This window comes from Ruegeria sp., from assembly GCF_965199275.1.
In the GTDB taxonomy this organism is placed as follows: domain Bacteria; phylum Pseudomonadota; class Alphaproteobacteria; order Rhodobacterales; family Rhodobacteraceae; genus Ruegeria.
Genome location: NZ_CBDAQX010000014.1, coordinates 56230 through 113093 on the forward strand (window position 1 = coordinate 56230; position 56864 = coordinate 113093).

Consider the following 56864-nt stretch of genomic DNA (forward strand, 5'->3'; position numbering starts at 1 on the left):
CGGCCTGATCACTCAGGGCGAAAAGTACAACAAGGTTGTCGATGCCTGGTCGAAGTGTAACGACCGCGTGACCGAAGCGATGATGAGCACGATCTCGTCGTCGGATCGGGCTGAGGACGGCTCCGAGCAGGAACCGAACTCGGTCTACATGATGGCCCACTCGGGCGCGCGTGGCTCGGTCACTCAGATGAAACAGCTGGGCGGTATGCGCGGCCTGATGGCCAAGCCGAACGGTGACATCATTGAGACGCCGATCATCTCGAACTTTAAAGAAGGTCTGACCGTTCTCGAGTACTTCAACTCGACCCACGGTGCCCGTAAGGGTCTGTCGGATACCGCTCTGAAGACGGCGAACTCGGGTTACCTGACCCGTCGTCTGGTGGACGTGGCACAAGACTGCATCGTTCGTGAGATCGACTGTGGCACCGAGCGTGCGATCACTGCCGAAGCCGCCGTGAACGACGGTGAGGTTGTTGCCTCGCTGGCCGAACGTGTGCTGGGCCGTGTGGCGGCTGACGATGTTCTGCGTCCGGGCACCGATGAGGTGATCGTCGCAGCAGGTCAGCTGATCGACGAACGCATGGCCGACACCATTGATGAAGACGGTGTTGCGTCGATGCGCATCCGCTCGCCTCTGACCTGTGAGTCCGAGGAAGGCGTCTGTGCAACCTGCTACGGTCGTGACCTGGCCCGCGGTACCATGGTGAACACAGGTGAAGCTGTCGGCATCATCGCCGCGCAGTCGATCGGTGAACCCGGTACACAGCTGACCATGCGGACCTTCCACATCGGTGGTGTTGCGCAGGGTGGTCAGCAGTCGTTCCAGGAAGCCAACCAGGAAGGCGTTGTTGCGTTCGAGAACCCGCAGATCCTAGTCAATGCCGCAGGTGAAAGCCTGGTCATGGGCCGGAACATGAAGCTGGTGATCAACGACGAACACGGCGAAGAGCGGGCCAGCTTCAAACTGGGCTACGGCTCCAAGCTGTTCGTCAAGGACGGCACCAAGGTGGCCCGTGGCGACAAGCTGTTCGAATGGGATCCCTACACCCTGCCGATCATCGCCGAAAAAGCCGGTACTGCGAAATATGTCGACCTGGTTTCGGGCCTTGCTGTCCGCGACGAGACCGACGAAGCAACCGGCATGACCCAGAAGATCGTAATCGACTGGCGCGCGGCCCCCAAGGGCAGCGACCTCAAGCCCGAGATCATTCTGGTCGGCGAAGATGGCGAGCCGGTCCGCAACGATGCGGGCAACCCGGTTCACTATCCGATGTCAGTGGATGCGATCCTCTCGGTCGAAGACGGTCAGAAGGTCGAAGCTGGTGACGTTGTCGCGCGTATCCCACGTGAAGGTGCCAAGACCAAGGACATCACCGGTGGTCTGCCGCGTGTGGCCGAACTGTTCGAAGCCCGTCGTCCGAAAGATCACGCGATCATCGCAGAAGCCGATGGTTACGTGCGCTTCGGTCGCGACTACAAGAACAAGCGCCGCATCAGCATCGAACCGGCTGACGAGTCCATGGAGACCATCGAGTACATGGTGCCCAAGGGCAAGCACATCCCGGTCGCGGAAGGGGACTTCATCCAGAAGGGTGAATACCTGATGGACGGTAACCCGGCTCCGCATGACATCCTGTCTATCATGGGTGTCGAAGCGCTGGCGGATTACATGATCGACGAGGTGCAGGACGTGTATCGTCTGCAGGGCGTGAAGATCAACGACAAGCACATCGAGGTCATCGTGCGCCAGATGCTGCAGAAGTGGGAGATCCTGGATTCAGGCGACACCACCCTGCTGAAAGGCGAACATGTCGACAAGCAAGAGTTCGACGCAGCCAACGAGAAGACCATCGCCCGCGGTGGTCGTCCGGCACAGGGTGAGCCGATCCTTCTGGGGATCACCAAAGCCTCGCTGCAAACGCGTTCGTTCATCTCTGCGGCGTCGTTCCAGGAAACCACGCGCGTTCTGACCGAAGCTTCGGTTCAGGGCAAGAAAGACAAGCTGGTTGGCCTGAAAGAGAACGTCATCGTTGGTCGTCTGATCCCCGCCGGTACCGGTGGTGCAACTCAGGCCGTCCGCCACATTGCGCAATCGCGTGACAACGTGGTCATCGAAGCCCGCCGGGAAGAGGCCGAAGCAGCCGCTGCTCTGGCCGCGCCCAGCTTTGACGACGACATGGTAGGGGATGAGCTGGATGTCCTAGTGGAAACACCGGAAAGCCGCGAGTAACCCTCGGATCTGAGAGACAGAAAAGGCCCTGCGATTTCGCGGGGCCTTTTTGTTTGCGCCCCCCGAAGTGCGCTGTCGCAAAGAAAATTATCAATGTGACCCGGTTTGTGGCATGGTTGCGCAAAGCAGAGGAGGCGGCCGCCATGACAACCCGGCAAACGCAAGGGCGCAAGCGCCTGTATGACAGCATTCTGGACACTGTCGGAGACACGCCCTGCGTGCACATCAACAAAATCGCGCCCTCAAACGTGACGGTTTACGTGAAGTTCGAAGCGTTCAATCCGGCCAGTTCCGTGAAGGACCGCCTGGCGTTGAACATCATCGAAGCGGCCGAGCGGGACGGTCGGCTGAAACCGGGGCAGACAGTTGTTGAGGCGACCTCGGGCAATACCGGGATCGGGTTGGCGATGGTCTGCGCGGCCAAGGGTTATCCATTGGTTGTGACCATGGCCGACAGTTTCTCGGTCGAGCGGCGCAAGCTGATGCGGTTCCTGGGGGCCAAGGTTGTCTTGACACCGCGCGCCCAGAAAGGGTTCGGCATGTATACCAAAGCCAAGGAACTGGCCGAACAGAATGGCTGGTTCCTCGCCAGCCAGTTTGAAACCGCGGCCAATGCCGACATTCATGAAAACACCACCGCGCGAGAGATTCTGGCGGATTTCGACGGGCAAAGGCTCGACTATTGGGTGACGGGCTATGGCACCGGCGGGACCGTCTCCGGCGTGGCGCGGGTTCTAAGAAAAGAACGCCCGGAGACAAAGATTATCCTGACGGAACCTGCGAATGCGGCCATTGTCTCGTCAGGCTATGTGAATACCCGCAACGACACGCACCAGCCGACCGAAAGCCATCCAAATTTCGAACCGCATCCGATCCAGGGTTGGACGCCTGATTTCATTCCTTGGGTCCTGCAGGAGGCCATAGACAACGGCTTCTATGATGAGTTGATCCCTGTGCCCGGCGCAGACGGTATTGCTTGGTCGCGCCGTTTGGCTGCGGAAGAGGGGATTTTCACCGGCATATCGGGCGGGTCCACATTTGCGGTGGCTATGAAACTGGCTGAGACCGCGCCGGACGGATCGGTGATGCTGGTGATGCTCCCAGATACCGGCGAACGGTATCTTTCGACCCCGTTGTTTGAAGGGGTGGAAGAAGAGATGACGGATGAGGAGATCGCGATCTCTAAATCGACGCCATCAGCCCAGATGACGGACTGAAGCGATTGGAAAACAACCGGTTACAGTTGCTCTTCGTGAAAAAATTTTAGGATCGAGACGCGCGAATTGACTTTGCGTGAGATTGAAGCGTGAATACCGCCATTGTTTGAAGGCTGAGTATTGTTTGAATGAGTCCAAATGTTAAAGGCGCACTGCTGATGATGGCCAGCATGGCCGCGTTTACAGTGAATGACACGCTGGTCAAAATCGCGCTGCGAGAATTGCCCTTGTTTCAGTTGGTTGCGATCCGGGGGGCTTTGGCGACTCTGCTTGTTTACGGGTTGGCGCGCTATCTTGGGGCGTTGCATCTGAATTTTTCGCGGCATGACAAATGGTTGGTCTCAATTCGCTGTGTTGCCGAACTATCTGCGACGTTTTTCTTTCTGACTGCGCTCAAGAACATGCCGTTGGCGAATGTGACTGCGGTTCTTCAGGTGTTGCCGCTGACCGTGACCTTGGGGGCAGTTCTGTTCTTCTCGGAACATATCGGCTGGCGTCGCATCATGGCGATTGTTGTCGGGTTCATGGGCATGCTGCTGATCGTGCGGCCCGGCCCCGACGGGTTCAGCGTCTATGCGATCTATGCGTTGTTGGCCGTGGTCTCGGTGACGATCCGAGACCTGATCACCCGGCGTATGTCACCGCAGGTTCCATCATTGGTCGTGACCCTTGCCACCTCTCTGTCGATCTCCGTCGCCGCAGGGCTGGTGTCGACGTTTGAGGGCTGGGTCAACCTGTCCGGCGGTAATGCTGTTCTGGTTGCCTCGGCGGCTGTGTTTGTCCTGATCGGATATCTATGCAGCGTGATGGTGATGCGAGAAGGCGAGGTCGGTTTTATCGCCCCTTTCCGATACTCCAGCCTGATTTGGGCCTTGGGGCTAGGCTGGGTTGTGTTTGGCGAATGGCCCGATGCGGTGACTTTGTTCGGCGCCGGGCTGGTTGTCGCCGCCGGTTTGTTTACCCTGTTCCGCGAAAGGACAACTCAGGGCGCGCCGTGAACCTGCCGGACGATGGTTTGATCAATGGCAAAACGGGCGATGAACTCTCCCTCAAGTTCGGGGGTGAGGGCCGAGAGTTCGCGGTCATAGTTGCGCGCCCCGCGTGAGTCGTTGAACCCGTTGAGCGAACGCACCCACATTGGTGCATCGGTATAGCTGACGATGGGCATGAAGCGGCCCATGCGATGATGGGTAAAGCTGATGATCGTCTGTTTGCAGCCGCCTGCGATATGCATCCCAAGACCCACGCCCAAAAGTGGTTTATGCGTCGGTTTCGCTGTAATCCCATCGGCATTCAGCCGAGCAAAGAAGCCCTGATTGAAATCAATGCCGACAATGGTGTTGCGCTCCATCAGGCCTTTGCTGTAGCGGACGGCTTCACGCAGACGCTCAACGAAATCTACCGACACGGAGTCGTCATCGTCATGACGGAATTGGATGCAAGGCTGATCGGGGTCTTTGCGAGCTGCGTTCAGGATATCCTTCATGATATGGCGATGCGATTTGTCGACCCGAGGCGATTCCTGAACAATCCGGACCTGTTTCACATCTGCTGTCAGGTCGTGTAGCCGGTCAAAGGCGTCTTTCGGCAGGCAATCTCCGATCACCACCAGCAATTCGAAATCCTCGTCTGTGTGCTCGCGAAAACAGGGCAGGGTCGAGGATTCAAATAGGCGAAACCTCTCTTCCAGACGGGCAGGGCTGTAGAGGTGACGACGCCGATCATCCAGGGTTTCATGTTCGGTCTGAAAGCTGCCAAGGGCCGGAAAGGAAAAGCGGCAAAGGCCGATAACCTGCATTTGTCATCCATCGCAAATCTGTTCTGCGCGCACTATGCCGGGCGATGCCTGCACCCGCAACGCCAGAAGAGGCTGGCCCGTGCTCGCAATCGTTGATATCACAGCGCAATCCGGCCAGTTTGGCGCACTGGGGTAAGTGCTGTTGACACTTGGGCCGACTCCCCCTATTACGCGCGTCATCTCGGTACCGGGGGCCGCCCCAAAACCGATTTCAGTAATGAACTGGTCAAGACCCGGACAATTTTGCAGTTCGCGTCCTCTGATAACCAACCGCGACGTTCACCTCGGAATGGGAACGCTCGCGGGTTTTGCGCTTGTGGACGCACGAACGCAGCAAATTTAACCGCACGCAATGCGCGTGCATGTCATGTGTGTTGCAAAACGGGGAAGAAACCGGAATGCCAACTATTCAACAGCTGATCCGCAAGCCGCGGCAGCCCAAAGTAAAACGCTCGAAGTCCATGCACCTGGAGCAGTGCCCGCAGAAACGCGGCGTCTGCACACGTGTATATACAACCACACCGAAGAAGCCGAACTCGGCTATGCGTAAGGTTGCCAAGGTGCGCCTGACCAACGGTTTCGAGGTCATCTCGTACATCCCCGGTGAAAGCCACAACCTGCAGGAACACTCGGTTGTTCTGATCCGTGGCGGCCGTGTAAAAGACCTTCCCGGTGTGCGTTACCACATCCTGCGCGGTGTTCTGGATACTCAGGGCGTCAAAGATCGTAAGCAACGTCGTTCGAAATACGGCGCGAAGCGTCCCAAGTAAGAAGGAGAGGCTGATATGTCACGTCGTCACGCCGCCGAAAAACGCGAAGTCCTGCCTGACGCCAAATTTGGCGATAAGGTACTGACCAAATTCATGAACAACCTGATGATCGACGGCAAGAAGTCGGTTGCAGAGCGCATCGTTTACAACGCCTTTGACCGCGTTGAGAACAAGATCAAGCGCGCACCTGTCGAAGTGTTCCACGAGGCGCTCGACAACATCAAACCGTCGGTTGAGGTTCGCTCGCGCCGGGTTGGTGGTGCAACCTATCAGGTTCCGGTCGAAGTGCGCCCCGAGCGCCGCGAAGCACTGGCCATCCGCTGGCTGATCACTGCTGCGCGTGGCCGCAACGAAAACACCATGGAAGAACGCCTCGCCGGCGAGCTGCTGGACGCTGTACAGTCCCGCGGTACCGCCGTGAAGAAGCGCGAAGACACCCACAAGATGGCCGAGGCGAACAAAGCCTTCAGCCACTATCGTTGGTAATTCAGAGGCTTATCAAAAATGGCACGCGAATATCCGCTCGAACTATACCGTAACTTCGGTATCATGGCGCACATCGACGCAGGTAAGACCACCTGCTCGGAGCGTATCCTGTATTACACTGGTAAATCCCACAACATCGGTGAGGTGCACGATGGTGCAGCCACCATGGACTGGATGGAGCAGGAGCAGGAACGCGGCATCACCATCACTTCGGCTGCGACCACCACTTTCTGGGAGCGCACCGAGGACGGTCAAACCGCCGATACCCCCAAGCACCGCCTGAACATCATCGACACCCCCGGCCACGTTGACTTCACCATCGAAGTTGAGCGTTCGCTGGCGGTTCTCGACGGTGCCGTCTGCGTTCTGGACGCAAACGCAGGTGTTGAGCCCCAGACCGAAACCGTGTGGCGTCAGGCTGACCGCTACAAAGTTCCGCGTATGGTTTTCGTCAACAAGATGGATAAGATCGGCGCAGACTTCTTCAACTGTGTCCGCATGATCGAAGACCGCACCGGCGCACGCGCTGTTCCGGTTGGTATTCCGATCGGCGCCGAGTCTGAGCTGGAAGGTCTGATCGACCTGGTCACCATGGAAGAGTGGCTGTGGCAGGGCGAAGATCTGGGCGCAAGCTGGATCAAAGCTCCGATCCGCGACAGCCTGAAAGACATGGCTGACGAATGGCGCGGCAAGATGATCGAAGCGGCCGTCGAAATGGACGACGACGCGATGATGGAATACCTGGAAGGCAATGAGCCCGACGTTCCGACCCTGCGCGCCCTGCTGCGCAAAGGTACGCTGGACATCGCGTTCGTTCCGGTTCTGGGTGGTTCGGCGTTCAAGAACAAAGGCGTTCAACCTCTGCTCAACGCTGTGATCGACTATCTGCCTAGCCCGCTGGACGTTGTTGACTACATGGGCTTCAAACCCGGCGACGAAGAAGAAGTTCGTGACATCGCCCGTCGTGCAGACGACGAAATGGCCTTCTCGGGTCTGGCGTTCAAAATCATGAACGACCCCTTCGTTGGCTCGCTGACCTTCACTCGGATCTACTCGGGCACCATGAACAAAGGTGACTCGATCCTGAACTCGACCAAAGGTAAGAAAGAGCGCATCGGTCGTATGATGATGATGCACTCGAACAACCGGGAAGAGATCGAGGAAGCGTTTGCAGGCGACATCATCGCGCTGGCGGGTCTGAAAGACACCACCACCGGTGACACCCTATGTGACGCGAAGGATCCGGTGGTTCTGGAAACCATGACCTTCCCCGATCCGGTGATCGAGATCGCGGTTGAGCCCAAAACCAAGGGCGACCAAGAGAAGATGTCTCAGGGTCTGGCCCGTCTGGCCGCTGAAGACCCGTCCTTCCGTGTGGAAACTGACCTGGAATCGGGTCAGACCATCATGAAGGGCATGGGCGAACTTCACCTGGACATCCTGGTTGACCGTCTGAAGCGCGAGTTCAAGGTTGAAGCGAACATTGGTGCACCGCAGGTGGCCTATCGCGAAACCATCTCGATGCCGGTCGAGCACACCTACACCCACAAGAAACAGTCGGGTGGTTCGGGTCAGTTCGGTGAGGTTAAACTAGAGATCACTCCGACCGAGCCGGGCGAAGGTTACTCGTTCGAGAGCCGCATCGTTGGTGGTGCCGTTCCGAAGGAATACATCCCGGGTGTCGAAAAAGGCATCCAGTCGGTTATGGACAGCGGCCCTCTGGCTGGCTTCCCCGTGATCGACTTCAAAGTTGCCCTGCTGGACGGTAAGTTCCACGACGTTGACTCGAGTGTTCTGGCGTTCGAAATCGCAGCCCGTATGTGTATGCGTGAAGGCATGCGCAAAGCTGGCGCGAAACTGCTGGAACCGATCATGAAGGTCGAAGTGATCACCCCGGAAGAATACACCGGCGGTATCATCGGCGACCTGACCTCGCGGCGTGGCCAGGTGTCTGGTCAGGAGCCGCGCGGCAACGCGATCGCGATCGACGCGTTCGTTCCGCTGGCGAACATGTTCGGCTACATCAACACTCTGCGTTCGATGTCGTCGGGCCGTGCCCAGTTCACTATGCAGTTCGACCACTACGATCCGGTTCCGCAGAACATCTCGGACGAGATTCAGGCGAAATACGCATAACCAAAGATTTGAGGGAGCGTGGGTATCACGCTCCCTTCATTACCGAAAAAGGAGGCCATCATGGCAAAGGAAAAGTTTGAGCGTACAAAACCGCACGTCAACATCGGCACGATTGGCCACGTTGACCACGGCAAGACGACGCTGACCGCAGCGATCACCAAATATTTTGGTGACTTCAAAGCGTATGACCAGATTGACGGTGCGCCGGAAGAGAAAGCGCGCGGCATCACCATCTCGACCGCCCACGTGGAATACGAGACCGAGAACCGCCACTACGCGCACGTTGACTGCCCCGGCCACGCCGACTACGTCAAGAACATGATCACCGGTGCCGCTCAGATGGACGGCGCGATCCTGGTTGTGAACGCCGCTGACGGCCCGATGCCGCAGACCCGCGAGCACATCCTGCTGGGCCGCCAGGTTGGCATCCCGAAGATGGTCGTGTTCCTGAACAAAGTTGACCAGGTAGACGACGAAGAGCTGCTGGAACTGGTTGAGATGGAAGTTCGCGAACTGCTGTCCAGCTACGAATACCCTGGCGATGATATTCCGATCGTTGCAGGTTCGGCTCTGGCTGCGATGGAAGGCAACAAGCCTGAGATCGGTGAAGAGAAGATCAAGGAACTGATGGCGGCTGTTGATGAGTACATCGACACCCCTGAGCGTGCTGTTGACCAGCCGTTCCTGATGCCGATCGAAGACGTGTTCTCGATCTCGGGTCGTGGTACCGTTGTGACCGGCCGTGTTGAGCGTGGCGTGATCAACGTTGGTGACGAAATCGAAATCGTCGGCATCCGCGACACTTCGAAAACCACCTGCACCGGCGTTGAAATGTTCCGCAAGCTGCTGGACCGCGGTGAAGCAGGCGACAACATCGGCGCGCTGCTGCGTGGTGTTGACCGTGACGGCGTTGAGCGTGGCCAGGTTCTGTGTAAGCCGGGTTCGGTTACACCGCACACCAAGTTCGAAGCCGAAGCCTACATCCTGACCAAGGAAGAAGGCGGTCGTCACACTCCGTTCTTCGCGAACTACCGTCCTCAGTTCTACTTCCGGACCACTGACGTGACCGGCACCGTGACCCTGGCGGAAGGCACCGAGATGGTCATGCCTGGCGACAACGTGTCGTTCGGCGTTGAGCTGATCGCGCCGATCGCGATGGAGCAGGGCCTGCGCTTTGCGATCCGCGAAGGCGGCCGCACCGTCGGCGCCGGCGTTGTGTCGAAAATCACTGAATAAGTCGCGCAAGCGAATGATCAGACGGAAAGGGCGTCCTTCGGGACGCCCTTTTTCGTTTGATGCAGCTATGATCCGGATGTTTCTCAGGGCGTTGGAGATGTTGCCTTTTGGCCGCAACTCACTGCACTCGCGCACGAAAATATTGTTGTAATCAAAACCTTTTCTTACGGTCCTTGAAAACGTATCGCGCCTGATGACCAGCAGGGCGTGAAGAGGGAAGGGGACGGCAATGAAGATTTTCTGGGCACTTGTCTTCTTGTGTGTTCCGCAGTTTCTGCTCGCGCAATCCTTGTCTCCCACGCCCCAACCAACAGAGTCACCAAAGCGAGAGCTGATCGGGTTCGGCTGGATGTTCACGGATGATCTGATAGGTGATGATCATGACCGTTGGCAGACGTCGTCTCTGAACCTGTCCTGGATTCTTGCGCGCGGCTGGAGCGGCGATCTGCCCGAAACCTTTGGGGACGTGATCGAGATTCGGGCGTATACGCAGATGATATCTCCCGAGGACCTGGTTACGCCAAACCCACAAGACAGACAGTATGCCGGAATCCTGTCGCTTGGTGCGTATACGCATTTTCAAAGACGTAGTGCGCAGTTCACTGTAGGCGCTGAATTGGTGGCCGTAGGGCCGCAAACGGGCGTGGACAGCCTGCAGACCGAATTTCATAAGCTGATCGGAAGCACGCCACCGTCGCGGGCGATCCTAGATGATCAGATTTCCAATGATTTCTATCCCACCGTCGTCGCGGAAATCGGGCGCGAGTGGGATTTGGGCCGAAACACGCGCCTCCGCCCGTTTGCTTCTGTGCGGGCCGGAGACGAAACTCTTGCCCGCGTTGGAATGGACGTGACCTTTGGACAGGTGGGGCGGTCAGAGCTACTGATCCGCGACAAGATCACCGGGCAGCGCTATCGCTCTATGCGGATAGGACCAAAGGGTGTCAGCGGCGTGTTCGGGTTTGATGCAGCCTATTTGGCCGACAGCGCATATATCCCGAATTCCGGGGAGGTCAGCCTCAAACACGAACGGTATCGCGCGCGCCTTGGTCTGAACTGGGAGGCCAAATACGGAACTCTGTTTTACGGCGCAACGTATCTGAGTGAAGAATTCAACCAACAACCTGAAGGACAGGTTGTTGGATCATTGAGTTTCAAGATCTCGTTCTGACCTTATGTCGCTGTGACACAGCGGCGGCCAGTAGCATTATTTCAATGCAGATTCCGCAGCCGCCCGAACCGAAGCGATATTCGCACCATAGACGTCAGGTTGGTCAACCGACCCACCTTTGAACACGGCCGATCCCGCGACCAGCACATCCGCGCCTGCGGCTGCGACCAGCGGGGCTGTGTTTGGGTCAACACCGCCGTCAATCTCGATATGCACCGGGCGGTCTCCGATCATCTCGCGGAGCTTGCGGACTTTGGTGGTCATGTCGATGAACTTTTGGCCTCCGAAGCCTGGGTTCACGGTCATGACGCAGACCAGATCGGTGAGGTCCAGCAGATGTTCGACCGCCTCGGCAGGGGTGCCAGGGTTCAAGGCAACACCGGCTTTCATGCCCGCCGCGCGGATGGCTTGCAGGGTGCGATGTGTATGCGGGCCTGCCTCGACATGGGCAGTCAGTATGTCGGCACCCGCATCGGCATAGGCCTGGATATAGGGATCGACCGGCGTGATCATCAGATGCACATCCATGACCGTATTCACATGGGGACGAAACGCTTTGACCGCCGGAGGACCGAAGGTCAGGTTTGGCACGAAATGGCCATCCATGACATCGACATGGACCCAATCGGCACCCTGGGCCTCGATGGCCTGAATTTCGGCTCCGAAATTGGCGAAATCGGCGGACAGGATCGACGGAGCAATCTTGATGGAACGGTCAAAGCTCATAGCGGGCCTCATGCAGGAAACTCGGGTTGCGGGCGCGTATAGCGGGGAATGAGCCTGAAGGGTAGGCCCTATGGTGCGGGCTGCGGTGTTTACAAAACTTTCACTGAACCGACACATATCCGTTGATTGCAATCCGTAGCTACCCGCCAACACGAATTGGGGGTGGCACGTGCTGCACATCAAAAAACTGACCAAACGCTTCGGCGAGAATGTAGCGGTGGATACCGCAACGCTGGACGTAGACAAGCCCTGCATGATTGGCATCATCGGTCGCTCGGGCGCCGGTAAATCGACGCTGTTGCGCATGATCAACCGCCTGACGGATGCCAGCGATGGCGAGATCCTGTTCCAAGGCCGTGACGTGACCCTGTTGAAGGGTCGCGACAAGCGTGCCTGGCAGGCCGATTGTGCGATGATCTTTCAGCAGTTTAACCTCGTGCCCCGTCTGGACGTGGTGTCGAACGTGCTCCACGGGACGCTGAACCGCCACTCGACTCTGGCTACGATGTTCAACCTGTTCCCGATGGATGAGGTCCACCGCGCTATCGACATCCTCGATCGTCTGGGCATCGCGGAACATGCGCCCAAACGGGCCGAGGCGCTTTCGGGCGGTCAGCAGCAGCGCGTGGCTATTGCCCGCGCCCTGATGCAGGACCCCAAGATCATTCTTGCCGATGAGCCGATTGCCTCGCTGGACCCGATGAACGCGCAGGTGGTGATGCAGACCCTGCGCCGCATCCACGAAGAGGACGGCCGCACCGTCATTGCCAACCTGCACACGCTGGATACTGCGCGCCGCTATTGCGACCGCGTGGTGGGCATGCGCGACGGACGTATCGTCTTTGACGGCCTGCCCGAGCAGCTAACCACCGGTGTCGCCCGCGAGATCTATGGCGCCGATGCCAGCTTCTCGGAAGAGGCGACCTCGACCGAGATCGAAACCCTCGACGCCACGCAAAAGGCCCTGATGGAAGCTGAAGCGACCGTCTGAGCCACCCCAACCCCTTTCATCGCCCGGCCCGATGAGAGGTCGGGAACATCAAACTGGAGAGAGACAGATGAAAAAACTAGTTGCTGCCCTTGTTGCGACCACTGCCATGGCCGCGCCTGTAATGGCTCAGGAGATTTCCGAGCTGCGTATCGGCATTCTGGGCGGTGAGAACGCTCAGGACCGTCTGAACAACAACGAGTGCCTGCGCGTCTACACCGAAGAGGCTCTGGGTGTTCCGGCCAAGCTGTTTGCCCCTGCCGACTATAACGGTGTGATCCAGGGTCTGCTGGGCGGCACTATTGACGTAGCCTGGCTGGGCGCGTCGGGTTACGCGAAAACCTACCTTTCCGACCCCGAAGCGGTTGAGCCGGTTTTGGTCAAGGTCAACACCGATGGCGGCTTCGGCTATCACTCGATCGGGTTTGCGCGCAAAGACAGTGGCATCACCTCGCTGGAAGACATGAAGGGCAAGACCTTTGGCTTCGGCGATCCGAACTCGACCTCGGGCTACCTGATCCCGTCGATCGAAATCCCTGCCGCCACCGGCGCGACCATGGATTCGGGCGACTATTTCGGTGAAGTGAAGTTCACCGGCGGTCATGAGCAGACCATCGTTGCCGTGAACAACGGCGACGTCGATGGCGGTGTGACCTGGGCCGACGGTCTGGGCGAATGGGAAGACGGCTACCAGTCGGGCGCCCTGCGCCGTGCCGTTGATGCCGGTCTGATCGACATGAACGATCTGGTGCAGATCTGGAAATCCGAGCCGATCCCGGAAGGTCCGGTCGTTGTCCGCAAGGCCCTGCCTGCTGACGTCAAAGCCAAAGTGACCAAGCTGTGGGACACCCTGTCGGAAAAAGACCGCGATTGCTTCTACGGTGTTGCTGCGGGCGAAGCTAAAAGCTTTGATCCTATCACTCACGACGCCTACGAAATCATCATCGAAGCGCGCAAGCTGAAGTCAAACTAAGCTTGTCTCTTCAATACGCGGGGTCCGGTATTTTGCCGGACCCCGTTTTCCACTCAGGAGCATTCCATGACTGACCTTTCGGCAGGGTCCTATAGCGTCGATCAGATCCGCGACGACTATACCGCGATGACGCGGCGCAAACGGGTCTATGGTGGTATCCTCCTGATCCTGTTCGTTGCCTTGATGGCAGCAGGCTTCCGCACGGCTGATGACCGCAATGCAGGCAGTTTTTCAGATGGCTGGCATCGGATTCTGGACTACCCGTCCGAGGTTCTGTCCGAGGCGTGGGAAAAGATCGCCGAGATGCCGGCCAATTTGGTCGAGTTCTTCCCGGCCCTGATCGAGACGATCAACATTGCCGCCGCCTCGACCCTGATCGGGACGATTGCGGGCACGTTTCTGGCCCTGATGGCGACGCGGGGCATGGCGCTTTGGCCCGCGTTGATACCGCTGTTCCGTCGGATCTCGGATATCTGCCGCGCGATCCCGGAAATCGTGATTGCTCTGGTTCTGATTTTCATTCTGGGCGGTGGGCCAGTGCCCGCGATGATAGCCATTGCCATCCACACCGCAGGCGCTTTGGGCAAGCTGTTCTCTGAGGTGAATGAAAACGCCTCTCTCAAACCTGTTGAAGGTTTGCAGTCGGTTGGTGCCAACTGGTCACAGCGCATGTATCTGGGCGTGATCCCTCAGGTCGGCCCGAACTATGTCAGCTACGCTTTGCTGCGGTTCGAGATCAATATCCGCGCTTCGGCCATCCTTGGCTTTGTCGGTGCCGGAGGTCTGGGCTATGAGCTGCGCAACGCCATGTCCTGGGGGCAGGGACGCTACGATGAGGCCGCGGCCATCTTCATCCTTCTCTTCGTTACAATTGTGGTCGTTGATCAGATCTCTGGCTATCTGCGCGACCGTCTGACCCACGGGTCGGAAATAGGAGCCTCGGCATGAGTACCTTTGCCACCGATTTGTCGATTGACGACCTGAAGGCCGAAGCGGACCGCCTGTTCAGCCGCAAACGCATCGTGAATTTCGGGCTGCCGGGGTTGGTTGCCCTATACCTAATCTACGTCTTCTTTGCCTTCGACGTTCCGGGATTGACCGAACGGGCCAACTGGGAAAACGGCAAGACGCTGGTGGCGGACAGCTACAGCTACAAGACGCATATTGAACGCGATAACCGCACTGGCCAGGTCTCCGCCGCGATCGAAGGTGAGCGGAAAGGGAGCTATCCCGATGGCACAGCACCCGATTGGGTCGCGCTGGGTGAGACCACGGTGATCGATCTGGAAGACGGCCATGTGGTGCGTTTCGGGCCTGAGACAGTCGAATACGACATCCCAGGCTACGGCACAGTACGCGCAACCCCCAGCCGGTCGGCCGGTGTGCAGGCCGAACTTCCTGCCGGAGAAGTTCCGGACTGGATCAATGTTTCCAAGAACCGTCTGGCCATCAAAACTGATGCAGGCCGTCTGACCGTCACCCGCAACCGGTCCGAGGTGTTCCGTTACTTCACCGGGTGGGAGTTGTTCTGGTTCACGCTCGACAGCCCCTATTACGGCAAGTCCTTTCCCGAGCTGGTGAGCCTCGCAGCATCTGGTGAGGCAGGCACGATCGTGAATGACTTCTGGACCAACAAGATGTGGCGGCACCAGGACGTGGCTTGGGCGATTTTCGAGACGATCCTGATGGCGTTTCTCGGCACGCTGGGCGCGGGCATGATTGCGTTGCCTCTGGCCTTTCTTGCGACGCGGAACTTCAACCCGCTGCGCTCGGTCCGCTTTGCAACGCGGCGCGTGTTTGACTTTGTACGCGGCGTGGACGCGTTGATTTGGACCGTGGTTCTGGCGCGTGCTTTTGGCCCGGGACCGCTGACTGGGGCCCTGGCCATTCTGGTGACCGATACCGGAACCTTCGGCAAGATCTTCTCCGAGGCGCTGGAGAATGTCGACAACAAGCAGATCGAAGGCGTCCAGTCGACCGGGGCCAATGCGCCGCAGCGCTATCGCTTTGGGGTGATCCCGCAGATCACTCCGGTTCTGCTCAGCCAGCTTTTGTATTTCCTCGAGTCCAACACCCGCAGCGCGACCGTGATTGGTGCGATCACTGGTGGCGGGATTGGTCTGTTGCTGACGCAGGCGATCATCACGCAGAAAGACTGGGAAGAGGTCGCCTATTACATCGTTCTCATCATTCTGATGGTGATGTTGATGGATTGGTTCTCGGGCTGGTTGCGCAAGCGTCTGATTCAGGGCGACGCCGGTAAAAAGCGCAAGCCGCGCGGTGCGGCCAAGCTGCAGTCCTGAACGTATCGGGATTAGTATGACGCGCCTGCGCTATAATCAGCCTTTCATCCATCCGGATTGCCAGATCTCGGGTAGCAGTTTTGGAGCCTATGTCGAGATCGGCGCCGGGACACGGGTCGCCAATTCGCGGTTCGGTGACTACTCCTATTGCGACCGAACCTGTGACATTGCCAACGCAGAGATCGGTAAATTCGCCAATATCGCCAGCTTCACCCGGATCGGCGCGACGGACCATCCGATGGAGAAAGCCTCGCTGCATCATTTCCTGTATCGCTCAGCGGATTATTGGGAGGATGCGGAAGACGATGCAGAGTGGTTTGCCCATCGTGCCGGGCGACAAGCGTCGATTGGCCATGACACCTGGATCGGCCACGCGGCGATCATCAAGCCCGAGGTGAAGATCGGGCACGGGGCGGTTGTAGCGTCCGGTGCGATCGTGACCAAGGATGTCGCCCCCTACACGATCGTTGCCGGGGTGACCGCGCAACCGATCCGGCGGCGCTTTCCCGAGCAGGTGTTGGAGAGGCTACTTGCTCTGGCCTGGTGGGATTGGAGCCACGATAGATTGCGCGACGTGCTGCCGGATTTCCGCGCGTTGCACATTGAGGCGTTTCTGGAGAAATACGAGTAAACCTCCCGCGCCCGCAAGTGCATCGGCTACGCCGATACCCATTGGCGGCCTTAGGCCCAGCGCCGCGCTTTGCGCGGCGCGACCCCCAACAGGATGAGGCCTCCGACAGGAGGCTGAAGACGGGCGGGAGCACCCCCGGATCAGGTCTCGTGCAGCGTCAGGGTTACGCGCTCACCGGCGAAAACGGTTTTTCCATACTCGACCGGTTGCCCTTCTGTGGTGGTGTTGATCCCCAGAGAGTGCAGGATCGGCGCGCCTTCGTTGAGGTTCAGGTGCAGCGCCTGTGTCGCTGTGGCTGCGCGGGCCGTCAACCTTGTTGATGTCCGTATGAAATCCTCAATTCCGCAAAGCTGAAGCGCCTTGGTGACGGATTGGGTTTCGGTTAGGTGGGTGAGAATGTCGGGCAGTCTGAGCGCTGGAAAGACGCTTTGAAACAGCGCAATGGGCTGACCATCTGCCAAAGATAATCCGTCATAGACGTGAACCGGATCGCCGGGCTGCAAAGCCAGTGCCTCGGCTTCGGCCTCATCCGCAGCGCGGGTGGTCAGGGACAGGATACGCTTGCCCGGTATCTTGCCGCTGGCGGAAATGCTCTTGTGATAACGAACTCGTTTGCCGATCGGATAATCCGTTGGTCGCGCGGTGACAAAGACACCCGCCCCGCGTCGAGGCTGAACCAACCCTTGCTCCGCCAGCTCGGCCAATGCGCGCCTGACGGTGTGCCGATTGACGCCGTGTGTTGCCGCCAGTTGCGCCTCGGTCGGCAGGCGGTCACCGGTGCCAAAGCGCCCCTCGGCGATATCCGAGGTCAGGCTGAGTGCGATGCTTTTCCAGATCGGTGTTTTGCTCATGTCATCAAAACTTCACGGTCTCATGGATTGCCTGGAAGGCGGATGCAGGTTAATATTTGTCTAGTTGTATAGGTCGAGTAGACAACCGCGACAAGGGCTTTCGATGACAGAACAGATGAAAAGCAACGGGATCACGCGTCAGGAGTGGATGGGCCTGCTGGCCCGCGCGCCCGAGGATGCGATGATGCCGCTTTGGGACAGGGTGGCGGATCGTCCATCGTTCAAATGGCTGCGCAGCCCCGAGATTGGCGGCGTGATGGTGCGCGGTCGTGCAGGCACTATCGGCGCGCCGTTCAACCTGGGTGAAATGACGGTCACGCGCTGCTCATTGGCGTTGGAGGATGGCACCGTGGGCCATGGTTATGTTCAAGGCCGCTCAAAGCCCAAGGCTGAGGCTGCCGCGCTGATCGATGCGCTGATGCAGACCGAGGCCGCGGATCGTCTGACCGAACTGGTGATCACGCCGCTCAAGACCCAGATGCAAGATAAGCGCAAGGCGCGGGCGGCAAAAGCGGCGGCCACCAAGGTTGAGTTCTTTACGCTGGTCCGGGGAGAGGACTGATGAACGCACAAACGCACTTCTCAGGTGGATTTCAGGACGCCCCGCGCGATGCCGCGCACGCGTTTCGGGCCGCGATGACGGTGATGGCGCGCCCTGGTGAGATCAGAACGCTGGTCGGGGCGGAACCTCCGGCACCGCTATCGGTTGCGGCAGGCACTCTGCTGCTAACACTTTGTGACGCGGATACGGGCGTTTATCTGGCGGGCGCGGCAGATACGCCGGATATGCGTCAATGGCTCAGGTTTCATACAGATGCGCCAATCGTCGAGGCGTCGAAAGCAGATTTCGCCGTGGGCCGCTGGTCTGACCTGATGCCTCTGAGCGACTACCGGATCGGCACGTCCGAATACCCCGATCGCTCGGCCACTTTGATTGTTGAGAGTGATACGCTCGCGCCGAAGGGTGCGGTTCTAAGCGGGCCGGGAATCAAGACCACGGCACGCCTGTCACTGCCGGATATCGGGGTGCTGCAGGGCAACGCGATGCTCTATCCGTTGGGCTGTGACTTCTTCTTCACCTGCGCAGATCAGGTCGCAGCCTTGCCGCGCAGCACGCAGATCAAGGCCGAGGGATAACCGATGTATGTAGCCGTCAAAGGTGGTGAAAAGGCCATCGAAAACGCCCATGCCTGGCTGGCCGAAGAGCGCCGGGGCGATACTGACATCGCCGATCTAAGTATCGCGCAAATCCGCGAACAGCTAAGTCTTGCCGTCAATCGGGTCATGACCGAGGGGTCCCTGTACGACCCGGACCTCGCGGCGCTGGCGATCAAGCAGGCGCGTGGGGATCTGATCGAGGCGATCTTTCTGATCCGCGCCTATCGCACCACGCTGCCTCGGTTTGGCTATTCCAACCCGGTCAAGACGGGCGACATGGCCTGCGACCGTCGCGTTTCGGCCACGTTCAAGGACGCGCCGGGGGGGCAGGTACTGGGGCCCACTTTTGACTACACCCACCGGCTGTTGGATTTCAAACTGGCCGCCGATGGTGAAATTTCCCCCGCGCCCAAAGGCGACGCCCGGCAAGAACCGACACCGCATATCACCAGCTTCCTCAAGGGTGAGGGTGTTATTCAAGACGAGCCGCTCAGCGAGGACGCACCGGGCGACCTGACGCGGGAGCCGATGGAGTTTCCATCGAACCGCCCGCTGCGTTTGCAGGCTCTGACCCGTGGGGATGAGGGGTTCGTTCTGGGCATGGCCTATTCAACCCAACGCGGCTACGCCCGTAACCACGCCTTTGTCGGCGAATTGCGGATCGGCAAAGTCGCGGTCGAGATAGATATCCCCGAGCTTGGTTTCGCTATTGATATCGGTGAGGTCGAACTGACGGAATGTGAAACCGTCAACCAGTTCCAAGGCTCCAAGACGGAACCGCCGCAGTTCACTCGCGGCTATGGTCTGGTCTTTGGTCAGTCCGAGCGCAAAGCGATCTCGGTGGCTTTGGTCGACCGGGCGTTGCGGTGGAAAGAGCTGGGCGAAGACAATCTGGGGGCCCCCGCGCAGGATGAGGAATTTGTCCTCAGCCATGCGGACAATATTCAGGCCACCGGGTTCCTCGAACACATCAAGCTGCCGCATTACGTGGATTTCCAATCCGAACTGGAACTCGTGCGCAAGCTGCGCCGGGAGGCGGAAGAACGCATAGCACCCAAGGAGGCTGCAGAATGAAAGCGGTGGTTTTTGATATCGGTGGCGTGCTTGTCGATTGGCAACCGCATCTGGCCTGGGTCGAGGCGCTGGGGTCGGAAGACGCCGCGCACGCGTTCATCAAAAGGACAGATTTCCTGGCGCGCAACGCAAGGGGCGACAATGGAGAGCGCTTCGCCGATATGGCGCAGGAGCTTTCGGACCCGCGCGATCAGGAACTGTTCGCAGCCTATGTCGACCTCTATGCCCGCACGGTCGAGACACCGATCCACGGCACATGGGACGTTCTGGAACGCCTGAAGACGCAAGGCACGCCGGTCCACGCCATCACCAACTGGTCGGCGGAAACCTGGCCCGAGGGGCTTAAGGCCCAACCGCGATTGGGCGAGGTCTTTGGCACTCTGGTCGTGTCGGGGCAGGAGGGGGTGATGAAACCCGACGCCCGGATTTTCGAGATCCTGTGCGAGCGATCCGGCCATGCGCCCGAAGACTGCGTGTTCATCGACGACGGCCTGCACAATGTCGAAGGCGCGAGGGCTGTAGGTATGGACGCTATTCATTTCACCTCGCCGCAGGCTTTGGATGCCGCTTTGACTGAAAGAGGTTTGCTATGAACGAGTACAACTTCGCCTATCTGGATGAACAGACCAAGCGGATGATCCGCCGGGCAATCCTCAAAGGGTTGGCGGTTCCGGGATATCAGGTGCCCTTTGCCAGCCGCGAGATGCCGATGCCCTATGGGTGGGGTACCGGCGGTGTTCAGGTCTCGGCGGCAACGTTGACGCCCGACGATACGTTCAAGGTGATTGATCAGGGTGCAGATGACACGACCAACGCAGTGTCGATCCGCAAGTTCTTTGAAAACACGGCCGGTGTTGCGACCACGGAAGAGACTGAGAAGGCCACCGTCATCCAGACCCGCCACCGCATCCCCGAGGCAAAGCTGACCGAGGATCAGATCCTCGTCTATCAGGTCCCGATCCCTGAGCCTTTGCGCTTTCTCGAACCACGCGAGACCGAGACGCGAAAGATGCACAGCCTTGAGGAATACGGGCTGATGCATGTGAAGCTTTATGAAGATATCAGCCAACACGGTGCGATCTCGACCTCATATGCGTATCCGGTCAAAGTGTCGGACCGCTATGTGATGGACCCGTCGCCGATTCCGAAGTTTGACAACCCGAAGCTGCAAATGGACGCGATCCAACTGTTTGGCGCGGGGCGCGAACAGCGGATCTACGCGGTGCCACCCCATACCAAGGTCGTCAGCCTCGATTTCGAGGACTACCCGTTCGAGGCCTCCAAAGCCGATCACCTCTGCGACCTTTGCGGGGCCGAAGACAGCTATCTGGACGAAGTCATCATGGATGACGCGGGCAATCGGATGTTTGTCTGCTCGGATACGGACTACTGCCGGTCGCGCCGTGAGGCGGGCCACCAAGGCCCCATGACCAGAGAGGACGCGGCATGACCCCGCTGTTGCAAGTCAAGGATATCGAAAAAAGCTACGGTGCCCGGATCGGATGTACGGATGTCAGTTTTGATCTCTATCCGGGTGAGGTGATGGGGATCGTTGGCGAAAGCGGGTCGGGCAAATCGACGTTGCTGAATTGTCTGGCAGGTCACCTAGAACCCGATGCGGGGCAGGTGATCTTTGACACCCGTGCAGACGGTCCGGTGGATACGGTCACCATGTCCGAGCCCGAGCGGCGGATGCTAAGCCGCACGGACTGGGCCTTTGTTCATCAACACGCCCGTGATGGGCTGCGCATGTCGGTCAGTGCTGGCGGCAATATCGGCGAGCGCCTGATGGCCGTCGGCGATCGTCATTACGGTGACATTCGCGACAAGGCAATCGATTGGCTGGGTCGGGTCGAGATCAGCGAGGCGCGGGTCGATGATCGCCCGACTGCGTTCTCGGGCGGGATGCAGCAGCGCTTGCAGATCGCGCGCAATCTGGTGACGGGGCCTCGGCTGGTGTTCATGGATGAACCGACCGGAGGGCTGGACGTCTCAGTTCAGGCGCGGCTTTTGGATCTGTTGCGCGGATTGGTGCGTGAGATGGGGCTGAGCGCAATCATCGTCACCCATGATCTGGCCGTTGTGCGCCTGTTGGCGGATCGGTTGATGGTGATGAAAGACGGCCATGTGGTGGAAACCGGCCTGACCGATCAGGTGCTGGACGATCCACAACATGCCTATACGCAGCTGCTTGTATCCAGCGTTCTGCAGGTTTGAGTATTTGGGAAAAGATGAATCGATGATTGAGCTTACAGACGTCAGCAAGAGCTTTACCCTGCACAATCAGGGCAGTGTGGTCATTCCGGTGATGGAGGGTGCCTCGCTGAAGGTGTCCCCCGGTGAATGCGTTGCCCTGACCGGAGCCTCGGGCGCGGGCAAATCCACCTTGATGCGGGTGATTTATGGAAACTACCTCGCGGCCTCTGGCACGGTGTTGGTCGGCGGGGTGGACGTGGCGAAAGCCCAACCGCGTGAGATTCTGGCGCTGCGGCGTGAGACGTTGGGCTATGTCAGCCAGTTCCTACGGGTTGTCCCTCGGGTCCCTACGCTTGAGGTTGTGGCCGAGCCGCTTTTGGCGCTGGGCAGTGACCGGAAAGCCGCTTTGGACAAGGCGGCGGGGTTGCTGGCGCGGTTGAACATTCCCGAACGGCTCTGGTCGCTCAGCCCGACCACGTTTTCGGGCGGTGAGCAGCAGCGTGTGAACATCGCACGCGGTTTTGCGCATGACTACCCGGCGATGCTGCTGGATGAGCCGACGGCCAGTCTGGACGCGCAGAACCGGGAAACGGTTTTGTCGCTGATCGAAGAGGCCAAGGCCCGCGGCGCCGCAATTGTTGGGATTTTTCACGACGTCGAGGCGCGCGAGCGTGTGTGCGACCGTTCAGTGAATGTCTCGGAATTCACGCCCGGACAGGCAGCATGAGCCTAGCACCCGTCATAGCGGTTGTTGGCCCTTCAGGCGTGGGCAAGGACAGCGTCATGGCCGCGTTGGAGGCTCGCGCGTCGGGGGTTCAGCGCCTGCGTCGCGTGATCACGCGGCCCGAGGGGGAAGAGGGCGAGGATTTCGACCGGGTCTCGGTCGAAGTGTTTGAGCAGATGGTGCTGGATGGTGCCTTCTCGATGCACTGGCGGGCACATGGGTTGCACTACGGCGTGCCGGTGCAGATCGCGGAACAACGCCAGCAATGTCAGGCTGTGCTGGTCAATTTCTCCCGCGCGGTTCTGCTGCAAGCGCAGGAGGTCTTTGGGGACCTTATTGTGATTTCCTTGACCGCTGACGCAAAGGTTTTGGAACAGCGTCTTGCGGCACGGGGGCGCGAGACCACCGAAGAACAGGCCAAGCGCCTTGGACGTGCCAAAGCGCCGCTGCCCGAAGGGTTGCGCCGGGTGATCGAGATCGACAACTCGGGCGCGTTGGACGATACGGTCAACGCGATCCTTGCGCGGCTTCAGCCGGAAAGGGCGTAACGATGGATCAGGTGAAAACGTCCATCCTGGGCCTCGCCCATCAGGGCCAGATCCTCGATCCGGAAGTGTGTGGGCAGTTTTGGGGCCAGATGCGTGTCCAAAGCCGCTTCGACCTCCGCCAGCACGGGTTTGGCCAGTTTACCGCTCAGCGTGATGTGGAACCGGAAGGCCTCCAGCACGTAAGGATAGCCCCACTGCACCAGATTGACGTCCTGCTCCAGGGTCAGTTTTGCCGCGCGGCGGCGGGCCAGTTCGGCCTCGGACGCAGGCGCGCGAAACCCGTCAAGCTCTTGCACACAGGCCGCGGCGAGGGCGTTCAGGGCATGGGTCTCTCCGACCGGGCGCAGGGCCAGAAACCGGCCCAGCCGCGCGATCTCAAGCCCGTCCAGCGAGACCGGCGCATGGCGCGCGACCAGCGTGGTGCAGGCCTCGTAGAGCGCCTCAACCGTCTGCCCGTCGCGCAGCCGGAACGGAGGTTTCATCGTCGCGTGCAACCCGTATTTGCGCGGCACTTCGGTGACGGATGCAACGTCGATGCTGTCCACGGTGGGATGCGCCACCGGTACCCCGGTTTCCATGTCCCAGCCCAGCCAGCTGGTAGCAAATTGCGTCCACTCTGCATCGGCAGGGGGGGCATAGTAGATCGCGTATCGCGTGAATGTCACATTGGCCTCCTATTGCGTGGCCCGTTCAATAGCTCAAACTGTGTGAAGTTCAGATGACAGAAGAAATGATCCTTGCCAATGCCACGCTCGTTCTGCCGAACGAAACTGTTACGGGGCGTGTTCGAGTCGTAGGCGACAGCATTGCGGATATCGACACAGGCGCTTCGGTCCCTGCGGGTGCGGTTGATTGTGAAGGCGACTATATCAGCCCGGGTCTGGTCGAGCTGCACACTGACAACCTTGAGCGTCACATTCAGCCGCGTCCCAAGGTCGACTGGCCCCACGCCGCTGCGATCCTCGCCCATGATGCCGAGCTGGCAAGCACCGGGATCACCACCGTGTTTGACGCAATGCGGATCGGGTCCATCCCCTCGGGCTCGGCCCGGTATCTGAAATACGCGCGCGGGCTGTCGCAGGAGCTTTGGGACCTGCGCGAACAGGATGCGCTGAAGATCAGCCACTTCCTTCATCTCCGGGCCGAGGTGTGTTCGGAAACACTGGTCGAGGAGCTGGACGAATTCGGCCCTGAGGACCGTGTTGGCCTTGTCTCGATCATGGATCACACGCCGGGTCAGAGGCAGTTTCGCGATCTCTCGAAACTTGAGGCCTATATGAAGGGCAAATACGCCATGGACGATGATACGTTCATGCAACACGTGGCCCATCTGAAAGGGTTGCGCGACCGCAATGGTGAAAAGCATGAGGTTGAGACTGTTAAGGCTGCCAACCGTTTTGGTGCGGTTCTGGCCAGCCACGATGATACGACGGAAGAGCAGGTCCAGGTTTCCGCAGGTCACGGCATTCGTCTGGCTGAGTTCCCGACAACGGTCGAAGCTGCCCAAGCCTGCCACTCGCACGAGATCAAGGTCATGATGGGGGCGCCGAACATCATCCGTGGCGGGTCGCATTCGGGCAATGTCGCGGCGCAGGAGCTGGCCGAGCTGGGCCATCTGGACATCATCTCGTCTGATTACGTGCCCTCGGCGCTGCTGCTTTCGGCTGTGCGGCTGGGACAGATGTGGGACGACATGGCGCGCGGGCTGCGGACCGTGACCCAGACCCCGGCGCAGGCCGTGGGGCTCGAGGACAGGGGCGTGTTGCGCACCGGCGCCCGCGCGGATCTGATCCGGTTCCGCATGCGGGCAGGTGTTCCCGCCCTGAATGCGGTCTGGTCGCGTGGGCGGCGCGTTGCCTGATCAGGCCATGTAGAACAGGTAGCGGTCCGGAGCGATGGTTTCAGGTCCCTCGATCTGATCGAACCCGACCAGCGGCTGGCCCGAGATCAGCAACCCGCCGGGCTGCATCACCTGCGCAATCAGAGGGCTGAGGCGTGTCGCCTCGGCCACGTCCTCCGCTTTGATCCCTCGGCCGAAATCGTAGTGCGCCATCGCCATCTTGTGGCCTGCGCTGGCAAGCTTTTGCAGCATAGGTTCGGCCTCGCCCTGCAGGAAATCCTGTTCTGGCGGAGTGCTGTCGGGGTGGCATTGCAGAACGCGATCCATCACCCAGATGCGGCGCTCGGGCAGGATTTCACGCAGGTGGTCATAGGTGCGCCCATTGCCGAGCCCCATGTCCAGCACATCACCTTTCTGATTAGCGATCTTCGCAGCGGCCCAGTTCAGCCCGTCGCGTTGCGCGGTCAGGCGGCGCAGCATGGAATCCAGTCGGCTCATTCGGGGTCTCCGTTTCCGTGTCTGGGGGCGGTCCAGAGGGTCGCCGGCCCGTCCAGCAGGTGTTTCAGCAAAGCTTCGGTAAAGGCCCAGATGTCTTGATCATGGACCAGATGATGGGTCAATACGCCAAGCGGTTCACTGTTGTCGGCGCGCTCCTCCCGGCGGTCACGCAGCAGCGCGGTGGTTTTCTGGACAAGCGCGTCAGGATCCACCAAGCTCCGGCTGCCGCGCCAGTCGATCGGGTCGATATGGGTGTTCACCTGCTCCAAACCCGGCGTGGCCTGCGCTGATGCCCGAGGGGTCGCGGTCGAGAGGATTTCATACCCGAGATCGGGCAGATGCGCGGCAATCTCGGGCGCGATACGGTTCCACGGCGGGACGAACATGGGCCGCAAACTGTCCGGAAACAGAGACCGCAGGCGCGTCATACCGGCCTCGGCGTCCTGCAAGATCGTCTCCATGGGACGGTGCAGGCGAAATTCGGATTTCTTTTCCTCTGGCGGAGCGCGGTTTTCGTGCGCCCAGCCGTGGACAACCGGTATCAGGTTCGGCCGTTGCGCCATGTAAGACGCCAGTTCGCTCGTAGCATTACGCGGGATGATCGCAAGATGAACCGGTATCCCAAGCCGTTCAGACAAAGCGGAGAGTTGGTCCAGCTGAGGGGTCGGAGCAATCGCATCGTCGTCCCGCCACCACAGCGGAAAAGACAGCCCTTGGTCGCGCCAAATGGCCAGTTCTTCGTCCAATATGTGCCAGTCTACCATCATCTGCGCGCGTCCCAGAGCCTCTGAGCGATCTCAACGCTGCGCTGTGCTCCGTCGAAGCCAAAGCCCTGTGTCGAACGGGGCACGTCAGAAATGACCCGTTTCAGGGCCGCGGAAAGGCGGGCCGCGTCAAGGTCTTTGCTGAGAAGAACCTCCATCGCAGAAAGCGCAGACAGGCTTTGCCCGCGCAGGTTTTGTTCCACTTCATTCCCGTCATCAAAGGGCACCATCACCGCCGGAGTACCCGATTGCAGCAGGTCCATCGCGGTGTTGTAGCCGCACATGCTCACCGATGCCGCTGCATGAGGGAGCATTTGCCGAAAATCCGGGCGGACGGGTTCGATGAAAACAGGTGCGCCTTCGGCCAATTGGGACAGTTCAGAAACGCGTGCCTTTGCATCACGCCCGCCCACCAACAGGCGCCAGCGCCTGTTGGGCATCTCTCGGGCGGCCTCGATGGCCGCGCGAAAGATCGGCTGCCCTACCGATCCACCGCCCGTGCTGACCAGAATCTCTCCCTCACCAACACCGTCCGGATGGGGCTGCGGCGCAACCGGCGCGACAAAGCCGGTATAGTGCAAATACCCGGACAGCCGCTCCGAGACGGGCCAGCTGACACTGAGCGGTGTGATACGTTCATCCGCGTGAACCAGAACACCGTGATAAAACGCGTCAATAATCTCATCGGCCCGTTCAGCCTTGGAGGGTTTGGACGGCGGTGCCAGAATATCGCGGATTGAGCTGAGGATGACGGGGCGGTGAGGCAGTGCCCGCGCGGCGGTCAGTGCAGCCTCGAATTCATTCGCCAATACGCGGCGGCCAAAGGGGAAAAGCTCGGTGATCAAAACGTCCGGCTGGAACGAGCGGACAGCCTCAACCAACGCCACGGTCCGCGCGTTGCGATAGGTTTCATCAGCCTCTTTGCCGTCTTCACCCAACAGCCGGGTAAAGTTGGTCCCATCCGAGCGCAGCGGCGGTAGACCAAACAGCGTCAGGCCCGTGCTGTCAAGCTGAGGCGCTGGCATGCCACCAGACACCACCATCACTTCATGGCCTGCACCCAAAAAAGCGCGCCCCAGCGTCAAGGCTCGGCTTAGGTGCCCGGTTCCCAACAGGTGGGTGACGACAAGCATCACTTTCATGTCGTGGCCTCGCGCTTGATCAGGCGGGTCGGTTCCGCTTCAGGCGTCATTGTCTCCATGTCGATGACATAGAGCCTGTTGCGCTTGATTTTGAAAGAGGCGGGGCCTTCAAAATCCCATCCCCAGGCCCGCGCCAGAATGACCCGCATGATGCCGATGTGGCACACAGCAAGCGCGTCTTGCCGGAGTTCTGCCAGCCAAGGCGCGAGACGATCTGCAACCTCAGCCGGGCTTTCGCCATTTGGCGGGCGATAGTCCCAACCCCAATCCTCGATATGCCTGTAGCCGCTGGAAGAGTCTGCAATCAGGTCTACACCGCGCAAGCCTTCCCAATCGCCCCAATTCATCTCGATCAGCGCATCGCTGGTCATCGGGACACGGCCTGAGACGATCTGCGCTGTCTCAAACGCGCGCTGCAACGGGCTGGCCCAGATCTGAGCCTGCTCCCAAGAGGCGGGCAGGGCGTAGCCAGACAGTTCAGCCCGCGCTTCGGGGTCCAGCGCGATGTCGCTACGCCCCTGAATCTGTCCGGCGCGGTTCCAGGGCGTATGACCGTGTCGCAGCAAGGCCAGTCTGGTCATGCGGAAACCTCCAGCATGGGGCGGATGGTCTGCCAGAACCGTCGTGTCGCACCCGGCATCAGGTGGCGATCAGCCACGTATTGGCGGGCTTCACGCCCAAGGCGTCCCCGCTCTTCGCCCATCTGCAACAGGGTCCGCATGCGCTGGGCCAGGCCTCGCGCCGCTTGTTCGACACTGGGGTAGTCCGAAGGCGAAAGCACGTCGCGTACTCCGGGGCGGTCTTGCGCGACCACTGGCAGGCCTGCGGCCTGAGCCTCAAGATAGATCATGCCGTAGGCTTCGTTGACGCCGGGCCAGACCAGAAACCCCGAATTCTGATAGAGGTGGCTCAGGCTCTCCTGGTCCAGTTGGCCAAGGAACGTGACCTTTTCGCCGAACGGGGCCATGAGTGCTTCAACTTCACTTCGGGCCGGTCCGTCGCCTGCGATCTGCAACCGCCAATCGCCAGTGAGAAATATAAGAGCTTCGGCCAGCAGCTGATATGAGGCCAGCTTGTCCCCGTGCCGCATCATGCCGACGGCCAGCATCGGACCCTCGGCCGCGGCCTGAGGTGGCAAATCCCTGATCGGCAGAAACGGAGGCAATTCGACCAGAGCCTGAGTGCCAAAGCGGTCGCGCTCCAACGTGATCAGGTCATTTGCGGTGTGATAGAAAATCACCTTGGCCGCATCGCAGGCCTCATGGGCAGATTGCGCGAACCCGGCCCAAGGCCCCTTCAGGCGGCTGCTGGCCCGTGTGCTTTCCATTTGAACATATGGGATCTGTCGCGCCGCACAGACCTGCGGGCCGATCAGGTCCGGGGCTTTGTAGTAGTTGTGGTAGGTCACCCAAATCGACGTGTCTTGCGGCAGCTCAGCAATCAGGCGTTGCGTTTCGGCTTCGGCCGCCGCGCGCAAGGCGCGCTGTTTGGAGGTATCTCCATGCTTGTCATAGATCCGCAGCTCGGAGACGAGATCTACTTGGTCTCCTTCGGCTGCAATGGCGGTGATCAGGTTCCGCGCCATCTCGCGGTCGCCCGAAGGGGTCGGGCTGTGTGGGGATTTCATGGGGGCGTAAAACGCCACGCGCGCCATTAGACCGTTTCCAGGCACAAAGCGTTCAGCCGATCCGAAAGCCGCGCGATACCCGGGTCCATCCGGAACTCGGCCAGCAAACGGTCATAGGCGGCCCGGGCCATTTTGGCGGTGGCTTCGGGATCGTTCGCAAGTGCCAGCATCGCGTTGGCCAGTGCCTTTGGATCGTCATCCGACAGGACGCCGTGGGTGCCTGAGGTGATGAACTCAGGAATTGCGGACACCGGCGTCGACAGGATCGGCAGGAGTTGCGAAGCAGCCTCCATCAAAACATTCGGCAACCCGTCGCGATCGCCATCCTCTGCAATGCGGCTGGGCAGGACGAAGAGGTCGGCCGCGCGCATGGCTTCGATCACTTCGGGCTGATCGCAGGCGCCTTTCCAGCTGATCCGGTCGGCGATTCCGGCTGCCGTGGCGCGGTCGCGTAGTACGTCCCCCAAAGCGCCGCCGCCGATATGGGTCCAGTGCCAGTCCAGCGCCTCGGGTAGCAAGGCCAAGGCATCAATCAGCCGATCGAAGCCCTTTTTCTCGACCAGTCGCCCGACTGAGATCATGTGAAACGGCCCGTCCGCTGCGCGCAGCTTCCGGTCCGGCGGGTTTGGGAACCGGGAAAGGTCCAACCCATGGTAAATGAGATCAACGCGTGCGGGGTCATCCGCCAGCTCCCGCAAATGGGCGGCCCCTATAGCGGTGCAGGTGGCCCCAAAGGCGGCCCCATGGGTCGCCGCTTGCAGCTTTTCGCGTTTTTCCCATTCGGGCGAGGTCCAGATATCCTTGGCGTGGGCCGAAAAGCTCCACGGTACGTTGCGCATGATCGCGGCATAGCGCGCCACCGATGAGGGCGTGTGCATGAAATGGGCATAGAGCGCCCGCGTCGCGTCTGGCAGCTCGGCCGCCAAAACGCAGGCCTGTCCAAAGCGGCGAATGCGGTTGTGGGTCGGGTCGCGGCGCAGGTCTTGCCGCCACACGCGGTAGGCCTCGGCATAGCCCGGCAGGCGTTGGGCGATGGCCCGTGCGGCCAAGACGCGTTGCGGCTCCTGATAGAGGTATTCAGGCAGATAGCGCACCTGCCCCTTGAACCGGTCATGCAGGGGGTGGCGCTTGGTGTCGGTTGGGTGGCGCAAGGACCAGATGTCAAACTGATGGCCAGCCTCCTGCAAGGCGACCAGTTCTTGTGCAATAAACGTCTCGGACAGGCGCGGCCATCCTTTGACCAGCACCGCGAGTTTCGGGTTTTGGGATGTCATCCGGTCGCTCGTTCCTGTTCCCGGTGCAGCAGCGCATCGATGCGGCCTGTTACATAGTCCAACCCGTCCAGCAAGCCGTCGCTGATCGCCTGCGAGGGCAGGGGCTGTCGCGGCAATTCGCGGATGGCGCGGATCATCGCGTCGGTCGTCAAGCCGTCGCGCTGTTCGTCCAGCATCCGGACAAGGCCAAGGTTTTCAGCGCGCGAGGCGCGTATCCATTGTTCCAATCGAGGCGTGGTGCGGGGTACGATGACGGCGCGTTTGTCGAAGGACAGGACTTCGCAGAAGGTGTTGTAGCCCCCCATGCAGACGACGCCCGCCGCCCCGGCAAAAAGCGTTTCGATCTGGGATTCAAATCCAACGGCTGTCACGCGCCCGTTCAGCGCGGCCACGCGGGTTTCAAATTCATCGCGTGACTCGCCGGACAGGAAGGGTCCATAAACCAGCACCGCGCGGGGCGACAGGGTCGGGTCCTGTTCGTAGGCCGAGAGGACCAGGTTGACCATCGCCTTTCCATCGCCGCCGCCACCGGGCGTGATCAGGATATAGGGCTGTTCCGGGGGCTCTCCGACCGGGCCGAGATCGCGGCGCAGATAGCCGGTCCAGTGTAGGCGTGATCGGGCCGCTGCGCTGAGGGGCAGACCCTCGGTCGGGTCGTAGATCGAATGCAACCCGTAGACCCAGATTTCGTGATAGAACCGCTCGGTCGCGGCGATCGCGTCCTTGCGATCCCATTCGGCGGCCAGAACCTCGGGCTCGTCCAGAACATCGCGCAGGCCCAGAACCAGCTTGGTGTCGCAGGACTGTTCGAGGAATTCAAGCGTTGGCAGTAGTTCACCGCGAAAGCCCGTGGGTTCCTTGTCGACGATCAGGACGTCGGGGTCGAATTGCTGAACGGCTGTCTTGATCAGACCCGAGCGCAGCTCGGTCACCTCATCAATGCCCATGCCAATCGTGCGGGCCGCGTAAGATCCGTCCGAGCGTTTGGTTACCCCCGGCAAGCGCACATGGTCGACGCGGCGGGGAAAGGTGAAACGCCCGGCCACAGGCGATCCGGTCAGGATCAGGGCGGACGCGCTTGGGTCGGCTTCGGTCATCGCTGCCGCCAGCGCACGCGAACGGCGCAAGTGGCCTAACCCAAAGGTATCGTGGCTGTAAAATAGCAGGCGCGGCGCGCGGTCCGGATTGTCTTGTTTTTTGCCTAGGCTCATAGGGTCGCCCGTCTTATTGGTCTGGGTACTACATCCGCGCGTATGCAAGCGATACCGTATATCCTTATGCTGCGCTTGCCAAAGGGGAAATCGCCCGCTGTCGCTAACACGCGATATGTCCGGTGTATGTAACATGCGATCTGTCCGGTTCTATTCTGTCTCTGAGAGGAGGCGTTATGAACCGAGCAGAAGTGTTACAGGAAGTTCGACTGATGAAGTTTGAAGATGTGTATTCGCGGCGAAGCGCGAACAAGCTGACGCAAGAACAGGCGGCTGAGATACTGGGTGTATCCGTGCGCACCGTCAGGCGTTGGGAGGATCGATTTGAGGCGGATGGTGCAGAAGGTCTGTACGACCGTCGGCTTGGCAAACTGGCCAACAATCGTGTTGCCACGGATAAGGTCATGGAGATGCTTGAACTGTTTGATACCAAGTACTGGGATTACACGCCGAAGCATTTCCACGAGAAGCTGGTGGCCCACCATGGTTTCACACAGAGCTACAACTGGGTGCGGCTTACACTGCAGCGCCACGGCCGGGTTCAGGCAGCACCCCGACGAGGTGCCCATCGGCGCAAGCGGCCCCGCCGTCCGATGGTTGGCATGATGTTGCATCAGGACGGCTCCAGCCATGAATGGGTTCCGGGTCAGTGGTGGGATCTGATCGTCACCATGGACGATGCCACCAACCGGGTTTATTCGGCATTCTTTGTCGAGGAAGAAGGGACGATGAGCAGTTTTCAGGGGCTGACAGAGGTGATCGAGGCGCAAGGTCTGTTTTGCTCGCTCTATGCCGATCGGGGCTCTCATTACTGGCATACGCCCGAAGCGGGCGGCAAAGTGGACAAGGACAATCTGACCCAGGTCGGGCGCGCCTTGCAGCAACTCGGCATTGAGCTGATCCCGGCCTATTCACCGCAGGCCCGTGGACGGTCTGAACGCATGTTTGGCACGTTCCAGAACCGATTGCCGCAGGAACTGCGGTCCCATGGGATCACAACCATTGAAGAGGCCAATCAGTTCCTGAAAGAGGTCTATCTTCCCGAACACAATGCCCTGTTTGCAAAGGAGCCGGAGGATACGACCTCGGCCTTCGTGCCGTTTACAGGCAATGTGCGCGACACCCTGTGTGTGCAGGAAGACCGCGTCGTCGGCAACGACAATACGGTGCGCTACAAGGGCCTGGTCATGCAGATCGCGGCAGACAGGCACCGTCATCATTTCGTCAAGGCGAAGGTCAGGGTCCACGAATACCCCGATGGTCAACTGGTCATCTTCCACGGCCCGAGATGCATTGGCCGCTACCAGCCTGACGGATCACCCATCACACAGGAGGATAGCAAACACAAAGTCGCGTGACCCGCTTCGACGTGGCGCGAACGCGGTGGCCCAAATCTACGGTCGCCTACGGCTCCCTCCGAATTGGGCCACCGCGCAATCAACTGAAGCGGACAATTGGCATGTTACCTACACCGGACAATTCAGAATGTTCTCGACAAGGGGAAATCGCCCGCCTGCAAATGTGCCAAACATGGCGATTTGGCAACAGGATATTGAGGATATGGGTTCAATTTGCACCAGTCTTTGCCGTTTCGTTCAAAGGGCGAAATCAGCCGGGCGTGAGGATTTGAACACGTCCAACAGGTTCTGTACGGTGTGCGCCAGTGAAGAAATTGGATGCAAGACCCTATGAAACCGAACTTTCTGGCCGCGACGCTATTGGCATTTTGGGCTCTGTTGTTGGCGTTTCCAGCCAGTGTGGCAGCGCAGACCGCGCTGATACCGGGCTATGGCTCGGGTTCCGCAACGGAAGAGACTGCAACCAACGAAAGTGATCTCGCCGACGCGATCCGCACCGCCACCGAGGCTGGTGCCAGTGTTATCGTCATCGATAGTTCGGGCAATCTGGTCTCCACCGCGGGTGAGCAGCCCGAAGCGGAATCGGCTGAGGTTGACCCCATGGCCGAGGCCTCGCAACTGATGCGGACACAGGCGCGATTCACCAAGTTCCGTGAATCGGTCCAATCACGCCTTGAGGCACTGCCCTATTCGGTGTTCGAAGTGGAGTATATCCTGCGTCAGACCAGCCCAGATGGCCGTATCCAGACCTATGTCGAGGTTCTGGGCTGGAACATCCTCTTCCTGCTGTTGGGGCGGTGGCTCTCAACCGAGATCTATGGCAAACGGATCGCCAAGCGCTGGGTCGTGGCGCGGATCAAGGAGAACCCGCAGGGCTATCGCGAGAAGATGCCATTTCTCGTGTACCGCTTCGTGATGGGGATCGGCGGCACGATCTTTGCCATGTTGATGGCATTGATCGTGGGCTATCTGTTCTTTGGCGAGGCCGAAGATATCTCGATCCAGTTTACCGTGACCGCGATCTTCACGGCCTTTTTCCTGTCCCGCACGATCTCGGACCTGTGGCGAATGGTGCTGTCACCTTACCTAAGCCAGTATCGCTTGCCGCCCTTTTCCGACCGCCACGCCAAGCGGCTGTATATCTGGGCATCGGCGGTGGCGACCTATGATGTATCGGTCGTTCTGTTTTCGACCTGGGTGGCGGATTTTGGTCTGAACTACAACGTCTACGCCTTGGTCTACGGGTGCTTGACCCTGTTCGGGGCCTTCTTGAATATTCTGATGATCCTGTTCAATGCCGGGGCCATTTCAAATGCGATCCGGGGCGGGCGGGCACCGTCTCAAGTCTCGTGGATTCTGCGCTTCATCTCATTTGCTTGGGCTCCGGTGCTGATCCTGTACATCGTGTTCAGCTGGTCGAAGCTGGCAGTGGATCTGGTGCTTGAGAATGAAAACTCGGTCCCGATTGTTGCCAGCAGCTATGCGATCTTCATGTCGGTTGTCGTGGCCTATGGCGCGATGAACTACCTGCTGGAGCGCTATTTCGATCGCAACCGCAAGATCGAACAGATCAACGCCGAGACAGAGATCGAGGCAGAGGCACCCTCGCCCGAGGCTGTACAACGCAAGCACGCCATTCTGACCTATGAGGACCTGGCCCGCCGAGTGGCTGGCATTCTGGCCTTTGTCGTAGGCAGCTATGCGCTGGTGGTAATCTGGAACCCCGACGCCAGCTGGAGCGAGGATCTGCCGATCGGGCGCGCGTTGGACGTGATGGTGATCCTGTTCATCGGTTACATCCTGTTCAATTTTTTCCGCATCTGGATTGACAGCAAAATCGCCGAAGAGTCTGATGATGGCTCCGAGGCCGAGTTGGGCGATGAAGGTGGCGAAGGCGGTCAGAGCCGCTTGGCCACCTTGCTGCCTTTGTTCCGCGGGGCGATCCTGGCGGTCGTTGTCGTGACGATTGTGCTGATCGTACTGATGGAGCTGGGCATCAACGTCAGCCCTCTGTTCGCAGGTGCCGGTGTGGTTGGTCTGGCTGTCGGGTTCGGGTCGCAGACCTTGGTGCGCGACATCTTCTCGGGCGCCTTCTTCCTGTTGGATGATGCGTTCCGCAAAGGGGAATACATCGACATTGGGGATGTGAAGGGAACGGTCGAGAAAATCTCGGTCCGCTCGTTCCAACTGCGCCACCATCTGGGGGCGCTGAACACTATCCCCTTTGGGGAGATCAAGGTTCTGACCAACTATTCGCGCGACTGGGTGATCATGAAGCTACCTCTGCGCGTGACCTATGACACGGATGTCGAGAAGGTGCGGAAACTGATCAAGAAACTGGGTCAGGAGTTGCTGAGCGATCCAGTGGTCGGAGACAACTTCATCCAGCCCCTGAAGTCTCAGGGCGTGATCGAGATGCAGGATTCGGCAATGATCATCCGGGTCAAGTTCATGACCAAGCCGGGCGATCAGTGGCTGGTGCGCAAGAAGGTGTATCAGGATATCCGAGAGCTATTTGCTCGCGAAGGCATCAAGTTCGCCCATCGTGAAGTGACCGTTCGCCTAGCTGATGGTAAAGAAGCCGAAGACCTGACACCTAAACAGCGCGAGGCAGTCACTGGAGCGGTGCAGGCCGCGATTGACGAGGACTATCTGGACGATATCGGGCCGGGCGGCGACGACCGCTAAGGCGGTTCTCCCGCCTCTTTGGGCTGCGTCTCTGACGAGACGCCTTCCAAAGCGTTGGGCCGGGCCGCGCGTGCCGCGCGGCGGTTGGCGCATCAGGGCCAGGTTGGGTTGGAGGTGCCTAGTTGTGGGGCGGGCAAGTCCCACCTCCTGACTTCCGACATTTTTTCGTATAAGTCATTGATATTATTATGCCTTGGTTGCCAAAAGGCACTACACGGACTTTTTTCGCCAGCGATTGTTTCGGAGTGTTGAGGGAGCTCAGGCTTTGGTCTGGCCAGTTTTTCGGGTGCGCCCGGGGGGTATCTTGAAAGGGGCTTCGTTCCAGGTCAGGCCGACGCAGGTGAGGATGCGTCTGGCATCGACCGTGGCATGGCTTGGCATGCCGTAGCGGTCAGGGGTGCCTTTGTGGCGCAGGATCGAGAGCTGCAATGCGTTCAACTCGTTGCGGATACGAGCCGGGCTCATCGGGTGTCCGAGCAGGTCCAGATGCTTGCGCAGGTGCTGCAGGCAGCAGAAGGCCATGTAGCAGATGGCGATATGGGCCCGGACCCGACGCGGCGACCAGTGATAGATGGGCCGGATTTTCAGATCGTGCTTGTTGGTGCGGAAGCAGGCTTCGATCTCCCACAACTGGTGATAGCGGGCAATGACGTCCTGTGCCTCCAGTTCGTCCGCACCATGAACAACAATGGCATGCAGCCCGTCCCATTGTGCCGCTGCCTTGATCTTTGCATCATCCAGCGTGACGTCCCCGCTGTCGGGGAAGGCCAGGAAGCGGCCATATCCCCGGCTGCTGAAGCTGCCGGGTTTGCGAGAGCGCTTGAGCTTCTTGTGCAGCTTTTCGATTGCCTTGTCGCGCTTGTGGGCATCATTGCGTGCCCGGGTGGGTGACCAGGTCACAATGACCCGCGCTCCCTCCTGGTCGATCACCTTGTACCAGCCCTTCTCGGTTGCCTCTTCAGAACCGTGTCCAGCCCAAGGCTGGCGTCCCTCCGGGCTCAAAATGTTCGCCTTCACGGCGGCCGGGGCGGACTTCATGCGATAGCCGAGGATGTAGGGCAGACCCTTGTTCTGCAACATCTGCTGGTTGTCCTTGCTGAGCATGGCGGCATCGGCCACGAACGTGACCCTGGCCACGTCGAAGCGTCCCTCCAACGCCTTCAGCGCAGCTTCCAGCGTATGACCTTCCCAGGTGTTTCCCGGGAAGAGTTCATAGCCCACAGGCAGCCCATCGGAGGTGACGATCAGCGCCAGCATGACCTGAGCGCGGTGATGCTTGCCATCCTTGCTGAAGCCCTTGGCCAGAAGATGATCCTGCTCGACCCCGTCCGCATCCTCGGCCGGGTCCTCGCGCTCGGTGTCAAAGGCCAGGGTCGTGCAATCGTAGAACAGCACGGTCACTGGCCCGCCCAGCAACTTCTCTGCCGCCGCGTGAGAGGTTTTGCAAATCCCGTCTATCACCGGCGTATTGATGTAATCCATGCTCCGATAGACCACGTCCAGATTGAGCGTGATGCCTGCCTGGTTCTCCAACGCCTCCACGGTCGCGCGCTTGCTCTCGGGCTGTGCGATCCGCGCCATAACCAGCTCTTTCACAATGCGATTGGCACTTTTACGCGCCGCCCCCAGAAGGGCCCCCCAACCCAGTTGGTCATACATCGTCCCCATGACATCCCGCAGACCCAGAGAGACCCGCGCCTCCTCACGGCACTCGGCAAGATCAACGCCAAGCTTGTCCGGCCGCGGAGCGCGGCGCACCAGCGCCTGCAGATCGGCATATTCCGTGGGCGTGAACAGTTCCATTTGCGGCGAGCGATCAATGCGTAATTGCTCCATCAAGCGGCCCGCCAGACGCTTGATATCCTCAATCTCGCTGTCGTTATGGGCCACACCCACATGGCGCAGGATCTTCTGGCGTACCTTGGAGCCGGTGCGGACGGATTCAACGATCTGGATCCGTGTGCGGTTGAGCTTTGCGTCATGTTTGGTGCGGATGAACATGGGCGAAGAGGTTAGCCATCTGAAGGCCCATGTCAATACTTTTTATAATAATGGGGCACTACAACGCGCCTCTGAGCAACCACACCTGAAAACAAACCAAAAACCCAGTCAGATCAACAAAAAGGTCGGAAGTCAGGAAACAGCGCGAGGCAGTCACTGGAGCGGTGCAGGCCGCGATTGACGAGGACTATCTGGACGATATCGGGCCGGGCGGCGACGACCGCTAAGGCGGTTCTCCCGCCTCTTTGGGCTGCGTCTCTGACGAGACGCCTTCCAAAGCGTTGGGCCGGGCCGCGCGTGCCGCGCGGCGGTTGGCGCATCAGGGCCAGGTTGGGTTGGAGGTGCCTAGTTGTGGGGCGGGCAAGTCCCACCTCATCTGTGACTGACCGACGGTCAGTGCGGGTTTGAGGCGGTGGCCGGGTCCCCATCCGGAATGTTCGGTCTTTTCGCTATAGTCGGTTTGGTTGGCCGTTATCGGAACTTGCCTCGTTTCGGTTTTGCCAAGAATGGCCAGCAACTCGGCGGTGCGCGCCAAAGATAGATGGGCGTGCATGATTGAATTTCCCGAGGCTGCCTCGGCCAGTGCAGAAAGAACTGCGGCTGCCATCAGGTATCCGGTCGCATGGTCCAAAGCCTGGACTGGCAGCGGGGTGGGTTTGTCGGCGTTGGCCCATTCCATCCCCGCATGGGCAATACCCGCGCTCATCTGAACCAGGCTGTCGAAACCTCTGCGTGTGGCCCAAGGGCCTTGCCAGCCATAGGCGTCCAGAGTGACCTCGACCCGGTTGGGGGCCAGTTCGTCACGCTTTGCTTTACTAAGCCCGAGAGCCTCAAGCGCGCCGGGGCGGTACCCGTGGATGAATACATCTGCTTGTGACAACAGGTCTTGCAGGTGGGTCAGGCCCTCGGTTGATTTCAGGTCCAGATAGGCGCAGCGTTTGCCCAGTGAGATGTCGGGAATAACGCCCGGCTCATCCCAGCCCGGAGGGTCGACGCGCAGCACATCCGCGCCGAATCCGGCCAATGTGCGGGTTGAGACGGGACCCGCCAGAACGCGGGTCAGGTCTAGGACGCGTAGGCCGGCAAGCGGGCGTTCGGCTTTTGCAGCCGGACGATCTCGCAGAGTGATCCGACGTGGGTTCTGCCAACTGATCAACGGGTCTCGGCTGACGGCGCGACCTTGGGGGTGGTCCAGCCATTCGACGCGGCTGCGCATGGCGGCTGCGACGCCGCCCTCGGCTACAACAGCGCTTTCGAGGTCAGCGATAGCCCAGCTTCGTAGGACCTGCGAGACTGCGTCCCGGTCTGCTTCAGTACCCAATACCCTGAGGGCGGCAGCGCGGTGGTGGGGCAAGTTGGTATGTAGCCTGATCCAGCCGTCAGACGCGCGGTAGTCGCCTGCGATGGCGTCCCACAGGTCAGGCATTTCCCAACCATCGGGCTTGAAGGAATAGCGATACCAGAGCGAAGCGAGGCGGTGATCCACCGTGACCTCTGGCGCGGTTGGTGACAGGTTTGCGGCGGCCATGTATCGGGCCAACTCCTGACCGACGGCGGCGAAACTGGCGGTTGCCAGTTCGGAGACCGCAAAGGCGCTGGGCAGGGTTCCCTCGCCGGTGGTGCGATAGCTGTCGGCCGCCGGTAGAGAGGACAGCAGGCTCATTGCTGATAGGGGTCCAGACTGTCGCGCAACCCATCGCCAAGGAAGTTGAAGGCCAGAACGACGACGATGATGGGAAGCATCGGAATGGCCGTCCACGGGTAAATCTCGATCGAGGCGAGGTTCTGCGCGTCGTTCAGCATCACGCCCCAACTTACCGCAGGCGCACGCAGGCCGAGGCCGAGGAAGGACAGCGCGGTTTCACCCAGGATCATTGCGGGAATCGAAAGTGTGGCCGACGCGATAAGGTGAGACATGAAGTTCGGCAACAGGTGCTTGCGGATCACCCGGCCAGAACTTGCGCCCATCATCTCTGCCGCGCGGACGTATTCTTCCTCTCTCAGGGATAGGAATTTGGCGCGGACGGACCTCGCGAGGCCGGGCCAGTCGAGGATGCCGAGGATGATCGAGATGATGAAGAAGACCGCGACGGGGCTCCAGTTCGAGGGCACAGCGGCGGATAAGGCAAGCCAGAGCGGCAGTTCGGGTAGGGACCGCAGGACTTCGATCACGCGGTTAATGGTCCAGTCGATGCGCCCTCCGAAATAGCCGGCCATCGACCCGAACAGGATACCAAGGAAGAACGACACCGAGATGCCAATCAGGCCCACGGTCAGCGACAGCTGCGCGCCATAGAGGATGCGGCTGAAGATATCGCGGCCCAGTCGGTCCGAGCCACATAGGAACAGCGTCGCGCCATCAGGGGCACAGAACAGATGCGTGTCAGAGGGGATGAACCCTGCCAAGCGATACTCGGACCCTTCACAGAAGAACTTGATCGGACGAGGATCCTCGGTGTCTGGAATGAACTTCCACTGGAAGGTTTCAAGATCCGCCTCGGCGGTGATGGGGTAGACATAGGGCCCGATGAACTCGCCCTCGTGGAACCAGTTGATCGATTGGGGCGGGGCGTAGAGGTGCTCTCCGTTCCGGTCATTGGGGCCATAAGGTGCGATGAAGCCAGCAAAGGGCAGCATCAGGTAGCACAGCAGCAGGAAGACGCCCGAGATCAGGCCCAGCTTGTGCGTGCGGAACTTGCGCCAGACCAGCACCCAGTTCGGGGCGTCCAGATCGGCACGCTCAAGCTGTTGGACCGACGCCTGCGGGTCGAACGGTTCGTCATCGACATAGCGATCATCAGGGCGTTGGGTCATGCGTCTCGCCCCTCATACCGAATGCGCGGGTCGAGCATGACCAGCAGGATGTCCGAGATCATGGTGCCGATCAGGGTCAGCAGGGCCACGAACATCAAGATGAACGCCGACAGGAACTGGTCCTGCGTCTTCAGTGCCGTCAGCAAGGTTGGCCCGATCGTCTGCAGGCCCAACACGACCGATACCAGAACCGAGCCGGACACCATTGAGGGCAACAGGTTCCCGATGTCAGCGACGAATGGGTTGAAGGCCACGCGCAACGGATACTTGGTCAGCATCCGCGACGGGGCCATGCCCTTGGCAACGGCTGTCTCGACATAGGGTTTGCCCAGCTCGTCCAGCATGTTCGCGCGCAGGCGCTGCATCATCGCAGACGCGCCCGAGGTGCCGATGACGAAGGTCGGCACGATCAGGTGGACAAGGATGGATTTCAGCTTGTCCCAACTCATCGGTTCGCCTTCGAATTTCGGGTCCATCAGGCCGCCGATGGGCAGGTTGAAATACTGATGACCGTAGTAGAACAGGATCAGCGCCAGCAAAAAGTTCGGCGTGGCCAGACCCAGATAGCCGACAAAGGCGGAGGTATAGTCGATCCACGTTCGCGACCGCGCAGCGGCGATCACGCCCAAGGGTAGGGCGACGGCGTAAACGAACAGGATCGCGGCCAGATTGACCACAACCGTCAGCCAAAGCGTATCACCCACGATATCCGAGACGGGACGGTCGAACTCAAACGACCAGCCGTAATTACCTTGCAGGAGACCTTCGAAGCCGTGGGGGCCGGGCCAGAAGCCCATCCAGATCAGGTATTGCTCCCACATGGGACGATCCAAGGCGTATTCTGCCCGCAGAAACTCGGCCTTGGCGACACCGGCGGACTGGCCTGAGGCCTGAAGCTCGGCGATCTGATTGCTCAGATAGTCGCCGGGCGGCAGGTTGAGGATGACAAATATCAGAACCGAGACCACCAACAGTGTCAGCAGCATCGTGAAGAAGCGATAGACCGCATAGCGCAGCATGATCATTTAGCTGCTCCTGCTCAGTCGACCAAAAAGAACTCATCCGGGCGATGGACGCCGAAATGCGCGCCGGGTTCCCACGCCCACATGGCCTGCTCGGGGACATTGCGCAAACGGTTCGATACGACAATGGGCTGCGGTGCGCCGTTCAAAATGCCGATCGCGTATAGCTGGTCAGCGTGGATTTCCAACATCTCGGTCCAGACGGCAGCGCGCTGTTCATCCGTTGTGGCAGTCTCCCAGTCATGGACCAAAGTCATCAGGCGCTCAGCCTCGGGCATGTCGGGGGCCTCACCCACTTCGCCGCCGGTCTGATAATACTGTCCCCATTTTGGCCAGGCGAGAAACACCTGATCCGTCGGGGCCAGATAGGCAGGCGAGGTGTGGATTTGGGGCAGCCCGTCATCCCATCCAAACCAGACCGAGGCCATGGTGTTGCCTGCAAAAACCCGGTTGCGCAGGATATCGCGATCCAACGGGCGCATCACCAGATCGACGCCAATCTCGCGCCATGTATCAGTGACGATCTGCAGGGCGTTTTCGACCTCCTGCCGCTCACCAGCGGTTTCGATGATTAACTCCATCGGGCGGCCATCGGGCAGCAGGCGAATGCCGTTCTTGTCGCGCTCGTTCAGCCCAGCCTCGTCCAGCAGGGCGTTCGCCAGATCGGGGTCATATTGGGCCCAGGCCTGCGCGTTTTCCTCGCTGTAGAAGGGTGAGGCGGGGAGAACCGCCATAGCGCCCGGTTTTGCCAGTTTGAAATAGAGCGCCTGGTTGATCGTCTTGCGATCAATCCCCAAAGACAGGGCGCGGCGCACGCGCACGTCTCGCATAACGTCCCGCCAAACCTCATCGGCGTAGTTCAGGTTCGGATAGATTGCGATTTGCGAGGCGACACCAGTCTTCCAGAGCAATGTCTTGTAGTTGCCAACCGCCTCACCCTTTTTCAAGATCGAGGCATCCCGAAACGCCAGACCACGCCCCTGCAGGTCGGTCTCGCCCGCATTGGTCTTTGCGGCTACCAGCCCGGGGGCCACAATCTCCATCTCGACCACGTCGATATAGGGCAGTTGCACCCCTTTGGAGTCGATGCGGTGGTAGAACGGATTGCGGACGAAGTTGTGGCGGATTTTCTTGCCCGAGCTTGCGTTCAGCCAGGGCTGAAGCGTGGGCAGCTTGTGGTTGTCGAACTTGTAGAGGTTGTCGAGTTTGTTGTGCAGGGCCGCCCAGCTTTTGACGCGGGCATCATCGACCTGCGCGGCCAGATCCTCAGGATCAACATAGTTTTCGTGATATTGTTTCAGAAAGGCCGATGGGCGGTAGATGAAGGGCGGACGGGCCTGTGCCAGCGTTTGCAGGAAATCCGGGTTCGGATCATCCCATTCGTAGATCACTGTCGTCTCATCCGGGAAAGAGACGGTTGGGGCCTTGCCCTCGACGATCAGAAAATCAGGAGGTCCAGAGGGGCTGAGCAATTCGTTATTGGCGACATCTTCCCACCAGTACCGGAAATCTTCGGACGTAAACGGTGAGCCATCTGACCACTTATGTCCTTCGCGTAAATGCAGCGTGAACTTGCGGTTCCCGTCATTTTCGAACGAGGCCAAAATGTCGGGCACGATTTTGTAATTTCCGTCAAACCCAACCAACCGGGCGTAACCGTAGACGACCATCTGGCGAATATCCTTGGACCGGGTCACCATGGTCCGCATCGTGCCGCCCGGTGTGCCGAATTCACGGCCCTTTGCGGCCAGATCCACTACTAGAGGGTCTTTGGGGAGGCGTTCCGAAACCGGCGGCAGATCGCCCGCATTCACCTCAGCCGACCAAAAGCTGCTCTCTTGCGGGACCGGCACATCGGCCAGTGCAGGCAGCGTCCAGCCAAATGCCAGAGTGGCGGCCAGGATCAAAGGGCGAGTGGTCTTAAACATGGCAACGTACCTTATGGCCCGGTTCCAATTCCACCAGCGAAGGTATCACGGTGTCCGAGAAACGAAAGGCCTCATCCCAACTGTCCGGCGCGCCGGCACCCAGAGAGACCATTTGCAGGTCAATCGGGCGGTTAATGTCGGGTTCTGGTTGAGCGGCAATCAACGCCTTGGTGTAAGGATGGCGCGGATTGTAGAAGAGTGTTTCGGGCGGGGCTTGTTCGACAATCAGCCCCCGACGCATCACGGCGACTTCGTCAGCGATACGGGCGACTACGGCAAGGTCGTGAGAGATGAAGAAATAGGACAGGTTCAGGCTGTCCTGCAGGTTTTCCAAAAGTGTCAGGATTTGTTCCTGAACGGATACATCCAGTGCCGAGGTCGGCTCATCACAGACAATCAATTGCGGGTCCAGCATCATGGCGCGCGCGATAGAAAGGCGCTGCCTCTGCCCGCCGGAAAACGCATGCGGATAGCGTTTCAGCATATCCGAGTTCAGCCCCACGCGTTGCAGCATCTCGGCCGCCTTGTCGCGTTGCTCCGAGACCGAACCGATACGGTGAATTTCCAGTGGCTCAGTCATTGCGTCCTGAATGCGCATCCGTGGACTGAGTGAGCTGTAGGGATCCTGAAACACCATCTGCGCCTTGCGTTGAAACGCGGTGCGCTGGGCGCGGGTCATCTGGTGGACCGGGATCGGTTCTTCGCTTTGGGCTGTGCAGAACAGAACCTCTCCGCCAGGATCGGGCAGTTCAGCGCCAAGGGCAATCCGGGCGGCGGTGGTTTTGCCAGAGCCGCTTTCGCCGACAATCGCCAGTGTCTTGCCACGTGCAAGCTTCAGGTCGACGCTGCGACAGGCATGGATCTGTTTGTCGGCCTGCCAGCCCTTGCTGGAGCGCATCGTATAGGTTTTGGAGACCCCTTTAATATGCAGGATCAGGTCCTCGTCAGGCATCGGAATGCCTACGGCGTCCTGATCCGGAATGGCCGGGGCCGCATCGAACAGCTGTTTGGTGTAGGGATGCGCGGGGGCGGTGAGGATGGGGGCGGCGGGGCCTGCCTCCATCACGCGACCCTTGTGCATAACGACGACCTGCTCGGCCATATTCGCAACTACGCCCAGATCGTGCGTAACAAGGATCAGCGCCATCCCGGTTTCGCGCTGAAGTTCCTTGATCAGCCCCAAAACCTGAGCCTGTGTGGTTACATCCAGCGCAGTGGTCGGCTCGTCGGCAATCAGCAGTTCGGGTTTGGACACCATCGCCATGGCGATCATGGCGCGCTGGCGCATACCTCCCGACAGCTCAAACGGATAGGAGTCATAGGCCCGCTGGGGATCTGGAAAGCCCACGCGTTCAAACTGGGTCAGGACTTCCTTACGGGCTTGCGCCTCGGACGCGCCGCGATGCAGCCAGAGGACCTCGCTGACCTGATTGCCGATCTTGTGCAGTGGCGACAAAGATCGCATCGGCTCCTGAAAGATCATCGAGACGCGGTTGCCGCGAATGCTGCGCATCTCCCGCTCGTTGATTTGCGTCAGATCGGCCTTACCCTTGGAATCGTTCAGAATAATCGAGCCGCTGCGAATCTGCGCCACGCGCGGCAGGATGCGCAACACGGCCCGGCAGGAGATTGTTTTGCCCGAGCCCGACTCACCCACCAAAGCAAGTGTCTGTCCAGCCTCCACATCGAAATTCACGTCTCGCACGACTGAGTCCGCCGTGCCGAAACCGATGCTGAGATCTCTGACAGACAACAACGCAGTCATTCGGGTTTTCCACCCGTTTGGCCGTAGATGAGCATCGGCTTTTTATTCTCCCCGTTTTTTGACTTACTGTCGCGCGGTTTCACCCGACTCGTCAAACCCGTTCTTAGGCTGAAATGTCGCGGGAATGTGAAACTTTCGCCTCTACAACTACACAAACAGTTGAGTTTTTGCCATCAAGTTCGTGACCAGCACCATTTAAGCTGGCGTTGTGTATCAAAGAGAGAATCCCCTGTGTCCGAAAACCAAAGCCGACTTGATCTGTTTATTGACCGCATGGTGTCGCAGCGCGCCTGCCTTGATTTTGCAATCGAGCAGACAAAAGGCATGTCCGGGCCGGTGTTCGAACTGGGCCTGGGTAACGGTCGAACCTACCACCACATGATCCAGTATATCCAGGACCGCCCGGTTTTTGTGTTCGAACGCGCGGTGGCTTCACATCCCGACTCTACCCCGCCCGAGGGTCGGGTGATTTTGGGCGATGTGCGGGACACTCTGCCAGCCTCTGTGGATCGGTTTGGCGCGACGGCCAGCCTGATTCATGCGGATCTGGGTGGGCACAATCGCGAAAAGAACGACGCCTTCGCGCGGTTTGTTTCGCCTTTGATTGAACCGCTTCTGGCACCGGGTGGCCTGATGGTTTCCAGTGATCGAATGTATTTCAATGCGCTGACTGAATTGCCCTTGCCCGAGGGCGCGGTCGAGGGGCGCTGTTTTATCTACCGGCGGTGACGCCTTAGGCGCGCCCGGGTCCACCAAAAGGTTAAGCAAACCGGAGGAACGCAATGCAGGCCATCCTGACGCTGAACGCGGGAAGTTCGACCATCAAATTCGGAGTTTACCAGGCCGACGCTGAACCCGAATTGCTGTGGCACGGGCAGGTGGACAATCTGGGGCCGGTCGCCCAATTGCAAATCAACGGCGACGGGTTTCATGAGACACGTGAGATCGGGCCTGCTGACCACGCGGCCGGCGTCACGGCGATCTTGCAGAACATCGAGCCTCTGCTTCAATCGGATCTAATTGTCGGTGTAGGCCACCGTATTGTCCACGGCGGACAGACCTTCGAAGGGCCCACGGTTCTGGATGATCACGTGCTGGCCCAACTTGAAACGCTCTCGTCACTGGCCCCGCTGCATCAGCCCCATAATCTGGCGGCCGTCCGCGCTGCGCGAACGGCTTTCCCGGGTGCGCAACAGATTGGGTGTTTTGACACCTCTTTTCATGTCGGCCATCCGTTTGTAAACGATGCCTTCGCCATCCCGCGCCGCTTTTATGAAAAAGGCGTTCGGCGCTATGGATTCCATGGGCTGTCCTACGACTACATTACCGGCAAGATGGCTGAGGATTTCCCGGATCTGGCCGCAGGCCGGGTGGTTATCGCGCATCTGGGCAACGGGGCGTCTATGTGCGCTGTGGCCAATGGCAAGAGTATCGGCTCAACCATGGGTTTTTCCGCGCTTGATGGGCTGCCGATGGGGACCCGTTGCGGTCAGCTTGATCCCGGTGTGTTGCTCTATCTGATGGAGCAAGGTCACTCTGCCGAAGCGATCACGCATATCCTCTACAAGAAAAGTGGCCTGCTAGGCCTCAGCGAGATCAGCCACGATATGCGCACATTGCTGGAAAGCGATGATCCCCGCGCGCGTGAGGCGATAGACTATTATGTCTTCCGGATCAGGCGGGAGCTGGGTGCGATGGCGGCTGTTTTGGGTGGCGTGGATGCGGTGGTGTTCTGCGGCGGCATTGGTGAGAACGCTGCACCTATTCGCCAGAGCGTGCTGGATGGGATGGGATTTCTCAACATCCATCTGGACGCCGAGGCCAACGCCCAAAATGCGACGGTGATATCAGATGGCGGTATACCCGTGCTCGTGATCCCGACCGACGAAGAACGGGTGATCGCGCGGGCGGTCGGCAAGGCTTTGAGCTAAACACGATAGAGGGAAAACGGATGATCTTTTACGACTGCGCCACCGCTCCGAACCCGCGCCGCGCGCGTATGTTCATTGCCGAAAAAGGCTTGGAGATCGAAACTCGGCAAATCTCGATCGCGGAGGGAGAGCAGTTGAGCGATGCTTTTCGCGCCGTTAACCCTCGGGCCACGATCCCTGTGCTGGTGACCGATGAAGGCACGGTTCTGACCGAGAACCTTGGGATTGCTGCCTATCTCGAGGCGCAGAGCCCGGAACCCCCGTTGATGGGCAAGACGCCGGATGAAAAGGGCCGTGTTCTGATGTGGAACGCAATCGCCGAGCAGCAAGGCGGCATGCCGATTGCTGAGGCCCTACGCAACGGTCACCCAGCCTTCAAGGACCGCCCCATTCCGGGACCTGAGAACTATCCGCAGATCCCCGAGCTTGCGCAACGGGGCCGCGACAGGGTGGGGGCGTTCTTCGATTTGCTCGAAGACCATTTGCAGGACAGCCCGTTTATGGCGGGCGAGGACTTTACCCTCGCCGATATAACCGGGTTCGTCTTTGTCGATTTCGCTCGTGTGATCAAAATGCGTATCCCGGAAGCAAATACCGCGACCCAAGCCTGGTTCGACAGGATTAAATCCCGGCCCACCGCCAGCCTTTAAAAGGCTCCTGAATTGGCTGAATTAAGCTTGCGCTCGACACTGTACAGAAATGTCTAGACAGAAGTGAACAGTGCCTCTAGCGTTTCACCCGAGTCGTGCAGCGGAGGGCAGGATGAAATCTCAGTATCGCGTTGTGGTCATTGGGGGCGGGGTCGTTGGGGCCTCGGTCTTGTATCATCTGGCCAAGTTTGGCTGGTCGGACGTCGTCATGTTGGAGCGGCGGAGGCTGGCCTCGGGGTCATCCTGGCACGCGGCGGGTGGTATTCACGCGTTGAACGCGGATCCGAATATGGCGTCCTTGCAGGCCTACACCATCGACCTGCTCAGTGAGATCGAAAAGGAATCCGGCCAGAATATCGGCTTGCACATGACTGGCGGTTTGACGCTGGCGGGCACCCCTGAACGCTGGGAATGGTTGCAGGCAAACTACCGCATCTTCCAATCCATCGGCATCGATGATTGCGAACTTCTGACCCCGGAAGAGGCGCAGAGGCGCTGCCCGATCATGTCCACTGATGGCGTGTTGGGCGCGATGTGGGCGGATTGCGAGGGCTATATTGACACGACCGGCACGGTGCAGGCCTACGCGACGGCGGCAAGGAAGCGTGGCGCGGAATACTATGAGGAAACCAAGGTTGAGAGCCTGACGCAGACTGCCGATGGGTGGCAGGTCGTGACCGACAAGGGCACAATCACTTGCGAGCATGTTGTGAACGCGGCGGGCCTTTGGGCGAAGCAAGTGGGACGGATGGCCGGAGTGGAGCTGCCGGTCTCACCGCTTAAACACCATTACCTGATCACTGACACAGTCCCCGAGGTTGCCGAGGCCGAGTTCGAGATGCCGATGACCGTCGACCTCGAAGGTTTCACCTACATGCGGCAGGATCAGAAGGGCGTTCTGGTCGGGATCTACGAGGTCGACCACGAGCACTGGGCCATGGACGGGGCGCCTTGGAACTATGGCGAGGAACTGTTTCAAGAGCAGCTTGACCGCATCGAGAACGAACTGACGCTGGGTTTTGAGCGCTATCCTTCGATCCAGAATGTGGGCATCAAGACATGGGTCAATGGCGCGTTTACCTTCTCGCCCGACGGCAACCCTCTGGTCGGGCCAGTGCCGGGCAAGCGTGGCTATTGGTCGGCCTGTGCTGTGATGGCGGGCTTCCTGCAAGGTGGCGGTGTTGGCAAAACGCTGGCAGAATGGATGATCCATGGCGAGCCCGAGGCAGACGCATGGCCAATGGATGTCGCGCGCTACGGCGATTTTGCTCAGAACAAACGCTACATCCGCGAAACCACCGGTCAGTTTTATTCCCGCCGGTTTGTGATGACCTATCCAAACGAGCAACTGCCTGCTGGCCGCCCGCTGAAAATGGCCCCGGCGCATGACGCAATGACCGAAGCAGGTTGCAAATGGGGGGTCAGCTGGGACCTGGAAGTGCCACTCTATTTTGCGCCGAAAGGGTTCGAGGAAACACCAACTCTCAAACGGTCGAACGCCCATGACATCGTGGCGGAGGAATGCAAGACGCTCCGCGAAGGGGTTGGCCTGTTGGACATCTCGGGCTTTTCGCGGTTCGAGGTGACGGGTCCGAATGCGCAGGCCTGGCTGGACAAGGTCATGGCCTCGAAACTGCCGGGACCGGGGCGCGCCAAGCTGGCGCCAATGCTGGGTGAGACGGGGCGGCTCAAAGGCGACCTGACCGTGCTGAACTGGGGTGACGGAACATGGTGGATCATGGGCAGTTACTACCTTCGTGCGTGGCACATGCGCTGGTTCGACGACCACATGATGGAAGGCGTGACTGTCCGTGATCTGGGCGAGGAATACTGCGGCTTTGCCGTGGTCGGCCCGAAATCGCAGGCGGTGGTTGAGAAGCTGGCGGAACAGGATATCTCGGGCCTGAAATTCATGGGTTGTGGAGATTTCGATATCGGTCTGGTCCGCGCCCGCGTCGCCCGCATGTCGGTAACCGGCGAAAAGGGCTATGAGATCAACTGCCGTTACGGCGATCACATCAAACTGCGCCGGATGCTGTTGGAGGCAGGGGCTGACGAAGGCATCCGCGAATGCGGGTTCAACGCCATGCTCTCAACCCGGTTGGAGAAGAGTTTCGGCATTTGGTCCGCTGAATTCACCCAAGCCTACACGCCGGGCATGACCGGAATGGATCGTTGGATCGACTGGGACAAGGATTTCGTCGGGAAAGACGCCGCCTTGGCCGAGCGTGATGGCAATGGCCCGGCGCAGCTTCAGGTGACGCTTGAGGTCGATGCCGTGGATGCCGACGCCAGCGGGTATGAGCCGATCTGGTCCAATGGCGAACGCGTCGGCTTTGTCACCTCGGGCGGCTACGGCCACTACACGGGCAAGTCTCTGGCGATGGCACTGATCAATCGAGACAAGGCCGAGCCGGGGACGGAACTGACCGTGCATGTGGTTGGTGTGGAACGGCCTGCGCGCGTGGTTGCGCCGTCTCCTTACGATCCGCAGGGCAAGGCGATGAGGGGCTGATGGTGATCTCACAAACATCCGAGCGTGGTCGGCGACGGCGCGGGCGGGGTGCAGATGCCGCCCCTCCTCCCTCGCGCGATGTGAACTACCGCCAGCTGCGCAACCCATTTCCGCAGATGGAGGTGTTCCCCGAAGATCAGATCGCGGACATGCACGAGACGGCGCTGCGCGTCTTGCAGGAACTTGGGGTGAAAGTGCTTCTGCCCGAAGCCCGCCGCATCTTTGCTAAGGCAGGTGCGCGTGTGGATGAAGATACTCAAATGGTCTTTATCGGGCGTGATTTGGTTGAGGCCGCCGTGGCCTCGGCCCCAAAATCCATCGCCTGTCGCGCAGGGGCGCGGGACCGCGATTTTACGCTGGAATTGGGTTCGCTCGTGTTTCAACCGGGTGCAGGTGCCCCGAACGCAACCGATTTGGAACGGGGCAGGCGACCGGCGTCGGGTCAGGACTACATCGAGTTCCTGAAGCTGACGCATCACTTCGATGTCTTCCAGATGATCTCGCCTCAGGTCGAGCCGCAGGATGTGCCGACCCACTTGCGCCACTATTTCACAACGCAGGCGCAGATGGAGTTGACGGATAAGTTCCCCTTCTTCTTCTCGCGCGGCACCCCTCAGGTTTTGGACAGTTTCGAGATGCTGTCTATCGCACGCGGGCTTTCGGATGATGAATTCCGCGGCAACGCGCATTGCTATACGATCATCAACACCAACAGTCCGCGAACACTGGATATCCCGATGGCGCAAGGGCTGATCGATTTTGCGCACCATGGTCAGATGTCGATCGTCACGCCATTTACCCTGATGGGGGCGATGGCCCCGATCACGGTCGCGGGGGCCATCACGCTTTCCCATGCCGAGGCTCTGGCGGCCGTGACCCTGACGCAATTGACGAACCCGGGCGCGCCGGTCTGCTATGGAACCTTCACCAGCAACGTCGATATGAAATCCGGCGCTCCGGCCTTTGGGACGCCCTCGCATTTCCAGGCGTCTTTGGCTGCGGGCCAACTGGCACGGTTCCTGGGCCTGCCATGGCGGTCGGCGGCCGGGTCGGCCTCGAACATCAACGATGTACAGGCCGCGAATGAGAACCAGTTTGGCCTTTGGGGCTGTTTGATGGCCGGGGCGACGGTGATCATCCACTCGGCAGGCTGGCTCGAAGGCGGGCTGAGCGTGTCGTTTGAGAAAATGATCTGCGACGCCGAAGTATTGAACATGGTAGCTGAACTGTGTGCCGGTGCGCAGGCCGGACAGGCCGAAATCGGCTTTGACACCGCGCTGAGTGAGGTTGACCCCAGCGGGCATTTCTTTGCCTCGTCCCAGACGATGGAGCGCTACAATACCGAATTCTACCAGCCTCATGTTCACGACTACGCCAATTTCGGCACCTGGACCGAGCGTGGATCTGTCGATGCCAATCAACGTGCAACAGGTGTTTGGAAAGGTATCCTGAATGATTTCAAACCGCCCGCTGGCGATAGCGATCGGCTCGGGGCCTTGCACGATTTCATCGCGAAGCGAACTGCCGAAGGCGGCGCTCCGCCGGAGAGTTGAATGAGCACCAAACCGATCCTGCACCGCGATGACCCCAAGGCCGAGCCTTTGGTCGGAAATATCAAAGTCACGCGGGATGACTGGCTGAATGTGGCGATGGACGTGCTGATCTCGGACGGGGTGGATCAGATCAAGGTCATGAACCTGGCCGAGCGCATGGCCGTGTCCCGCTCGTCTTTCTACTGGTACTTCAAATCGCGGCAGGAGCTTCTGGATGCGTTGCTGGCGCGGTGGCAGGCGACCAATACGGCGGCGTTGATCGCGCAGGCTGAGGCCCCGGCCGAGACAATTACCAGCGCGGTCTGCAACGTGCAGCGATGCGTGGTGAACACGGATTTGTTCGACACGGCACTTGATTTTGCCATTCGGGACTGGGCTCGCAAATCGGGCAAGGTGCGCAATGCCCTGGATCAATCCGATGCACGACGCCTCAAGGCGCTGCACGCGATGTTTGCGCGGTTTGGCTATTCGGACATTGAGGCCGAAACCCGGGCGCGCGTCCTTTACTACATGCAGATCGGGTATGATCTGGCGCAGCTGAACGAGCCGATGGAAACGCGGCTTTCGTTGGTGCCTCACTACTTGCATGCTTTCACAGGGGTTCAGCCTCGGGACGAGGAAATTGAAGAATTTCGCGCTTATTCCAAGCGCTTTTGGGAAGGAAAGACAGAATGAGCCAACCAGATGCAATCATAATCGGGACAGGCGTCATTGGCGCGGCCATCGCGTTCGAGATGGCCAAGGCCGGATGGAGAACCCTTTCGCTGGACCGCAATACGCAGGTCGGCCATGGCTCGACCGCAGGGTCCTGCGCGATCATCCGCATGCACTATTCAACGTTCGATGGCACGGCTTTCGCGTGGGAGGGCTACCATTATTGGCGCGATTGGGCCGAGTATCTGGGCCTGCCCGCAGATGCCAATCTGGCGCAGTTCCGCGAGACCGGGTGCCTGGTCATGAAAACAGACGCCAACGGGATGCTTGAGAAGCACATGCAAAATAGCGCGGATCTGGATTGCCCGTTCGAGGAATGGTCGCCCGAGACGGTCACGGAACGCCTGCCGGTCTATTCTTTGGAAAGCTTCGCCCCCGCCCGCCGGATGGACGACCCGGAGTTCGGACAACCGAACGGGCGCAAGATGCAGGGCGGCGTATTCTGGCCTCAGGCAGGCTACGTCACCGACCCGGCACTTTCGGCGCAGAACCTGATGGATGCGGCAATCCAGAACGGGGCCGAGTTGCGCACTGGGGCTGAGATTGTTGAAATCCTGATTGAGGATGGGCGCGCGGCTGGTGTCAAACTCGCCTCGGGTGAAGAAATTCGCGCCAAGGTCGTCGTAAACGTGGCCGGGCCGGGATCGGCCATTGTCAACGGCATGGCGGGCGTTCTAGACGACATGACCATCGAAACCCGCCCGCTGCGGCAGGAAGTGGTCCATGTCCCGGCGCCTGAGGGATTCGATTTCGAAAACAACGGTACCATCGTTTCGGACAGTGACATCGCCTGCTACTGCCGCCCTGAGCATGGGAATCATATACTCGTGGGGTCCGAGGATCCCGAATGCGATCCGCATCAATGGTGCGAGGATGACAAGACATATAACCGCGATTTCACAGACCAGTGGACGACGCAGGCGATGCGCTATGCGCAGCGGGTGCCAAGCCTTGGTATTCCGTCCAAAACGCGGGGCGTGGTGGACCTCTATGATGCGTCGACTGACTGGATTCCGATCTACGATAAATCCAGCCTGCCGGGATTCTACATGGCCTGCGGCACCAGCGGGAACCAATACAAGAACGCGCCGATTGCGGGCAAGATGATGACTGCTCTGATCGACTATTGCGAGGGCGGCACAGATCACGATGCCGAACCGCTCCAGTTCGAACTGCCTTACATCAAGCGCGTGATTGATGTCGGTTTCTATTCGCGCAACCGCCCGATCAACGAAGAAAGCAGTTTTTCCGTCCTGGGGTAGTCAGCCCGACAATTGGCCCTAACATCACGTAAACGCGAAAAGGAGCGGATATGTGATGCCTCAGACGCCAAACAAAGTTCTGATCCTTGGCAGTGCGCCGTCAGCGGTGGCCGCCCGGGATTGGGATCGGACGCCGTTCACGCATATCGTGGCCATCAACAACGCATGGCGTATTCGTCCGGATTGGGACATCCTAATCCACCCTGAGGATTTTCCGCCGGAAAACCGACCCACAGCCCTAACAAAAGGCCAAAGGATCGCGACAGCCGAAGACTATGTGCCTCGGCAAAACGCCTATGGCGGTTTTGTCTATGCGGGAGGCACCATGGCGTTTACCGCAGGCTATTGGGCGCTGTCCGCCCTTGCTCCGTCGGTGATTGCCTATTTCGGCTGCGATATGGTCTATCCTGGGTCGGGGAAAACGCACTTTTATGGCAATGGAACCGCTGATCCGCTGCGTGCCGACATATCATTGCGGTCGCTTGAGGCAAAGTCGGCCAGATTGAGGCTATTGGGCGCTGTCCGCCCTTGCTCCGTCGGTGATTGCCTATTTCGGCTGCGATATGGTCTATCCTGGGTCGGGGAAAACGCACTTTTATGGCAATGGAACCGCTGATCCGCTGCGTGCCGACATATCATTGCGGTCGCTTGAGGCAAAGTCGGCCAGATTGGGCGTGTTCGCTGCCGCTCAGGGTTGTCGTATGGTGCGCTTGTCGGAGGGTGAAAGCAGGCTGCTCTTTCCATCGTTTCGCGCGTCACGGATGGAAGACGCACCAATGCCGTCGACCGTTGGCGCGCAGGACGCGTTGGAGGCCGAAGCGCGCCTCGGCTATTATGTGCCATCCGGGCGGTATTGGGAATCCGAGCAGCAGTTTGATCCTGACGAGTTGGATACAGTCGACCGCCTTTGGGTGTCCGCCTACCAGATCGCGCAAATGGACCGCGTTGCCTAAGGGTTTAGACGGCGAAAGTGATCCAGGCCCAAGCCATCGCAATATAGGTCAGGCTGTGCATCAGCTGGTCCAGACCAGTTGCCCGCCAGAATGCGGCCTGATTGGGCTGTAGCTTTTTTTTGTCGGAATAGCTGGCCTTGGCAAAATCAATGTTGAAATGGATGATCCATTCCAGGGCCGAGATGATCAGGACAAAGCTGATCGGCGCGCCAAACAGCAAAAAAATAAGGGCCGAGCCCACAACATGCACCCCTGCATGTTGCGCGCGTCCCAAATGAAAATACTCGCCACGCCCGGTCAGCATCTTGGGCGTCTGTAGATAGAAGTCCGCGAACATATGTTTGATCTGCAACAAGCAGAGCAACAGCAACACGGCACCATAGCTTTCGGGCAAACGTATCCTCCCGATATCGTCCTAAAGGGAACTCTAGGCGCTAAAATGCGAGTAGGCAAATGAACTAGTTCACACATTGTCGCTAACACGCGATATGTCCGGTGTATGTAACATGCGATCTGTCCGGTTCTATTCTGTCTCTGAGAGGAGGCGTTATGAACCGAGCAGAAGTGTTACAGGAAGTTCGACTGATGAAGTTTGAAGATGTGTATTCGCGGCGAAGCGCGAACAAGCTGACGCAAGAACAGGCGGCTGAGATACTGGGTGTATCCGTGCGCACCGTCAGGCGTTGGGAGGATCGATTTGAGGCGGATGGTGCAGAAGGTCTGTACGACCGTCGGCTTGGCAAACTGGCCAACAATCGTGTTGCCACGGATAAGGTCATGGAGATGCTTGAACTGTTTGATACCAAGTACTGGGATTACACGCCGAAGCATTTCCACGAGAAGCTGGTGGCCCACCATGGTTTCACACAGAGCTACAACTGGGTGCGGCTTACACTGCAGCGCCACGGCCGGGTTCAGGCAGCACCCCGACGAGGTGCCCATCGGCGCAAGCGGCCCCGCCGTCCGATGGTTGGCATGATGTTGCATCAGGACGGCTCCAGCCATGAATGGGTTCCGGGTCAGTGGTGGGATCTGATCGTCACCATGGACGATGCCACCAACCGGGTTTATTCGGCATTCTTTGTCGAGGAAGAAGGGACGATGAGCAGTTTTCAGGGGCTGACAGAGGTGATCGAGGCGCAAGGTCTGTTTTGCTCGCTCTATGCCGATCGGGGCTCTCATTACTGGCATACGCCCGAAGCGGGCGGCAAAGTGGACAAGGACAATCTGACCCAGGTCGGGCGCGCCTTGCAGCAACTCGGCATTGAGCTGATCCCGGCCTATTCACCGCAGGCCCGTGGACGGTCTGAACGCATGTTTGGCACGTTCCAGAACCGATTGCCGCAGGAACTGCGGTCCCATGGGATCACAACCATTGAAGAGGCCAATCAGTTCCTGAAAGAGGTCTATCTTCCCGAACACAATGCCCTGTTTGCAAAGGAGCCGGAGGATACGACCTCGGCCTTCGTGCCGTTTACAGGCAATGTGCGCGACACCCTGTGTGTGCAGGAAGACCGCGTCGTCGGCAACGACAATACGGTGCGCTACAAGGGCCTGGTCATGCAGATCGCGGCAGACAGGCACCGTCATCATTTCGTCAAGGCGAAGGTCAGGGTCCACGAATACCCCGATGGTCAACTGGTCATCTTCCACGGCCCGAGATGCATTGGCCGCTACCAGCCTGACGGATCACCCATCACACAGGAGGATAGCAAACACAAAGTCGCGTGACCCGCTTCGACGTGGCGCGAACGCGGTGGCCCAAATCTACGGTCGCCTACGGCTCCCTCCGAATTGGGCCACCGCGCAATCAACTGAAGCGGACAATTGGCATGTTACCTACACCGGACAATTCAGAATGTTCTCGACAATGAACTAGTTCACACATGCGCAAAGATTGGCACTTTGTCGGAAACTATTTGCCTAGCAAAGCAAGATTACTGTAAATTCAGACTGTTAATTTTCCGTGCATCGTTTCGAAACCGGATCATTGATCAAAAGCAGGGACAGGTTCCATAGAACGCACGATTTTCCGCTTCATCTGGAAATACTCCAAGCGCGACCAGTTGATCCTGCTGGCCGTGACCTCGACGTTGTTTCCGCTGCTTTACCTGACGCTTGAGCTGCCCAAACGCATT

The 56864-nt window shown here is 59.4% G+C and carries 53 protein-coding genes and 1 pseudogene (2 of these 54 only partly in view); 36 read left to right on the forward strand and 18 right to left on the reverse strand.

Annotation, left to right across the window (positions count from 1 at the left end):
* From rpoC to ACOERD_RS10165, 3 genes are all read left to right on the forward strand, one after another.
* A protein-coding gene (gene rpoC / locus ACOERD_RS10155; RefSeq protein WP_419738944.1) for a DNA-directed RNA polymerase subunit beta' crosses the window boundary here: on the forward strand, positions 1–2230 show its 3' portion. Its footprint begins 2012 nt before the window's first position; only the last 2230 of its 4242 coding nucleotides appear in the window; its start codon lies beyond the left edge, outside the window; it ends in the stop codon at positions 2228–2230.
* Between the two features lie 143 nt (positions 2231–2373).
* Positions 2374–3447, forward strand: coding sequence for a PLP-dependent cysteine synthase family protein (locus tag ACOERD_RS10160; RefSeq protein WP_419738945.1), 1074 nt, complete (start codon positions 2374–2376; stop codon positions 3445–3447).
* A gap of 128 nt (positions 3448–3575) precedes the next feature.
* A complete protein-coding gene (locus ACOERD_RS10165; protein WP_419738946.1) occupies positions 3576–4445 on the forward strand; it encodes a DMT family transporter in 870 nt (289 codons plus the stop codon).
* On the opposite strand, the gene ACOERD_RS10170 is transcribed toward ACOERD_RS10165, so the two are convergent.
* On the reverse strand, positions 4430–5245 hold the full coding sequence (locus ACOERD_RS10170; RefSeq protein WP_419738947.1) for a glycosyltransferase: 816 nt from the start codon (positions 5243–5245) through the stop codon (positions 4430–4432). The two genes, ACOERD_RS10165 and ACOERD_RS10170, sit on opposite strands and share 16 nt — an antisense overlap.
* A gap of 398 nt (positions 5246–5643) precedes the next feature.
* Between ACOERD_RS10170 and rpsL the strand changes: the two genes are divergently transcribed.
* From rpsL to ACOERD_RS10195, 5 genes are all read left to right on the forward strand, one after another.
* Positions 5644–6015 carry a 30S ribosomal protein S12 gene (rpsL, locus tag ACOERD_RS10175; RefSeq protein ID WP_005621086.1) on the forward strand — a complete coding sequence of 124 codons (372 nt, stop codon included), beginning with the start codon at positions 5644–5646 and terminating at the stop codon, positions 6013–6015.
* A gap of 15 nt (positions 6016–6030) precedes the next feature.
* Positions 6031–6501: a 30S ribosomal protein S7 gene (gene rpsG, locus ACOERD_RS10180; protein ID WP_039529242.1), complete on the forward strand. Its 471-nt coding sequence runs from the start codon at positions 6031–6033 to the stop codon at positions 6499–6501.
* An 18-nt stretch (positions 6502–6519) separates the two neighbouring features.
* Positions 6520–8637, forward strand: coding sequence for an elongation factor G (gene fusA, locus ACOERD_RS10185; RefSeq protein WP_170375372.1), 2118 nt, complete (start codon positions 6520–6522; stop codon positions 8635–8637).
* 60 nt (positions 8638–8697) lie between these two features.
* Positions 8698–9873, forward strand: coding sequence for an elongation factor Tu (tuf, locus tag ACOERD_RS10190; protein WP_170642526.1), 1176 nt, complete (start codon positions 8698–8700; stop codon positions 9871–9873).
* Positions 9874–10102: 229 nt separating this feature from the next.
* Positions 10103–11044, forward strand: a complete 942-nt coding sequence (locus ACOERD_RS10195; RefSeq protein ID WP_419738948.1) for a lipid A-modifier LpxR family protein — start codon at positions 10103–10105, stop codon at positions 11042–11044.
* 36 nt (positions 11045–11080) lie between these two features.
* On the opposite strand, the gene rpe is transcribed toward ACOERD_RS10195, so the two are convergent.
* Complete coding sequence (gene rpe / locus ACOERD_RS10200) at positions 11081–11770, reverse strand: ribulose-phosphate 3-epimerase (protein WP_419738949.1); 690 nt, start codon at positions 11768–11770, stop codon at positions 11081–11083.
* A gap of 169 nt (positions 11771–11939) precedes the next feature.
* Here rpe and phnC point away from each other — a divergent pair, with 169 nt between their 5' ends.
* The 5 genes from phnC to ACOERD_RS10225 all read left to right on the forward strand — a co-directional run bounded on the left by phnC (position 11940) and on the right by ACOERD_RS10225 (position 16665).
* Positions 11940–12761, forward strand: a complete 822-nt coding sequence (gene phnC / locus ACOERD_RS10205) for a phosphonate ABC transporter ATP-binding protein (RefSeq protein ID WP_419738950.1) — start codon at positions 11940–11942, stop codon at positions 12759–12761.
* Between the two features lie 67 nt (positions 12762–12828).
* Positions 12829–13731 (forward strand): phosphonate ABC transporter substrate-binding protein, encoded by a 903-nt coding sequence (gene phnD, locus ACOERD_RS10210; RefSeq protein ID WP_419738951.1) that lies wholly within the window; start codon positions 12829–12831, stop codon positions 13729–13731.
* Positions 13732–13797: 66 nt separating this feature from the next.
* The gene (gene phnE, locus ACOERD_RS10215; RefSeq protein WP_419738952.1) at positions 13798–14679 is read left to right on the forward strand and encodes a phosphonate ABC transporter, permease protein PhnE; all 882 of its coding nucleotides are present in this window, start codon (positions 13798–13800) and stop codon (positions 14677–14679) included.
* Positions 14676–16034, forward strand: coding sequence for a phosphonate ABC transporter, permease protein PhnE (gene phnE / locus ACOERD_RS10220; RefSeq protein WP_419738953.1), 1359 nt, complete (start codon positions 14676–14678; stop codon positions 16032–16034). Before phnE (ACOERD_RS10215) ends, phnE (ACOERD_RS10220) begins: the two co-directional genes overlap by 4 nt.
* A gap of 16 nt (positions 16035–16050) precedes the next feature.
* Positions 16051–16665, forward strand: a complete 615-nt coding sequence (locus ACOERD_RS10225) for a chloramphenicol acetyltransferase (protein ID WP_419738954.1) — start codon at positions 16051–16053, stop codon at positions 16663–16665.
* Positions 16666–16805: 140 nt separating this feature from the next.
* On the opposite strand, the gene phnF is transcribed toward ACOERD_RS10225, so the two are convergent.
* The gene (phnF, locus tag ACOERD_RS10230; protein WP_419738955.1) at positions 16806–17516 is read right to left on the reverse strand and encodes a phosphonate metabolism transcriptional regulator PhnF; all 711 of its coding nucleotides are present in this window, start codon (positions 17514–17516) and stop codon (positions 16806–16808) included.
* Positions 17517–17619: 103 nt separating this feature from the next.
* On the opposite strand from phnF, the gene phnG reads away from it, so the two are divergent.
* Genes phnG through phnN form a run of 8 tightly spaced genes read left to right on the forward strand, consistent with a single transcriptional unit; the run spans position 17620 to position 23216 of the window.
* The gene (phnG, locus tag ACOERD_RS10235) at positions 17620–18078 is read left to right on the forward strand and encodes a phosphonate C-P lyase system protein PhnG (protein ID WP_419738956.1); all 459 of its coding nucleotides are present in this window, start codon (positions 17620–17622) and stop codon (positions 18076–18078) included.
* Positions 18078–18653: a phosphonate C-P lyase system protein PhnH gene (gene phnH / locus ACOERD_RS10240; protein ID WP_419738957.1), complete on the forward strand. Its 576-nt coding sequence runs from the start codon at positions 18078–18080 to the stop codon at positions 18651–18653. The genes phnG and phnH overlap by 1 nt, the downstream gene beginning before the upstream one ends.
* 3 nt (positions 18654–18656) lie before the next feature.
* Positions 18657–19748, forward strand: a complete 1092-nt coding sequence (locus tag ACOERD_RS10245; RefSeq protein WP_419738958.1) for a carbon-phosphorus lyase complex subunit PhnI — start codon at positions 18657–18659, stop codon at positions 19746–19748.
* Complete coding sequence (locus tag ACOERD_RS10250; RefSeq protein WP_419738959.1) at positions 19745–20341, forward strand: HAD family hydrolase; 597 nt, start codon at positions 19745–19747, stop codon at positions 20339–20341. Before ACOERD_RS10245 ends, ACOERD_RS10250 begins: the two co-directional genes overlap by 4 nt.
* Positions 20338–21198, forward strand: a complete 861-nt coding sequence (locus tag ACOERD_RS10255) for an alpha-D-ribose 1-methylphosphonate 5-phosphate C-P-lyase PhnJ (protein WP_419738960.1) — start codon at positions 20338–20340, stop codon at positions 21196–21198. The genes ACOERD_RS10250 and ACOERD_RS10255 overlap by 4 nt, the downstream gene beginning before the upstream one ends.
* Positions 21195–21965 carry a phosphonate C-P lyase system protein PhnK gene (phnK, locus tag ACOERD_RS10260; RefSeq protein ID WP_170377532.1) on the forward strand — a complete coding sequence of 257 codons (771 nt, stop codon included), beginning with the start codon at positions 21195–21197 and terminating at the stop codon, positions 21963–21965. Before ACOERD_RS10255 ends, phnK begins: the two co-directional genes overlap by 4 nt.
* Before the next feature lie 22 nt (positions 21966–21987).
* Positions 21988–22671, forward strand: a complete 684-nt coding sequence (gene phnL / locus ACOERD_RS10265; protein ID WP_419738961.1) for a phosphonate C-P lyase system protein PhnL — start codon at positions 21988–21990, stop codon at positions 22669–22671.
* The gene (gene phnN / locus ACOERD_RS10270) at positions 22668–23216 is read left to right on the forward strand and encodes a phosphonate metabolism protein/1,5-bisphosphokinase (PRPP-forming) PhnN (RefSeq protein WP_419738962.1); all 549 of its coding nucleotides are present in this window, start codon (positions 22668–22670) and stop codon (positions 23214–23216) included. The genes phnL and phnN overlap by 4 nt, the downstream gene beginning before the upstream one ends.
* On the opposite strand, the gene ACOERD_RS10275 is transcribed toward phnN, so the two are convergent.
* The gene (locus ACOERD_RS10275) at positions 23198–23881 is read right to left on the reverse strand and encodes a DUF1045 domain-containing protein (protein WP_419738963.1); all 684 of its coding nucleotides are present in this window, start codon (positions 23879–23881) and stop codon (positions 23198–23200) included. The genes phnN and ACOERD_RS10275 overlap by 19 nt on opposite strands.
* A gap of 53 nt (positions 23882–23934) precedes the next feature.
* Here ACOERD_RS10275 and ACOERD_RS10280 point away from each other — a divergent pair, with 53 nt between their 5' ends.
* Positions 23935–25077, forward strand: a complete 1143-nt coding sequence (locus ACOERD_RS10280; protein ID WP_419738964.1) for an alpha-D-ribose 1-methylphosphonate 5-triphosphate diphosphatase — start codon at positions 23935–23937, stop codon at positions 25075–25077.
* Here ACOERD_RS10280 and ACOERD_RS10285 read toward each other — a convergent pair whose 3' ends face one another.
* From ACOERD_RS10285 to ACOERD_RS10315, 7 genes are read right to left on the reverse strand one after another with little or no spacing between them, the layout of a single operon-like run.
* The gene (locus ACOERD_RS10285; RefSeq protein WP_419738965.1) at positions 25078–25554 is read right to left on the reverse strand and encodes a class I SAM-dependent methyltransferase; all 477 of its coding nucleotides are present in this window, start codon (positions 25552–25554) and stop codon (positions 25078–25080) included.
* A complete protein-coding gene (locus ACOERD_RS10290; RefSeq protein ID WP_419738966.1) occupies positions 25551–26321 on the reverse strand; it encodes a polysaccharide deacetylase family protein in 771 nt (256 codons plus the stop codon). The genes ACOERD_RS10285 and ACOERD_RS10290 overlap by 4 nt, the downstream gene beginning before the upstream one ends.
* On the reverse strand, positions 26318–27460 hold the full coding sequence (locus ACOERD_RS10295) for a glycosyltransferase family protein (protein ID WP_419738967.1): 1143 nt from the start codon (positions 27458–27460) through the stop codon (positions 26318–26320). Before ACOERD_RS10295 ends, ACOERD_RS10290 begins: the two co-directional genes overlap by 4 nt.
* The gene (locus ACOERD_RS10300) at positions 27457–28041 is read right to left on the reverse strand and encodes a histidine phosphatase family protein (protein ID WP_419738968.1); all 585 of its coding nucleotides are present in this window, start codon (positions 28039–28041) and stop codon (positions 27457–27459) included. Before ACOERD_RS10300 ends, ACOERD_RS10295 begins: the two co-directional genes overlap by 4 nt.
* Entirely contained in the window at positions 28038–29114 is a 1077-nt protein-coding gene (locus ACOERD_RS10305) for a glycosyltransferase family 4 protein (protein ID WP_419738969.1), read from the reverse strand. The genes ACOERD_RS10300 and ACOERD_RS10305 overlap by 4 nt, the downstream gene beginning before the upstream one ends.
* Positions 29114–30361, reverse strand: a complete 1248-nt coding sequence (locus ACOERD_RS10310; RefSeq protein ID WP_419738970.1) for a glycosyltransferase — start codon at positions 30359–30361, stop codon at positions 29114–29116. The genes ACOERD_RS10305 and ACOERD_RS10310 overlap by 1 nt, the downstream gene beginning before the upstream one ends.
* Positions 30358–31572 (reverse strand): glycosyltransferase family protein, encoded by a 1215-nt coding sequence (locus tag ACOERD_RS10315; protein ID WP_419738971.1) that lies wholly within the window; start codon positions 31570–31572, stop codon positions 30358–30360. Before ACOERD_RS10315 ends, ACOERD_RS10310 begins: the two co-directional genes overlap by 4 nt.
* Before the next feature lie 176 nt (positions 31573–31748).
* Between ACOERD_RS10315 and ACOERD_RS10320 the strand changes: the two genes are divergently transcribed.
* Positions 31749–32930 carry an ISNCY family transposase gene (locus ACOERD_RS10320; RefSeq protein ID WP_419737631.1) on the forward strand — a complete coding sequence of 394 codons (1182 nt, stop codon included), beginning with the start codon at positions 31749–31751 and terminating at the stop codon, positions 32928–32930.
* A gap of 330 nt (positions 32931–33260) precedes the next feature.
* Positions 33261–35618, forward strand: coding sequence for a mechanosensitive ion channel domain-containing protein (locus tag ACOERD_RS10325; protein ID WP_419739074.1), 2358 nt, complete (start codon positions 33261–33263; stop codon positions 35616–35618).
* Positions 35619–35876: 258 nt separating this feature from the next.
* Here ACOERD_RS10325 and ACOERD_RS10330 read toward each other — a convergent pair whose 3' ends face one another.
* A complete protein-coding gene (locus ACOERD_RS10330) occupies positions 35877–37619 on the reverse strand; it encodes an IS1634 family transposase (RefSeq protein ID WP_419737624.1) in 1743 nt (580 codons plus the stop codon).
* Between ACOERD_RS10330 and ACOERD_RS10335 the strand changes: the two genes are divergently transcribed.
* Positions 37612–37800 carry a hypothetical protein gene (locus ACOERD_RS10335; protein WP_419738972.1) on the forward strand — a complete coding sequence of 63 codons (189 nt, stop codon included), beginning with the start codon at positions 37612–37614 and terminating at the stop codon, positions 37798–37800. The genes ACOERD_RS10330 and ACOERD_RS10335 overlap by 8 nt on opposite strands.
* 138 nt (positions 37801–37938) lie before the next feature.
* On the opposite strand, the gene ACOERD_RS10340 is transcribed toward ACOERD_RS10335, so the two are convergent.
* From ACOERD_RS10340 to ACOERD_RS10360, 5 genes are read right to left on the reverse strand one after another with little or no spacing between them, the layout of a single operon-like run.
* The gene (locus tag ACOERD_RS10340; protein ID WP_419738973.1) at positions 37939–39282 is read right to left on the reverse strand and encodes a CoA transferase; all 1344 of its coding nucleotides are present in this window, start codon (positions 39280–39282) and stop codon (positions 37939–37941) included.
* The gene (locus tag ACOERD_RS10345) at positions 39279–40433 is read right to left on the reverse strand and encodes an ABC transporter permease (protein WP_419738974.1); all 1155 of its coding nucleotides are present in this window, start codon (positions 40431–40433) and stop codon (positions 39279–39281) included. Before ACOERD_RS10345 ends, ACOERD_RS10340 begins: the two co-directional genes overlap by 4 nt.
* Complete coding sequence (locus ACOERD_RS10350; RefSeq protein WP_419738975.1) at positions 40430–41458, reverse strand: ABC transporter permease; 1029 nt, start codon at positions 41456–41458, stop codon at positions 40430–40432. The genes ACOERD_RS10345 and ACOERD_RS10350 overlap by 4 nt, the downstream gene beginning before the upstream one ends.
* A 14-nt stretch (positions 41459–41472) precedes the next feature.
* Positions 41473–43383, reverse strand: coding sequence for an ABC transporter substrate-binding protein (locus ACOERD_RS10355; protein ID WP_419738976.1), 1911 nt, complete (start codon positions 43381–43383; stop codon positions 41473–41475).
* On the reverse strand, positions 43376–45148 hold the full coding sequence (locus tag ACOERD_RS10360) for an ABC transporter ATP-binding protein (protein WP_170665945.1): 1773 nt from the start codon (positions 45146–45148) through the stop codon (positions 43376–43378). The genes ACOERD_RS10355 and ACOERD_RS10360 overlap by 8 nt, the downstream gene beginning before the upstream one ends.
* A 231-nt stretch (positions 45149–45379) precedes the next feature.
* Between ACOERD_RS10360 and ACOERD_RS10365 the strand changes: the two genes are divergently transcribed.
* The 9 genes from ACOERD_RS10365 (at position 45380) to ACOERD_RS10405 (ending at position 54726) form a co-directional block, all read left to right on the forward strand.
* On the forward strand, positions 45380–45877 hold the full coding sequence (locus tag ACOERD_RS10365) for a class I SAM-dependent methyltransferase (RefSeq protein WP_419739075.1): 498 nt from the start codon (positions 45380–45382) through the stop codon (positions 45875–45877).
* Positions 45878–45930: 53 nt separating this feature from the next.
* The gene (locus ACOERD_RS10370; protein ID WP_170377570.1) at positions 45931–47079 is read left to right on the forward strand and encodes an acetate/propionate family kinase; all 1149 of its coding nucleotides are present in this window, start codon (positions 45931–45933) and stop codon (positions 47077–47079) included.
* A gap of 20 nt (positions 47080–47099) precedes the next feature.
* On the forward strand, positions 47100–47729 hold the full coding sequence (locus ACOERD_RS10375; protein WP_419738977.1) for a glutathione S-transferase family protein: 630 nt from the start codon (positions 47100–47102) through the stop codon (positions 47727–47729).
* 112 nt (positions 47730–47841) lie between these two features.
* A complete protein-coding gene (locus ACOERD_RS10380; RefSeq protein ID WP_419738978.1) occupies positions 47842–50244 on the forward strand; it encodes a GcvT family protein in 2403 nt (800 codons plus the stop codon).
* Positions 50244–51797, forward strand: coding sequence for a trimethylamine methyltransferase family protein (locus tag ACOERD_RS10385; RefSeq protein ID WP_419738979.1), 1554 nt, complete (start codon positions 50244–50246; stop codon positions 51795–51797). Before ACOERD_RS10380 ends, ACOERD_RS10385 begins: the two co-directional genes overlap by 1 nt.
* Positions 51798–52472: a TetR/AcrR family transcriptional regulator gene (locus ACOERD_RS10390; protein ID WP_419738980.1), complete on the forward strand. Its 675-nt coding sequence runs from the start codon at positions 51798–51800 to the stop codon at positions 52470–52472.
* Entirely contained in the window at positions 52469–53773 is a 1305-nt protein-coding gene (locus ACOERD_RS10395; protein ID WP_419738981.1) for an NAD(P)/FAD-dependent oxidoreductase, read from the forward strand. The genes ACOERD_RS10390 and ACOERD_RS10395 overlap by 4 nt, the downstream gene beginning before the upstream one ends.
* A gap of 55 nt (positions 53774–53828) precedes the next feature.
* A complete protein-coding gene (locus ACOERD_RS10400; RefSeq protein WP_419738982.1) occupies positions 53829–54389 on the forward strand; it encodes a hypothetical protein in 561 nt (186 codons plus the stop codon).
* 145 nt (positions 54390–54534) lie between these two features.
* Positions 54535–54726 carry a hypothetical protein gene (locus tag ACOERD_RS10405; RefSeq protein ID WP_419738983.1) on the forward strand — a complete coding sequence of 64 codons (192 nt, stop codon included), beginning with the start codon at positions 54535–54537 and terminating at the stop codon, positions 54724–54726.
* Positions 54727–54730: 4 nt separating this feature from the next.
* Here ACOERD_RS10405 and ACOERD_RS10410 read toward each other — a convergent pair whose 3' ends face one another.
* Positions 54731–55120, reverse strand: a complete 390-nt coding sequence (locus ACOERD_RS10410; protein ID WP_419738984.1) for a DUF3307 domain-containing protein — start codon at positions 55118–55120, stop codon at positions 54731–54733.
* 155 nt (positions 55121–55275) lie between these two features.
* Here ACOERD_RS10410 and ACOERD_RS10415 point away from each other — a divergent pair, with 155 nt between their 5' ends.
* Together ACOERD_RS10415 and ACOERD_RS10420 are read left to right on the forward strand one after the other, a co-directional pair.
* Positions 55276–56457, forward strand: a complete 1182-nt coding sequence (locus ACOERD_RS10415; RefSeq protein WP_419737631.1) for an ISNCY family transposase — start codon at positions 55276–55278, stop codon at positions 56455–56457.
* 296 nt (positions 56458–56753) lie between these two features.
* Positions 56754–56864: pseudogene (locus ACOERD_RS10420) on the forward strand (ABC transporter transmembrane domain-containing protein); it runs 2884 nt beyond the window's last position.

Bases quoted from the DNA above. Each gene is read 5' to 3' on its own strand.
- ACOERD_RS10295 (WP_419738967.1), bottom strand. From the start codon at position 27,460: ATGAAAGTGATGCTTGTCGTCACCCACCTGTTGGGAACCGGGCACCTA.
- ACOERD_RS10325 (WP_419739074.1), top strand. From the start codon at position 33,261: ATGAAACCGAACTTTCTGGCCGCGACGCTATTGGCATTTTGGGCTCTG.
- ACOERD_RS10225 (WP_419738954.1), top strand. From the start codon at position 16,051: ATGACGCGCCTGCGCTATAATCAGCCTTTCATCCATCCGGATTGCCAG.
- phnG (WP_419738956.1), top strand. From the start codon at position 17,620: ATGACAGAACAGATGAAAAGCAACGGGATCACGCGTCAGGAGTGGATG.
- ACOERD_RS10320 (WP_419737631.1), top strand. From the start codon at position 31,749: ATGAACCGAGCAGAAGTGTTACAGGAAGTTCGACTGATGAAGTTTGAA.
- ACOERD_RS10370 (WP_170377570.1), top strand. From the start codon at position 45,931: ATGCAGGCCATCCTGACGCTGAACGCGGGAAGTTCGACCATCAAATTC.
- ACOERD_RS10170 (WP_419738947.1), bottom strand. From the start codon at position 5,245: ATGCAGGTTATCGGCCTTTGCCGCTTTTCCTTTCCGGCCCTTGGCAGC.
- phnH (WP_419738957.1), top strand. From the start codon at position 18,078: ATGAACGCACAAACGCACTTCTCAGGTGGATTTCAGGACGCCCCGCGC.
- phnE (WP_419738953.1), top strand. From the start codon at position 14,676: ATGAGTACCTTTGCCACCGATTTGTCGATTGACGACCTGAAGGCCGAA.
- phnN (WP_419738962.1), top strand. From the start codon at position 22,668: ATGAGCCTAGCACCCGTCATAGCGGTTGTTGGCCCTTCAGGCGTGGGC.
- ACOERD_RS10400 (WP_419738982.1), top strand. From the start codon at position 53,829: ATGCCTCAGACGCCAAACAAAGTTCTGATCCTTGGCAGTGCGCCGTCA.
- tuf (WP_170642526.1), top strand. From the start codon at position 8,698: ATGGCAAAGGAAAAGTTTGAGCGTACAAAACCGCACGTCAACATCGGC.
- ACOERD_RS10350 (WP_419738975.1), bottom strand. From the start codon at position 41,458: ATGATCATGCTGCGCTATGCGGTCTATCGCTTCTTCACGATGCTGCTG.
- ACOERD_RS10405 (WP_419738983.1), top strand. From the start codon at position 54,535: ATGGAAGACGCACCAATGCCGTCGACCGTTGGCGCGCAGGACGCGTTG.
- ACOERD_RS10255 (WP_419738960.1), top strand. From the start codon at position 20,338: ATGAACGAGTACAACTTCGCCTATCTGGATGAACAGACCAAGCGGATG.
- ACOERD_RS10250 (WP_419738959.1), top strand. From the start codon at position 19,745: ATGAAAGCGGTGGTTTTTGATATCGGTGGCGTGCTTGTCGATTGGCAA.
- phnD (WP_419738951.1), top strand. From the start codon at position 12,829: ATGAAAAAACTAGTTGCTGCCCTTGTTGCGACCACTGCCATGGCCGCG.
- ACOERD_RS10315 (WP_419738971.1), bottom strand. From the start codon at position 31,572: ATGAGCCTAGGCAAAAAACAAGACAATCCGGACCGCGCGCCGCGCCTG.
- rpsG (WP_039529242.1), top strand. From the start codon at position 6,031: ATGTCACGTCGTCACGCCGCCGAAAAACGCGAAGTCCTGCCTGACGCC.
- ACOERD_RS10380 (WP_419738978.1), top strand. From the start codon at position 47,842: ATGAAATCTCAGTATCGCGTTGTGGTCATTGGGGGCGGGGTCGTTGGG.
- ACOERD_RS10310 (WP_419738970.1), bottom strand. From the start codon at position 30,361: ATGACATCCCAAAACCCGAAACTCGCGGTGCTGGTCAAAGGATGGCCG.
- ACOERD_RS10195 (WP_419738948.1), top strand. From the start codon at position 10,103: ATGAAGATTTTCTGGGCACTTGTCTTCTTGTGTGTTCCGCAGTTTCTG.
- ACOERD_RS10280 (WP_419738964.1), top strand. From the start codon at position 23,935: ATGACAGAAGAAATGATCCTTGCCAATGCCACGCTCGTTCTGCCGAAC.
- ACOERD_RS10305 (WP_419738969.1), bottom strand. From the start codon at position 29,114: ATGGCGCGCGTGGCGTTTTACGCCCCCATGAAATCCCCACACAGCCCG.
- ACOERD_RS10290 (WP_419738966.1), bottom strand. From the start codon at position 26,321: ATGATGGTAGACTGGCACATATTGGACGAAGAACTGGCCATTTGGCGC.
- rpe (WP_419738949.1), bottom strand. From the start codon at position 11,770: ATGAGCTTTGACCGTTCCATCAAGATTGCTCCGTCGATCCTGTCCGCC.
- rpsL (WP_005621086.1), top strand. From the start codon at position 5,644: ATGCCAACTATTCAACAGCTGATCCGCAAGCCGCGGCAGCCCAAAGTA.
- ACOERD_RS10375 (WP_419738977.1), top strand. From the start codon at position 47,100: ATGATCTTTTACGACTGCGCCACCGCTCCGAACCCGCGCCGCGCGCGT.
- ACOERD_RS10165 (WP_419738946.1), top strand. From the start codon at position 3,576: ATGAGTCCAAATGTTAAAGGCGCACTGCTGATGATGGCCAGCATGGCC.
- ACOERD_RS10160 (WP_419738945.1), top strand. From the start codon at position 2,374: ATGACAACCCGGCAAACGCAAGGGCGCAAGCGCCTGTATGACAGCATT.
- ACOERD_RS10390 (WP_419738980.1), top strand. From the start codon at position 51,798: ATGAGCACCAAACCGATCCTGCACCGCGATGACCCCAAGGCCGAGCCT.
- ACOERD_RS10245 (WP_419738958.1), top strand. From the start codon at position 18,657: ATGTATGTAGCCGTCAAAGGTGGTGAAAAGGCCATCGAAAACGCCCAT.
- ACOERD_RS10355 (WP_419738976.1), bottom strand. From the start codon at position 43,383: ATGTTTAAGACCACTCGCCCTTTGATCCTGGCCGCCACTCTGGCATTT.
- ACOERD_RS10285 (WP_419738965.1), bottom strand. From the start codon at position 25,554: ATGAGCCGACTGGATTCCATGCTGCGCCGCCTGACCGCGCAACGCGAC.
- ACOERD_RS10415 (WP_419737631.1), top strand. From the start codon at position 55,276: ATGAACCGAGCAGAAGTGTTACAGGAAGTTCGACTGATGAAGTTTGAA.
- ACOERD_RS10345 (WP_419738974.1), bottom strand. From the start codon at position 40,433: ATGACCCAACGCCCTGATGATCGCTATGTCGATGACGAACCGTTCGAC.
- fusA (WP_170375372.1), top strand. From the start codon at position 6,520: ATGGCACGCGAATATCCGCTCGAACTATACCGTAACTTCGGTATCATG.
- phnF (WP_419738955.1), bottom strand. From the start codon at position 17,516: ATGAGCAAAACACCGATCTGGAAAAGCATCGCACTCAGCCTGACCTCG.
- ACOERD_RS10385 (WP_419738979.1), top strand. From the start codon at position 50,244: ATGGTGATCTCACAAACATCCGAGCGTGGTCGGCGACGGCGCGGGCGG.
- ACOERD_RS10340 (WP_419738973.1), bottom strand. From the start codon at position 39,282: ATGAGCCTGCTGTCCTCTCTACCGGCGGCCGACAGCTATCGCACCACC.
- ACOERD_RS10360 (WP_170665945.1), bottom strand. From the start codon at position 45,148: ATGACTGCGTTGTTGTCTGTCAGAGATCTCAGCATCGGTTTCGGCACG.
- ACOERD_RS10330 (WP_419737624.1), bottom strand. From the start codon at position 37,619: ATGTTCATCCGCACCAAACATGACGCAAAGCTCAACCGCACACGGATC.
- ACOERD_RS10335 (WP_419738972.1), top strand. From the start codon at position 37,612: ATGAACATGGGCGAAGAGGTTAGCCATCTGAAGGCCCATGTCAATACT.
- ACOERD_RS10300 (WP_419738968.1), bottom strand. From the start codon at position 28,041: ATGACCAGACTGGCCTTGCTGCGACACGGTCATACGCCCTGGAACCGC.
- ACOERD_RS10395 (WP_419738981.1), top strand. From the start codon at position 52,469: ATGAGCCAACCAGATGCAATCATAATCGGGACAGGCGTCATTGGCGCG.
- phnE (WP_419738952.1), top strand. From the start codon at position 13,798: ATGACTGACCTTTCGGCAGGGTCCTATAGCGTCGATCAGATCCGCGAC.
- phnL (WP_419738961.1), top strand. From the start codon at position 21,988: ATGATTGAGCTTACAGACGTCAGCAAGAGCTTTACCCTGCACAATCAG.
- phnK (WP_170377532.1), top strand. From the start codon at position 21,195: ATGACCCCGCTGTTGCAAGTCAAGGATATCGAAAAAAGCTACGGTGCC.